The organism is Helicobacter valdiviensis, assembly GCF_003245365.1.
GTDB classification, from domain to species: Bacteria; Campylobacterota; Campylobacteria; order Campylobacterales; family Helicobacteraceae; genus Helicobacter_D; species Helicobacter_D valdiviensis.
Map to the genome: position 1 here is coordinate 1 of NZ_NBIU01000002.1, position 57,671 is coordinate 57,671.

54 protein-coding genes and 1 other RNA gene (1 of these 55 running past the window's edge) are annotated in these 57,671 nt (G+C 32.1%); 22 read left to right on the forward strand and 33 right to left on the reverse strand.

The features are described 5' to 3' along the window. Nucleotides 1–1,573: methyl-accepting chemotaxis protein (locus tag B6S12_RS11635; RefSeq protein ID WP_111228929.1), on the reverse strand; the 1,573-nt coding region annotated here is incomplete at its 3' end. 325 nt (nucleotides 1,574–1,898) lie between these two features. On the opposite strand from B6S12_RS11635, the gene yedF reads away from it, so the two are divergent. Beyond that, nucleotides 1,899–2,234, forward strand: a complete 336-nt coding sequence (gene yedF, locus B6S12_RS00825) for a sulfurtransferase-like selenium metabolism protein YedF (protein WP_111228930.1) — start codon at nucleotides 1,899–1,901, stop codon at nucleotides 2,232–2,234. On the opposite strand, the gene B6S12_RS00830 is transcribed toward yedF, so the two are convergent. Both B6S12_RS00830 and B6S12_RS00835 read right to left on the reverse strand, forming a co-directional pair. After that, a complete protein-coding gene (locus B6S12_RS00830; RefSeq protein ID WP_111228931.1) occupies nucleotides 2,231–5,746 on the reverse strand; it encodes an acyl-[ACP]--phospholipid O-acyltransferase in 3,516 nt (1,171 codons plus the stop codon). The two genes, yedF and B6S12_RS00830, sit on opposite strands and share 4 nt — an antisense overlap. Nucleotides 5,747–6,026: 280 nt before the next feature. After that, the gene (locus B6S12_RS00835; protein ID WP_111228932.1) at nucleotides 6,027–6,854 is read right to left on the reverse strand and encodes a prephenate dehydrogenase; all 828 of its coding nucleotides are present in this window, start codon (nucleotides 6,852–6,854) and stop codon (nucleotides 6,027–6,029) included. Nucleotides 6,855–6,986: 132 nt separating this feature from the next. Here B6S12_RS00835 and bamA point away from each other — a divergent pair, with 132 nt between their 5' ends. The 4 genes from bamA to recG are packed head-to-tail and all read left to right on the forward strand — an operon-like array spanning nucleotide 6,987 to nucleotide 13,398. After that, a complete protein-coding gene (bamA, locus tag B6S12_RS00840) occupies nucleotides 6,987–9,227 on the forward strand; it encodes an outer membrane protein assembly factor BamA (protein WP_111228933.1) in 2,241 nt (746 codons plus the stop codon). After that, complete coding sequence (locus B6S12_RS00845) at nucleotides 9,199–10,308, forward strand: dehypoxanthine futalosine cyclase (RefSeq protein WP_425454648.1); 1,110 nt, start codon at nucleotides 9,199–9,201, stop codon at nucleotides 10,306–10,308. Before bamA ends, B6S12_RS00845 begins: the two co-directional genes overlap by 29 nt. A gap of 44 nt (nucleotides 10,309–10,352) precedes the next feature. Next, nucleotides 10,353–11,594, forward strand: coding sequence for a M16 family metallopeptidase (locus tag B6S12_RS00850; RefSeq protein WP_111229064.1), 1,242 nt, complete (start codon nucleotides 10,353–10,355; stop codon nucleotides 11,592–11,594). Continuing rightward, nucleotides 11,584–13,398 (forward strand): ATP-dependent DNA helicase RecG, encoded by a 1,815-nt coding sequence (gene recG / locus B6S12_RS00855; protein ID WP_245892455.1) that lies wholly within the window; start codon nucleotides 11,584–11,586, stop codon nucleotides 13,396–13,398. The genes B6S12_RS00850 and recG overlap by 11 nt, the downstream gene beginning before the upstream one ends. A gap of 131 nt (nucleotides 13,399–13,529) precedes the next feature. On the opposite strand, the gene rsmD is transcribed toward recG, so the two are convergent. The 4 genes from rsmD to B6S12_RS00875 are packed head-to-tail and all read right to left on the reverse strand — an operon-like array spanning nucleotide 13,530 to nucleotide 15,853. Further along, the gene (rsmD, locus tag B6S12_RS00860; RefSeq protein ID WP_111228935.1) at nucleotides 13,530–14,108 is read right to left on the reverse strand and encodes a 16S rRNA (guanine(966)-N(2))-methyltransferase RsmD; all 579 of its coding nucleotides are present in this window, start codon (nucleotides 14,106–14,108) and stop codon (nucleotides 13,530–13,532) included. 1 nt (nucleotide 14,109) lies between these two features. Beyond that, nucleotides 14,110–14,580 carry a hypothetical protein gene (locus tag B6S12_RS00865; protein ID WP_111228936.1) on the reverse strand — a complete coding sequence of 157 codons (471 nt, stop codon included), beginning with the start codon at nucleotides 14,578–14,580 and terminating at the stop codon, nucleotides 14,110–14,112. A 9-nt stretch (nucleotides 14,581–14,589) separates the two neighbouring features. After that, complete coding sequence (locus B6S12_RS00870) at nucleotides 14,590–15,369, reverse strand: histidinol-phosphatase (RefSeq protein WP_111228937.1); 780 nt, start codon at nucleotides 15,367–15,369, stop codon at nucleotides 14,590–14,592. A 10-nt stretch (nucleotides 15,370–15,379) separates the two neighbouring features. After that, nucleotides 15,380–15,853, reverse strand: a complete 474-nt coding sequence (locus B6S12_RS00875; protein ID WP_111228938.1) for a hypothetical protein — start codon at nucleotides 15,851–15,853, stop codon at nucleotides 15,380–15,382. A 132-nt stretch (nucleotides 15,854–15,985) separates the two neighbouring features. On the opposite strand from B6S12_RS00875, the gene B6S12_RS00880 reads away from it, so the two are divergent. Then, nucleotides 15,986–17,137 (forward strand): glycosyltransferase family 4 protein, encoded by a 1,152-nt coding sequence (locus B6S12_RS00880; RefSeq protein ID WP_111228939.1) that lies wholly within the window; start codon nucleotides 15,986–15,988, stop codon nucleotides 17,135–17,137. After that, on the forward strand, nucleotides 17,130–17,741 hold the full coding sequence (locus B6S12_RS00885) for a sugar transferase (protein ID WP_111228940.1): 612 nt from the start codon (nucleotides 17,130–17,132) through the stop codon (nucleotides 17,739–17,741). Before B6S12_RS00880 ends, B6S12_RS00885 begins: the two co-directional genes overlap by 8 nt. Here B6S12_RS00885 and B6S12_RS00890 read toward each other — a convergent pair. Continuing rightward, entirely contained in the window at nucleotides 17,738–18,115 is a 378-nt protein-coding gene (locus tag B6S12_RS00890) for a group III truncated hemoglobin (RefSeq protein ID WP_111229066.1), read from the reverse strand. The genes B6S12_RS00885 and B6S12_RS00890 overlap by 4 nt on opposite strands. Nucleotides 18,116–18,252: 137 nt before the next feature. Here B6S12_RS00890 and B6S12_RS00895 point away from each other — a divergent pair, with 137 nt between their 5' ends. Both B6S12_RS00895 and B6S12_RS00900 read left to right on the forward strand, forming a co-directional pair. Next, nucleotides 18,253–18,852, forward strand: a complete 600-nt coding sequence (locus B6S12_RS00895) for a hypothetical protein (RefSeq protein ID WP_111228941.1) — start codon at nucleotides 18,253–18,255, stop codon at nucleotides 18,850–18,852. Between the two features lie 49 nt (nucleotides 18,853–18,901). Continuing rightward, nucleotides 18,902–19,234 (forward strand): hypothetical protein, encoded by a 333-nt coding sequence (locus B6S12_RS00900; protein ID WP_111228942.1) that lies wholly within the window; start codon nucleotides 18,902–18,904, stop codon nucleotides 19,232–19,234. Nucleotides 19,235–19,333: 99 nt separating this feature from the next. Here B6S12_RS00900 and B6S12_RS00905 read toward each other — a convergent pair whose 3' ends face one another. Both B6S12_RS00905 and B6S12_RS00910 read right to left on the reverse strand, forming a co-directional pair. Further along, complete coding sequence (locus tag B6S12_RS00905; RefSeq protein WP_245892456.1) at nucleotides 19,334–20,344, reverse strand: SLAC1 anion channel family protein; 1,011 nt, start codon at nucleotides 20,342–20,344, stop codon at nucleotides 19,334–19,336. Nucleotides 20,345–20,412: 68 nt separating this feature from the next. Next, nucleotides 20,413–21,006, reverse strand: a complete 594-nt coding sequence (locus B6S12_RS00910; RefSeq protein ID WP_111228943.1) for a Crp/Fnr family transcriptional regulator — start codon at nucleotides 21,004–21,006, stop codon at nucleotides 20,413–20,415. A gap of 90 nt (nucleotides 21,007–21,096) precedes the next feature. On the opposite strand from B6S12_RS00910, the gene B6S12_RS00915 reads away from it, so the two are divergent. Both B6S12_RS00915 and msrA read left to right on the forward strand, forming a co-directional pair. Further along, nucleotides 21,097–21,531, forward strand: coding sequence for a globin domain-containing protein (locus tag B6S12_RS00915; protein WP_111228944.1), 435 nt, complete (start codon nucleotides 21,097–21,099; stop codon nucleotides 21,529–21,531). Nucleotides 21,532–21,706: 175 nt separating this feature from the next. After that, complete coding sequence (gene msrA, locus B6S12_RS00920; RefSeq protein ID WP_111228945.1) at nucleotides 21,707–22,246, forward strand: peptide-methionine (S)-S-oxide reductase MsrA; 540 nt, start codon at nucleotides 21,707–21,709, stop codon at nucleotides 22,244–22,246. Here msrA and B6S12_RS00925 read toward each other — a convergent pair. From B6S12_RS00925 to B6S12_RS00950, 6 genes are read right to left on the reverse strand one after another with little or no spacing between them, the layout of a single operon-like run. Then, a complete protein-coding gene (locus B6S12_RS00925; RefSeq protein ID WP_111228946.1) occupies nucleotides 22,236–22,745 on the reverse strand; it encodes a YhcH/YjgK/YiaL family protein in 510 nt (169 codons plus the stop codon). The genes msrA and B6S12_RS00925 overlap by 11 nt on opposite strands. Before the next feature lie 10 nt (nucleotides 22,746–22,755). Beyond that, complete coding sequence (locus B6S12_RS00930; RefSeq protein WP_111228947.1) at nucleotides 22,756–23,220, reverse strand: SixA phosphatase family protein; 465 nt, start codon at nucleotides 23,218–23,220, stop codon at nucleotides 22,756–22,758. 14 nt (nucleotides 23,221–23,234) lie between these two features. Continuing rightward, nucleotides 23,235–23,921, reverse strand: coding sequence for a 5'-methylthioadenosine/adenosylhomocysteine nucleosidase (locus tag B6S12_RS00935; protein ID WP_111228948.1), 687 nt, complete (start codon nucleotides 23,919–23,921; stop codon nucleotides 23,235–23,237). Next, nucleotides 23,921–24,844, reverse strand: coding sequence for an ACP S-malonyltransferase (gene fabD, locus B6S12_RS00940; protein ID WP_111228949.1), 924 nt, complete (start codon nucleotides 24,842–24,844; stop codon nucleotides 23,921–23,923). Before fabD ends, B6S12_RS00935 begins: the two co-directional genes overlap by 1 nt. A 15-nt stretch (nucleotides 24,845–24,859) precedes the next feature. Next, nucleotides 24,860–26,437, reverse strand: coding sequence for an arginine--tRNA ligase (gene argS, locus B6S12_RS00945; RefSeq protein ID WP_111228950.1), 1,578 nt, complete (start codon nucleotides 26,435–26,437; stop codon nucleotides 24,860–24,862). 3 nt (nucleotides 26,438–26,440) lie between these two features. After that, nucleotides 26,441–26,665 carry a twin-arginine translocase TatA/TatE family subunit gene (locus B6S12_RS00950; protein WP_111228951.1) on the reverse strand — a complete coding sequence of 75 codons (225 nt, stop codon included), beginning with the start codon at nucleotides 26,663–26,665 and terminating at the stop codon, nucleotides 26,441–26,443. Between the two features lie 209 nt (nucleotides 26,666–26,874). Between B6S12_RS00950 and B6S12_RS00955 the strand changes: the two genes are divergently transcribed. After that, on the forward strand, nucleotides 26,875–27,216 hold the full coding sequence (locus B6S12_RS00955) for a cupin domain-containing protein (protein WP_111228952.1): 342 nt from the start codon (nucleotides 26,875–26,877) through the stop codon (nucleotides 27,214–27,216). Here the strand turns inward: B6S12_RS00955 and B6S12_RS00960 are convergent. The 7 genes from B6S12_RS00960 to kpsM all read right to left on the reverse strand — a co-directional run bounded on the left by B6S12_RS00960 (nucleotide 27,213) and on the right by kpsM (nucleotide 35,432). Then, the gene (locus B6S12_RS00960) at nucleotides 27,213–28,862 is read right to left on the reverse strand and encodes a cation acetate symporter (protein ID WP_111228953.1); all 1,650 of its coding nucleotides are present in this window, start codon (nucleotides 28,860–28,862) and stop codon (nucleotides 27,213–27,215) included. The genes B6S12_RS00955 and B6S12_RS00960 overlap by 4 nt on opposite strands. 10 nt (nucleotides 28,863–28,872) lie before the next feature. After that, a complete protein-coding gene (locus tag B6S12_RS00965) occupies nucleotides 28,873–29,223 on the reverse strand; it encodes a DUF485 domain-containing protein (RefSeq protein ID WP_111228954.1) in 351 nt (116 codons plus the stop codon). Between the two features lie 587 nt (nucleotides 29,224–29,810). After that, on the reverse strand, nucleotides 29,811–31,019 hold the full coding sequence (gene kpsS, locus B6S12_RS00970) for a capsule polysaccharide modification protein KpsS (protein ID WP_111228955.1): 1,209 nt from the start codon (nucleotides 31,017–31,019) through the stop codon (nucleotides 29,811–29,813). Nucleotides 31,020–31,033: 14 nt separating this feature from the next. Further along, nucleotides 31,034–32,836, reverse strand: coding sequence for a polysaccharide biosynthesis/export family protein (locus B6S12_RS00975; RefSeq protein ID WP_425454649.1), 1,803 nt, complete (start codon nucleotides 32,834–32,836; stop codon nucleotides 31,034–31,036). Beyond that, nucleotides 32,836–34,011 carry a KpsE/RkpR family capsule polysaccharide export protein gene (locus B6S12_RS00980; RefSeq protein ID WP_111228956.1) on the reverse strand — a complete coding sequence of 392 codons (1,176 nt, stop codon included), beginning with the start codon at nucleotides 34,009–34,011 and terminating at the stop codon, nucleotides 32,836–32,838. The genes B6S12_RS00975 and B6S12_RS00980 overlap by 1 nt, the downstream gene beginning before the upstream one ends. Next, nucleotides 34,012–34,671, reverse strand: a complete 660-nt coding sequence (locus tag B6S12_RS00985) for an ABC transporter ATP-binding protein (protein WP_111228957.1) — start codon at nucleotides 34,669–34,671, stop codon at nucleotides 34,012–34,014. It lies immediately after the preceding gene. Beyond that, nucleotides 34,668–35,432 (reverse strand): capsule polysaccharide transporter KpsM, encoded by a 765-nt coding sequence (kpsM, locus tag B6S12_RS00990; RefSeq protein WP_111228958.1) that lies wholly within the window; start codon nucleotides 35,430–35,432, stop codon nucleotides 34,668–34,670. Before kpsM ends, B6S12_RS00985 begins: the two co-directional genes overlap by 4 nt. A gap of 128 nt (nucleotides 35,433–35,560) precedes the next feature. Here kpsM and B6S12_RS00995 point away from each other — a divergent pair, with 128 nt between their 5' ends. The 3 genes from B6S12_RS00995 (at nucleotide 35,561) to B6S12_RS01005 (ending at nucleotide 39,170) form a co-directional block, all read left to right on the forward strand. Beyond that, nucleotides 35,561–36,619 carry a phospholipase A gene (locus B6S12_RS00995; protein ID WP_111228959.1) on the forward strand — a complete coding sequence of 353 codons (1,059 nt, stop codon included), beginning with the start codon at nucleotides 35,561–35,563 and terminating at the stop codon, nucleotides 36,617–36,619. A gap of 14 nt (nucleotides 36,620–36,633) precedes the next feature. Beyond that, entirely contained in the window at nucleotides 36,634–38,115 is a 1,482-nt protein-coding gene (locus B6S12_RS01000) for a DUF2130 domain-containing protein (RefSeq protein WP_111228960.1), read from the forward strand. A gap of 329 nt (nucleotides 38,116–38,444) precedes the next feature. Continuing rightward, nucleotides 38,445–39,170, forward strand: coding sequence for a hypothetical protein (locus tag B6S12_RS01005; protein WP_111228961.1), 726 nt, complete (start codon nucleotides 38,445–38,447; stop codon nucleotides 39,168–39,170). A 622-nt stretch (nucleotides 39,171–39,792) separates the two neighbouring features. Here the strand turns inward: B6S12_RS01005 and hypF are convergent. From hypF to ssrA, 10 genes are all read right to left on the reverse strand, one after another. Then, on the reverse strand, nucleotides 39,793–42,087 hold the full coding sequence (gene hypF, locus B6S12_RS01010; protein ID WP_111228962.1) for a carbamoyltransferase HypF: 2,295 nt from the start codon (nucleotides 42,085–42,087) through the stop codon (nucleotides 39,793–39,795). Nucleotides 42,088–42,224: 137 nt separating this feature from the next. After that, entirely contained in the window at nucleotides 42,225–42,560 is a 336-nt protein-coding gene (locus tag B6S12_RS01015; protein WP_281267875.1) for a thioredoxin family protein, read from the reverse strand. Between the two features lie 246 nt (nucleotides 42,561–42,806). After that, nucleotides 42,807–43,847 (reverse strand): hypothetical protein, encoded by a 1,041-nt coding sequence (locus B6S12_RS01020; protein ID WP_111228964.1) that lies wholly within the window; start codon nucleotides 43,845–43,847, stop codon nucleotides 42,807–42,809. Between the two features lie 54 nt (nucleotides 43,848–43,901). Next, nucleotides 43,902–44,387, reverse strand: a complete 486-nt coding sequence (locus B6S12_RS01025) for a hypothetical protein (RefSeq protein ID WP_245892458.1) — start codon at nucleotides 44,385–44,387, stop codon at nucleotides 43,902–43,904. 244 nt (nucleotides 44,388–44,631) lie between these two features. Further along, nucleotides 44,632–44,784, reverse strand: coding sequence for a hypothetical protein (locus B6S12_RS10985; RefSeq protein WP_181450912.1), 153 nt, complete (start codon nucleotides 44,782–44,784; stop codon nucleotides 44,632–44,634). 28 nt (nucleotides 44,785–44,812) lie between these two features. Next, on the reverse strand, nucleotides 44,813–45,622 hold the full coding sequence (locus B6S12_RS01035) for a hypothetical protein (protein WP_111228966.1): 810 nt from the start codon (nucleotides 45,620–45,622) through the stop codon (nucleotides 44,813–44,815). A 100-nt stretch (nucleotides 45,623–45,722) separates the two neighbouring features. Continuing rightward, nucleotides 45,723–46,436: a YebC/PmpR family DNA-binding transcriptional regulator gene (locus B6S12_RS01040; protein ID WP_111228967.1), complete on the reverse strand. Its 714-nt coding sequence runs from the start codon at nucleotides 46,434–46,436 to the stop codon at nucleotides 45,723–45,725. Between the two features lie 44 nt (nucleotides 46,437–46,480). Beyond that, nucleotides 46,481–47,926, reverse strand: coding sequence for an IMP dehydrogenase (gene guaB, locus B6S12_RS01045; RefSeq protein ID WP_111228968.1), 1,446 nt, complete (start codon nucleotides 47,924–47,926; stop codon nucleotides 46,481–46,483). A 2-nt stretch (nucleotides 47,927–47,928) separates the two neighbouring features. Further along, nucleotides 47,929–49,272 carry an Asp-tRNA(Asn)/Glu-tRNA(Gln) amidotransferase subunit GatA gene (gene gatA, locus B6S12_RS01050; protein WP_181450916.1) on the reverse strand — a complete coding sequence of 448 codons (1,344 nt, stop codon included), beginning with the start codon at nucleotides 49,270–49,272 and terminating at the stop codon, nucleotides 47,929–47,931. Between the two features lie 103 nt (nucleotides 49,273–49,375). Further along, nucleotides 49,376–49,754: a transfer-messenger RNA gene (gene ssrA, locus B6S12_RS01055) on the reverse strand. 79 nt (nucleotides 49,755–49,833) lie between these two features. On the opposite strand from ssrA, the gene panB reads away from it, so the two are divergent. The 7 genes from panB to B6S12_RS01090 form a co-directional block, all read left to right on the forward strand. Further along, on the forward strand, nucleotides 49,834–50,649 hold the full coding sequence (gene panB, locus B6S12_RS01060) for a 3-methyl-2-oxobutanoate hydroxymethyltransferase (protein ID WP_111228970.1): 816 nt from the start codon (nucleotides 49,834–49,836) through the stop codon (nucleotides 50,647–50,649). A gap of 2 nt (nucleotides 50,650–50,651) precedes the next feature. Then, nucleotides 50,652–51,653 (forward strand): Holliday junction branch migration DNA helicase RuvB, encoded by a 1,002-nt coding sequence (gene ruvB / locus B6S12_RS01065; RefSeq protein ID WP_111228971.1) that lies wholly within the window; start codon nucleotides 50,652–50,654, stop codon nucleotides 51,651–51,653. Nucleotides 51,654–51,918: 265 nt separating this feature from the next. Continuing rightward, on the forward strand, nucleotides 51,919–53,091 hold the full coding sequence (locus B6S12_RS01070; protein ID WP_111228972.1) for a cation:proton antiporter: 1,173 nt from the start codon (nucleotides 51,919–51,921) through the stop codon (nucleotides 53,089–53,091). An 83-nt stretch (nucleotides 53,092–53,174) separates the two neighbouring features. Continuing rightward, on the forward strand, nucleotides 53,175–54,590 hold the full coding sequence (locus tag B6S12_RS01075; RefSeq protein ID WP_111228973.1) for a DegQ family serine endoprotease: 1,416 nt from the start codon (nucleotides 53,175–53,177) through the stop codon (nucleotides 54,588–54,590). A 177-nt stretch (nucleotides 54,591–54,767) separates the two neighbouring features. Further along, nucleotides 54,768–56,129: an FAD-dependent oxidoreductase gene (locus B6S12_RS01080; RefSeq protein ID WP_111228974.1), complete on the forward strand. Its 1,362-nt coding sequence runs from the start codon at nucleotides 54,768–54,770 to the stop codon at nucleotides 56,127–56,129. Nucleotides 56,130–56,148: 19 nt separating this feature from the next. After that, complete coding sequence (locus tag B6S12_RS01085; protein WP_111228975.1) at nucleotides 56,149–56,316, forward strand: YgaP family membrane protein; 168 nt, start codon at nucleotides 56,149–56,151, stop codon at nucleotides 56,314–56,316. 141 nt (nucleotides 56,317–56,457) lie between these two features. Beyond that, a protein-coding gene (locus tag B6S12_RS01090) for an N-6 DNA methylase (RefSeq protein ID WP_111228976.1) crosses the window boundary here: on the forward strand, nucleotides 56,458–57,671 show its 5' portion. It continues 748 nt past the right edge of the window; only the first 1,214 of its 1,962 coding nucleotides appear in the window; the start codon lies at nucleotides 56,458–56,460; the stop codon falls past the right edge of the window.

Below are 57,671 nucleotides of genomic sequence, written 5' to 3' on the forward strand. Positions count from 1 at the left end.
CTTCAGATGTTTTATCCGATACATTTTGCATAGAAGAGCTTATCTCTTCAATAGCAGCTGCTGATTGTTGGAGTGAGCTTGCTTGAGTTTGTGAACCACTTGTTAGCTTTTCCATAGAGATTTTTAATTCTTCACTTTGTTTAGCTAGATCTTGTGCAAAGCTTGCTGATGCTCTAAGCATTGCTTTGATTTCTTCTCCTAGAGTGTTAGTAGTAAGTTCTACTTCTCCTTTTGCATCTTTAATCTCGATACTAAAGTCTAGATTTTTATAAGAATCAAAGACTTTAGTGATTTCATTCATATTAGAACCTACTTTAGATTCTAAAGTGCTAAGCATATTATTAAGAACATTTTTTAATTCTACTAATTGAGGATTAGCAGGATTTTCTATAATTCTTGCACTTAAGTCTCCTTCTTCTATGGCTTTAGCGGTTTGAACAGATTGGGTAACTGCTTTTAAGTCTTGTTCTAATCCTATTTTAGTTTTTTCAATGTTTGCATTAATTACTTTAGCCATAATGCCAAATTCATCATTGCTTGTTACACTAATAGGCTTAGGAGCATTTTTGCTTTCATGGTTTAGGTAGGAGAAGAAACCTGATAAGCCATTTTGGATAGAGGAGAGGGGTTTTAATTTGGTATTGATGATGATTTTAATCAAAACAAGTGAGATAATGATGGCGATTACCCCTACAATCATTTGTTTGATAAAAATACTATTTATCGTATCTGTATAAACATTTTCATTGATGATGGTGCACATAAAAAATTGTGTATCTTGTGGAATTTTACATAATATAGCTTTATTAATGCCCTCATCATCTGACACTATAAAGGGTTTTTGAATATTTGCTTTATTGTTAGAGCTTAAGTCTTTATAGGCATTGATAATATTTTTTGAAAGAGTGGTTTGGGTTAGCATTTTTTCTGTAATATCGTGGAATAAGATAGTTCCATCTTTAGATAAAACGCTTGTGTTGCCATCTCTTGATCTACCCATGCTTAAAACATCTGAAGAGAACTTAGATAAATCATAATTTCCGCCCACTGCTCCTATAAATTTACCATTTACAATAATGGGATAAGAATAAGACATAGAAGGGGCTTTAAGGCTTGGTGCTATGTAGGGATCGGATGTAGAAACTTTATTAGGAAAGGCTTTAGCATCTTTATACCACGATCTACTTCTTGGATCATATCCATCTTGTGGCATTTGATGGTTACCATTGGAACGAATCATCGCACCGTTTTCTTCTAGTCCTATATACATTAGGGCAAAATTGCTAGATTGTGCTTGTGTTCTTAAAAGAGAGTGCAATTCTTCTAAAGAGCGATTTGGATTTTTTGCTATTTCATCCGCTATGGCTTTTATGCTTTCTTGATTAGCTTTGTGGTAGTGTGTGAAAAATTTCAATACATCATCCACAGTTTTATTTTGCACCTCTCCTATTAGCTCATAAGCATTATTTTTGGATTGCAAATAACTATATACACTTACAACTATTAAAGTTAAGGCTATAAATAAACATACAATTAACGCCAAACTATTTGATAAACTCTTTGTTTTATACATTTATCTCCTTTTAATAAAATTTAAGAAAATTGTTATGGGTAAATAATAATCTTTTAAGATTGTTATTCATAAAAAGTGTATTTTTGTGCTAATTGTTTTTAGCAAGTGGAATTTTATAAAAATAAACTTATAGAATATTTAAGTTTTATTTAATAATCATTTATTATGATTTATACTATTATCATATTTTTAAAAGCTTTATAAAGTATTTATTTAGATTTTACAAAGGGGCAGATTTGTATAAAAAATGTAAAATTTAAGGGATATTTTTGCTTGCTTGTTTAAAATTATTTTTCAAATTATTTTTATAATAAAAGGTAAAAAAATGAGTAAAAGAACATTGTTGATTAAAGATGATGTAATAGGTGAGAGGAGTGAGCTTGGGAGCAAATTGATTTTAGGATTTTTATCCACTTTGAAATCTTGTTCTACTTATCCAAAATCTATTTTTTTGCTTAATCGTGGAGTTTTGCTGGCGACTAGCAATCAAGATTCTATTGAAATTTTAAAAGATTTGGAAAAATTAGGGATTAAAATTTATTCTTGTCAAACTTGTCTGGAGAGTTTTGGGGTTTTGGAAAATCTGCAAGTAGGTAAAGTAGGGAATGCAAAAGATACTTTAGAAGCACTTTTAGAATCTGGCAATGCCATTAGCCTTTAGGCATTTTGGCTTGCAAGATTTTTGGCTAATTCTTTAGAAGATTTTAAATCTACTTTTCCGCTACCTAAAACAGGTATTGCCTCTACCTTATAATAATCGCTAGGCTTTTTTAAAGGAGCCATATTGCTTTTTTTGATAGCTTCTAGAGTTTGGTTGTAAATTTCATCACTTTTGGTTTCTATAAGAAGGACGATTTTTTCACCCTTTTTGCTATCTTCTAATGAAGTGGCACAGAATTTTATTTCATTGCTAAAGTTATAAGGTTTTAGAATGGTTGCAATTTCTTCTTCTACGCTTGAGAGACTTATCATCTCACCACCAATTTTTGCAAAACGCGAATATCTATCTGTAATATGTAAAAATCCATTAATGTCTAGGTAACCTTTATCCCCACTCTTATACCATCTGATACCATCTAGCATTACAATGACTTCTTGGGTTTTGGCTTCATCATTTAGATAGCCCACCATTACTTGGTGTCCACCTATTAAAATCAATCCTTGCTCTCCTGCTTCCAGCTCTTTTAGTGTATCATAATCTACAATTCTCACTGCAGTTCCAGGGAGTGGCATACCCACACTTCCTTCTTTGCTGGCTTTATGCACTTGCCAATACACAGGATCAAAGGCATCAGGAAGATTTACACTAGCAACTGGAGTAGTTTCGGTAGCTCCATAACCCTCATAAATAGGTTTATTGAATTTAAGCATAAAGTTTTCTTTGACTTCATTTTTTAATTTTTCAGCACCTGCTACTACAATTCTTATGCTTTCAAACATTACTCTATCAATCTTTGGATTTCTTGCATAAATTCCTAGTAAAGTAGAGGTGGCACACATAATGGTAACTCTATTTTGTGCAATGGCTTTTGCTACGCCTATGCAGTCAGTAGGATCTGCATGGGTGATACATTGCATATTTTCTAAAATTGGCATAAAAGTCGTAACTGTAAGTCCAAAGGCGTGGAAAGGTGGCAATGAACCCAAAATGCAATCATCATTTTTTGCATGTAAAACATCTGCAATTTGATAAATATTACTCATAATATTAAGATGGCTTAGCATAACGCCTTTTGGTTTGCCCTCGCTTCCACTGCTAAATAAAATTGCACATACAGAGGTATTTGGCTCTTTTTTGGTAAAAAGCATTTTTAAAATACAAGCAGGTAAAAATGAAAGGATAAAGTGTGTAATCAGGCTTATTTTGTTGGCTTGAATTTCTTGGATAAAATCTTCTATAAAATGCAATTCTACTCCGCTAAAATTAAACTGCACCCCTTTGTTTTCTAGTTTTTGCATAAAGCGTTTTGAGGTGTAGATATGGTTAATATTTGCAGATTCTATGGCAGCACTTATTGCGTTGCTATCGGCAGTGAAGTTTAAATTTACCACGACTTTAGAAGCAAGCAAACCTGCAAAATTACAAAGGACACTTGCTAAAGTTGCAGGAAGCATTATCCCTATACAATCTTTTTTAAGTGTGCAAGAATTTTGTTCTTTTGCTAGAGGCTTAAAAGAGAGTGTTTTGATTTTGTTAGCAAGCATTAAAGAAACTACCAAGAGTTTTCTATAAGTAATACTGCCACTTTGTGTGTCAATGAGTGCAATATCGTTTCCACCGCGTTTAGCACTATCAATAAACGCATTTGCTAAAGTTTGTGAAGAAGAGCATTGATGTTCCCATGCTTTAAAGCCCATTTCAAAAACTTTTGCTTTTACTTTGTCTTTGTGAGAGTGTAAAGGCATAGGGGCTCCAAAAGCAATGCTTACTTCGCGTTTTGTGAAACTTTTTTTGCGTTCTCTAAATTGCTCATTGCTACGCGAGAAGATACTTCCCCACATACCGCGTATGTAAAAGGGTAGGATAAGGGCTTTGTCTTCTTCTACCCCTTCTGCAATTTTTTCAAATCCGCTTTTAAATTCATTAAGATGTCCATGACGGCTTAAAACACCTTCGGGAAAAAGACATACAACATCGCCATTTCTTAAATGGTTTTGGATTTTTTCTATTGCCCCACGACTTGCAAGAGAAGATACGGGAATTACGCCAAAAAAATCTAAAAAGATTTTGATATACCATTTAGAATAAATGCTTCTTTCCATAACAAAATGCACTTTTTTAGGAAGTGCCATTTGCACAATCGCCCAATCAATAAAAGAAATATGATTGCCAAGCAAAAGCAATCCACCTTTTTGTGGGATATTATTAAACCCTTCTACTATGAGTTTGTAGCGTTGCAATAATGCCATAGAAACAAGCACTCTAACAAGTGAAAAAGGCATGGTTTTTATCATATAAAGCATTGCAATAAAGCTAAAGAAGGCACTTAAATACACAAGATAAATCACTTCTAGCTTATAAAAGCCAAAAAGTGTAGCAATGGCTAAAGAGATTAGCATTCCGATATTTTGGATAAAATTATTCCCAGCGATTGTAACTCCAAGTTCCTTATCATCGGTATGAAACTGCATAAGTGCATTAAGTGGAACGATATAGAGTGCACCTCCTAAACCAAAAAGGAAAAACATAATTCCCACAACAAAAGGCGAACTAAAGAAACTAAAACTAAAAAGCACCAAAAACATAATGCAAGCACCAAGAGGAATAAGCCCTGTTTCAATATAGTTTTTAGAATAACTTCCAGCAATAAAAGAACCTACTATAATCCCTAATCCAGAACATGCAATAATGGCATTAACATAGCCAGTATTGCTAAGGAGCAAGACATTTTTAGCATATACGGGGAAAATGTTTGTTACTAGCTGTGCAATTGCCCAAAATACTGCAATAAATAGCACAGACATTAAAACCATTTTGTGTTTGGAGATGGTTTTTAGATTTTGTGTGAGTAATCCCCCGCTAAGATATTTAGCTTTATTAAAAACTGCATTAGTTTTAGTTTGGAGGGTTGGGAGCTTGAAGCTTAAAAGAAATTCTATGAAAGAAAAGACGCACAATAAGCCTCCTAGCCAAAACATATCTTGCACGATTTTATTAGGATCGGTTAGATTTTGGTAGCTGTGTTCAAACAATAAGGAGAAAACAATCATTCCACAAAGCATAGAAATAATCGCAGTTGCTTGAATAATACCATTTCCTAAAGTTAGATTTTCTTTGCCTACCAATTCTTTAATATAGCCATATTTTGCAGGGGAATAAATGGCAGCTTGCACTCCCATTAAGAAAGTCATATAAAAAGCACCCCAAAAAAAGCCAATATAATAGAAAAATGCAATAATACCTAGTAGAACGATATTAACAAAAGCACCTAGTTTTAAAATTTGATTTTTGGGAAATTTATCGCTTAAAAATCCAGAAGGAGATAAAAGCAGGACAAAAGGTAAAATTACAAGCACATTTGCTAAAGAATTATAAATCAAATGTTCGCTTTGAGAAAAGGATTTATAAATTACATTTAGCATAAGCACTTTATGCCCAAGATCAATAAATGCGTTGATAAAAGTTACTATTAAAAAAGGTAAAAAACCAGTTATTTGTGAAACTTTTTGCATTAAGACTCCTTTATGTTGCAAAAAGTAAATTATAGCAAAAAATGCTAACTAAATAATATATCAATTTTAATGATGAAATAAAATAGATTGAATGTGTGGCAAAGATAAAGTTTATTTTTTTTAAAAAGTCATAAAGTGCTAGAAGCTTTGTAAATAATATTGTTGAAAAATAATGAAAGTTTTAATTGCTGTAGAGGTGTATGCTTTTATAACTCTGCATAAAATAGGCAAGTTTGGCATACTTGCATTTTATGCATTTATTGATTGAAAATATAAAATTCTAAAAAATTTCATAAAGTGAATTGGCTTGTGCCATCCATTTTTCTAATGCTTCCCAGTCTTCTTGTTCTATAAGCTCTTTTGCAACTTTTAATTCCTTTTCAAAAAAATCTAAAGATTTTAATAGTTCTGTTTTGTTTTGTTTGGAAATATCGCTCCACATTCTAGGAGAGCTTTTAGCAATCCTTACCATACTCTTAAAACCTCCTCCAGCAAGTGCTAGAATATCTTTTGGGTTTTTTTGTGAAAGCACAGTGTTTGCAAGTGCGTAGCTAATGATATGTGGAAGGTGGCTAATAAAAGCCGCATGGACATCATGAGATTTTGAATCCATTTTGATAATATTCATCTTTAAGGCTACAAAGATTTCTTTTGTCATAGCTACTTGGAATTCTCCGCTTTGATCTAAGTCAGTTAAAACTACAATATGATGAGGTAAAAGTTCTTTAAAAGCAGCCTTGGGGCCAAAATTTTCTGTTCCGCTCATAGGGTGAGCACAAATGAAATTTTTTCTGATTTCTTTTGGGATACTTTGTGAAATAAGATATTTTGTGCTTCCTAAATCAATAATAGTTGTGTGGTTGGAAACTCCTTTTAGTTGAGGTAAAAGCTCTAAAATAGCCTCTACGGGAGTGGCTAGGAAAATTACATCGCATTCTTTAATTTCTTCTAAATTTGCCCCTTCATCTACCAAACCTAAAGAGAGAGCTTGTTGGAGATGGATTTCATTTAAATCTAAACCCAATATTTTTTTAAACATTCCTATTTCTTTAAGTGCTAACCCTAAACTACCGCCAATTAAACCAAGTCCAATAATACCTGCTTGCATTTTTACCCTTTTTTAGAAAATTTTTAAAAATTATATTAATATTTAGCTTTAGTTTTGTTAGCTTTAATCTCTAAAAGTGTATAATTAAAAAATTTTTTTATTTCTATAATCCCTAAAGAAGGCTTAAAAAGAATGAGATTTTTGTCAAAAGTATTGTTGTCATCTGTAATTTTTGGTGCGTATTTAGAGGGGTTAGCGGCTGCTCCCTTACCTGTTATTAAAGAAGTGCGTTATGAGGGGTTGAATTATATTTCTCCTTTGATTGCTAATGAGATAGCAAAGATTAAAACTGGAGAAGCTATTGATATAAGACAAGTTAATCAAGCCATTTTAGACTTTTACCAACAAGGTTATTTTAAAGACATTTGGGTATTAGAGGATAATGGGGTTTTAACATTTCATTTTATTGAAAAGCCTGTTATTGCAAGTTTGGTAATTAGTGGGTATGGTGCGGGCAAAGATCAAGAAGTTCTTGATAAGGAAGTTGGGCTTAAAAAAGGGGATGTTTATGATGAGATGAAAGTAAATGAAGCCAAAAAGCGTATTATGAACTTACTAGAAACTAAAGGCTATTATGATACTATCATTGAAACTAAAACCGAAGAAATAGGCCCAAATGCCCTAAAGCTTACTTTAGAAGTTAATCAAGGCGAAGAGATTATTATAAGAAAAGCAAATTATTATGGAAGAGAGAATTTAAAAGTTTCTAGAATTGAAGCTTTCACCGCCAATAAAGAGAGAGAATTTTTAGGTTGGATGTGGGGATTTAATAGCGGAAAGCTTCAAATTGCTGAAATTGAAACTGATTCTCTTAGAATTCAAGATTTATATATGCAAAAAGGTTATTTGGACGCAAAAGTAAGCAAACCTTTTTTGCGAACAGATTTTACAACTTATAATGCTGAGCTTGATTATTATATTGAAGAGGGTCAGTCTTATAAAGTAATGGGTGTGGATATTGTTTTAGAAGAGCCAGTGATTGATGAAAAAGAATTGTATGATCTTGTAAAATCTAAAGACAATAAAACTTTTAATATTAATACAATGCGAAAAGATGCAGAAAGTATTAAATTTAAGATTGGGGATTTGGGATATGCTTTTGCTAAAGTTACGCCTGATTTAGATAAAAATACTGAAGATTCCACAGTAAGAATTATCTATTATGTCCAGCCAGGTAAAAAAGTGAAAATCAATGATGTGATTATTTCTGGAAACTCTAAAACTTTAGATAGAGTAATTAGAAGAAATGTGCTTTTAGCCCCTGGTGATCAATATGAGATGAGTAAGATTCCGCGTTCTAAAAATGCTATTATGCGTTCGGGTGGATTTGATAGTGTGGATATACAAGAAAGAAGGGTAGATGAAGAGAAAGTAGATTTGCTTGTAAATGTAAAAGAGGCTAAAACAGGTGAATTTACTTTTGGTGTAGGTTATGGAAGCTATGATGGAATTATGGGGAGTGCTTCTATTAAAGATAGAAACATTTTTGGAACAGGTTTAACTTCAGGACTTTATTTTGATAAAAGTGAGGTTTCTACTTCATACCGCTTAAACCTCTATAATCCTGCGGTGCTTGATAGTGATTATAGTCTTTCTACAGATATTTATCAAACCGATTATGTAGATTATGATTATAGAGAGATTACAACAGGTTTCAGTATTGTAGGAGGTAGAAGAATTACTGATACACTAGAGGCAAATATTGGTTATACTTGGCAACAATCTGAACTTTCTGAATTTACAAATCCTATTTATTCTCAATATTATTTAGGACAGTATTCTAAGTCTTCTATTATTCCAGGGCTTTATTTTGACAATACAGATTCTTATTATTTCCCTAAAAATGGTTGGAAAGCAAGTGCTAGTGTGGAATATGCAGGTGTAGGTGGTGATGCAAAGTTCCTAAAATACTTTGGAACACTTTATTATTTTAAATCTTTAGAAGATTATATGGATATTGATTTGGTGTTTAGATTCCGTTCTAAACTTGGACTTTTGCAAGATAATGGATATTTGCCAATTAATGAGAAGTTTTATTTAGGGGGTGTGAGTTCTATTAGAGGTTATCAAACTGATTCAATTACTCCGCGTGATAAAAGGGGAGCAAGAATTGGTGGTAAGCAAACTTCTTATACTACAATAGAGCTTAGTTATGGGCTTTTTGAAACGGTTCCTATGCGTGTTAGTGCGTTCTATGACTATGGACTTTTGGGGGAAAATGATATTACACAAATCCAAAGAAGTTCTGTGGGCGTTGCATTAGAGTGGATTTCTCCTATTGGGGCTATTACTTTTATTATTCCTAAAGCCTTAAATAGTAAGCCAGGTGATGATACTTCATCGTTTGAATTTACAATGGGACAGAGATTTTAAGATGAAAAAAGATAGAGCGGTTGTAGATATTAAACTTCCTCGTGTGAGTAGTGAGGAAATTTTAGATTTAATGCAAAATGCTTCTTTAAAGGAGCTAGGAGAGAGGGCTTTTAAGATTAAGCAAAAGCTTCATCCAGATAATCTTACAACTTTTGTAGTAGATAGGAATATTAATTATACCAATATTTGCTGGGTGGATTGTAAGTTTTGTGCTTTTAAAAGAAGAGTAAATGAAGAGGGAACTTATATTTTAAGTTTTGAAGAAATTGATAAAAAGATTGAAGAGCTTTTAAGTATTGGTGGCACGCAAATCCTCTTCCAAGGTGGTGTGCATCCAAGCTTAAAAATTGAATGGTATGAGGATTTAGTAAGCCATATTGCTAAAAAATATCCCCAAATTACAATCCATGGTTTTTCTGCTATTGAAATTAATTATATTGCTAAAATTTCTAAGATTTCCATTCAAGAAGTTTTAAGCCGTCTTCAAAAATGTGGACTTTCTTCAATACCGGGAGCAGGTGCGGAGATTTTAAGCGATAGTGTGCGTGATGTGATTGCGCCTAAGAAACTAGATAGCGATGAATGGATTGAGGTTCATAGAGAGGCTCATAAACTAGGTATCAAAAGCACAGCTACGATGATGTTTGGGAGTGTAGAGAGCGATAGAGATATTGTAGAGCATTGGGAGAGAATTAGAAATCTACAAGATATTACAAATGGCTTTAGAGCGTTTATTTTGTGGAGTTTTCAGCCTGCCTTTACGCCTTTACAAAAAGAAATGCCTCACTTACATAAAGCTTCTTCAAATCGCTATTTGAGGCTTTTAGCGTGCAGTAGAATCTTTTTGGATAACTTTCAAAATATTCAAAGCAGTTGGGTAACACAAGGTTCTTATATTGGACAGCTTGCTTTGCTTTTTGGTGCAAATGATTTGGGAAGCACGATGATGGAAGAAAATGTCGTAGCAGCAGCAGGAGCTAGAAACTCTATGAATGAAAAAGAGATGATAAATTTAATCAAAGATATTGGAGAAATACCTGCTAAGCGGAATACTGCTTATGATATTTTGGAGCGTTTTTAATGAAAAAATTTCTTTTAATGTTTTTATGTTTTGGAGGAATGTTAATGGCGACACAATTAAAGCATATACAAATAAATGGAGTAAATATCCCCGTAATTTATGAAAAACAAAGTAATCTGCCTTTATTTCATTTGCAGATTATTTTTAAAGGAGCAGGTGGAGTAAGCAATGCAAAAAGCTATGGATTATCCGATGTTACTAGCTCACTTTTAAATGAGGGCACTAAAAAGTTAGGCGTTACAAAGTTTGCTAATCAATTAGAGCAAAAAGCACTCAATCTAAGTGTAGAAAGTGGATTTGAAACCATGAGTTTTATTTTAAGTGGAATGTCTTATGAATATAAAAGTGGTATGCTTTATTTAAAAGAGCTTATGCAAGATCCTAATTTTACACAAAATGCACTTTCTAAAGTTAAGGAGAATTCTTTAATTTCTATTTTGGAGAAAGAAAACGATTTTGATTATCAAGCAAGCCGAGCTTTAAGCACAATGCTTTTTAAAGGTTCTGCTTTAGAATTTCCTATGAGTGGGACAAAGGAGAGTATCCAAAAGATTTCTTTAGAAGAGGTGCAAAAATTTTATAAAAACCATATCCAACTAAAATCAGCTATTATTGTAGCAGGGGGTGATTTAGAGTTTGAAGAGCTAGAAAAATCTATTAAAGAGGTTCTTGGTGAGATTTCTAGCGGTAAGGAAGTGGAGATTGCACCTATTAGGGTGAGTGAGGATAAAGGGCAAAAAAGACAGTTAAAAGAAACAAAGCAAGCTTATATCTATTTTGGAGCACCTTTTTATGTAAAAGATTTACAAAAGGAAAGTGCTAAAGCTAAAGTAGCTTCTTTTGTGCTTGGTGGAGGTGGCTTTGGCAGTCGCATTATGGAAGAGATTCGCGTAAAAAGAGGCTTAGCATATTCTGCTAATATGCGTTTAATTCCTGGAAAAACTCTTTCTTATGCAATGGGTTATTTACAAACAAGCCTTAAAAATGAAAAAGAAGCACAAAAAATTGTTCAAGAAGTTGTGAATGAGTTTTTACAAAATGGTATCACACAAAAAGAACTAGATGAAGCTAAAGCTTATCTTTTAGGAAGCGAACCTTTAAGAAATGAAACCCTCTCACAAAGATTGAATGCAAGTTTTAACAATTATTATAAAAATCTTCCTTTGGAGTTTGATTCTAAAGTTTTAGAAGAGATTAAGGCACTAAGCCTAGAGGAAGTGAATAATTACATTAAAGAACACAAAGAAATTGGAAATTTAACCTTTTCTATTATAAGTGCAGATTGATTTGAAATTGCAAGAACAATTACAAAAAATAGACTGCAAGAGTCTTTTTGAATTTGTGCTTGCCTATACCCCAAAAGATTATACTAATAGTATTTTAAGTGATGAATTGGTGCCTAATACTCAAGTGGTTGTAGAGGTGGAGGTGCTAAGATTTAATTCTTTTAGGGTTGCAAAAGTTTTGGTGGATTTACCTTTTTTTAATCAAGAAGCAGAGCTTGTAATTTTTAATGCCAAACCCTACCATAAGGCTATTTTTAAAGAGGGTGAGAGATTAATTATAAGCGGAAAATTACAAAAAAATGCTGGATTTTTGAGTATTTTGCAACCCAAAGTATTAAAAGAAAGTGGAAGTATTGTGCCAAATTTTAACACCAAGGGTGCAAAAACTTTGATGTTAAGAAATATGGTGTCTAATTTTACTTTAGAGGATTTCTTGGAGGCTTATCCAGAAATTAAGAGGGTTTTTTTAGAAGGGATTTTAGAAATTTTTTGTCCTACTTTAGAGTTTTATAAACGCTATTTGCAAAGTGGAGGTTTTCCTAAAAAGAATTTAGAAGCCTTAAAGTTTGTGGAAGTGTATGAATATATGCGAAAGCTCCGCATTAAAAAAAGAGAGTTTCAAAGTATTAGTGCTTTAAAGGGTGAAATAGATTCTTGGATAGATTCTCTACCCTTTACACTCACTAAAGGACAGCAAGAAGCAATTTATGATATTCAAAAATCTCTAAATAGCAATAAGGCTGCTAGGCGTGTAATTGTAGGTGATGTAGGTTGTGGGAAAACTATGGTGATTTTTGCCTCTGTGATGATGGCATACCCTAAAAAAAGTGTGCTTATGGCACCTACTTCTATTTTAGCTAAACAAATCTATGAAGAAAGTAAGAAATTTTTACCTTCTAAACTTAGGGTTGCACTTTTTATGCAAAATGCTAAAGTAGGGGATTTGGAACATAGCGATTTTATCATAGGCACTCATGCACTTTTATATGAAGAAAGTCTTAAAGATTGTGAGCTTGTGATGATTGATGAGCAACACCGCTTTGGAACAGCACAAAGAAATAGCTTAGAGAGAATGTTTGAAAAAGAAAGTAAAAGACCACATATTTTGCAATTTTCTGCAACACCCATTCCTAGAACTTTTGCAATGATTGAATCTAATTTTTTGGATTTTAGCTTTATTTTAGATTTGCCTTTTAAAAAGAATATAAAATCAAGCGTAATCCATAAAAGCGATTTTAAAGCACTTTTATCCCATATTCAAAGAGAAATTTCCCTAGAGCATCAAATTATTATCGTATATCCCTTGGTAGAAGAAAGTGAGAATTTAAACTATGTATCGCTAAAAGAGGGGGAGGAGTTTTGGAAGAAGCATTTTAGCGGAGTTTATGTTACACATGGAAAAGATAAGCAAAAAGAAAGCATTTTAGAAGAATTTAGGGATAAGGGAAATATTTTACTTGCTACAACTGTGATTGAGGTTGGGATTTCTCTACCTAGACTTTCTACTATTGTGATTGTAGGGGCTGAACGGCTAGGGCTTGCTACATTGCACCAATTAAGAGGTAGGGTTAGTCGTAATGGTTTAGAGGGATATTGTTTTTTATACACAAACACTCAAAACAATGAGCGTTTAAATCGCTTTGTGGAAGTGCAAAATGGATTTGAGATTGCAAAAATGGATTTGGAATTTAGAAGTGGTGGGGATCTCTTAAGCGGAGAGCAACAAAGTGGAAAGCAATTTAAATGGGTTAGTTTGGCAAAAGATGAGGAGATTATTAAAGAAGCTAAAATGGCTCTAGGGTGATAAAATATCTAATAAATAGCTAAAAACTATATTATAAGATTTTATCGCAAGTTTATATTAATTGTGTAAATCAATCTAATTATCGCTCAAAATTAGAAAGTAGCCAAAACCAAAAATAGACAATCTAAAAATTAGGCAAGGAAGTAGCTAAGAGAGCTTTTGCCAAATTTTTTGGTTTTAAAATGTGTAAAAGAACCTATTTCTTTGGGTAAATTTAAACTAGAGATATGCTCTAGTATGATGATTTTAAAGATTTTAGTATCAAGATTTTTAATGACATCAAAGCATTTTTCATAAATATCTTGCATATTTTGGCGAATATCAAAGGGGGGATCAAAATATCCTATTGTATCTCCTTGAAGTTCTTTGAGTGCATTTGAATAAAAAGAAAAAGTATCCCCAAAAACGATTTTATATTCATTTTTTTGGCATAAGCTTTCTAAATTTTCTTCTAAAATCTTGCAAGATTCTTTATGTTTTTCAAAAAATATGCAATATTTTGCACCCCTGCTAAGTGCTTCTATACCAATGCTTCCACTTCCTGCAAAAAATTCTACAAAATTTATATCTACTATTTCGCTAGCTAGAGTGTTAAAAAGAGATTCTTTTAAAATGGATTTGCTAGATCTTGTTATGTTAATGGGAGCCATTTTAAGGCTTCTTCCTTTAAATTTACCAGAAATAATTTTTAAACTAGGCTTTTTATCCATTTTAATATCCATATTTTAAAAGAATTTCTTTAAGCTCACAAGAGAAACGAGCAAAAAGTCTATCAATTTCTTGTTCTAAATCTTGATTAAGCAAGGGTTTTGCAGAGCTTTGTGTGGTTTGCGGAGGGAAATTGGGTAAATCTAGGGTTGCACTATTTAAGTTGGTTTCTCTAATTTTATTTTGCTCTTTATTTTCTTCTTGTGTTTGTATGGTTTGTGTAGAATTTAGGGTTTGCCCTTCAAGATTAGCTAAATAAAAGGCTTGTAGTTTTTGCAAAAGCAATTCTTTAGTAAAAGGCTTCTTTAAATGTGCTTCTTCATAATCTCCTATAAGAAAAATAGGCTTATTAGCTTCCATTGGTTTAGTTGTTACGATAAAATCACAGAGTTTATAGCTTGTAAGATAGTCTTTAAGGTAGATTTCTAAACTTCTATTTAAAAGTTGTGAGTCGCTAATTAGTGCAATTTTCATATTTTCTCCTTAGAAGCTAACAAGTTCTCTATCGCGTTTTGTAAAGGTAGCGCATTTACTAAAACCGATGCTTTTAGCTAATTCTTCTAATTCTTGTCTTTTAAAGCCGATATGGCTTATAGAATGTGCATCGCTACTAAAAGTTATGGGTATATCAAGTTCATAGCACATTTGCAAGATTTCAAGGCTAGGGTATTGTTCTTTTACTTCTTTTCTAAATCCTGAAGCATTGATTTCTACTACCATATTTGCTTTTTTGATTTCTTTGAGAGTTTTTTCGCATAAGCTTCTTAAGTCTTTTGTGGGACGATGGTTGAAAACTTTTAATAAATCCATATGAGCCACAATATCAAAAAGTCCGCTTTTAGCAAGTGCGATTGTGGCTTCAAAATACTGTTCCCAACATACATTAATATCGCGTTTTGCATATTCTTTGATAAATTCTGGATTATCAAATCCCCAATTATCTAAAAAATGCACAGCACCGATTGTATAGTCTAAATCCAAATCAAAAAGACTTTTATCAAGGTATTTTGGAAGATAGTCAATTTCTAATGCAGCTTTAAGAGTGATTTTGTCTTTATATTTTTCTTGCAGTCTTTTTATTTCTTGCAAATATCCATCAATTTGGTTTTTTTGCATACGGTATTCTTTATCAAATTCCATAGGATTGTGGCAGGAGAAACCAAAAACATCTATATTTTTTTCAATGGCTTTTAGCACATATTCTTCCATTGTCCCTTCTGCGTGGTTACAAAGTGAAGTGTGGTTGTGTAAATCTACTCTCATTCTCTCTCCATTAGTTCATTTGTTTTTCCATTTCTTTAACGATATGTAGATTTAAAACAGGCTTATCAAACACTGCTACATAAAAAATCGCATCAAAAATTTTAATATCCAAAACAAAACCTTCCACTTTGACTTCACGCTTTTTGGTGTCTTCTTGTAAAGTTTGAGCTCTAAACTCTACTTCATTGCCTAACTCAATGGGGGCTAAGAATTTTACTTCTGCACCAATAATAATTGCATGGGGGTGATTAACAGCCAAAAGTGCAGAATAAGCTGCACTAGAAAAGAGGTTTCCTGAATGAATAAGCCCATTTTTATCTGTAATCATTTTAGAGTTTGTGGATAATAGCACATTGCTTTTGCCATATTTTAATTCTTGAATGCTTCCATTATGCGGATCAATGCTTTTGCAGACTTTTTGGGTAATGTCTTCATTATCTATTTTGGTTAAAAATTCTTCTTCGCTTTCAAATTCTTCTTCCATATTTAGCCTAGTCTTGAAATTTTAGCAAAATTATAACACATTAAAATTTTGCTTCTATTTAAGAGCTTAACAGAATTTTTTATTCTTTTTAAGTATAATGTGCTAAATAAATAAACATTATAGGAAGAGCATTTGAAAATTATATTTTTGTCCCATACAGATATGAATCTTTATCGTTTTAGACTTCCGGTTATGGAAGCTTTAGTGCAAGAGGGGCATGAAGTAGTGGCTATGGTGCCAAGAGGAGAATTTTTTGAGCGTTTTTTAGAGCATAAAATCACTCCTTTAGAATATGAAATTAATAGAGGGAGTTTAAATCCTTTTAGAGAGCTTAAAACGCTTTTAAATATTGCAAAAATTTTAAAAAAAGAAAAGCCAGATATTTTACATACCTTTATGTTAAAACCAAATATTTATGGCTCTATTGCTTCTAAAATTGCAAAAGTAGAAAATGTGATTAATAGTGTTACAGGACTTGGAAGTTTTTATATTAAAGAGGGCTTTAAAACAAAGCTTTTTGCGGCATTTTTAGAGTTTTTGAATAAAATTGCCTTTTGTAAGGCTAAAAAAATACTTTTTCAAAATGAAGATGATTTAAATCTTTATGTAAATAAAGGATTGTTGCCTAAAAATAAAGCGGTTTTGATAAGAGGTTCAGGTATTAATACGCAAATTTTTAATCCCTTAAATCATCAAGAAAAAGAAGAGTTTAGAAAAAAAATGGGTATAAAAGAGGAACAATTCGTCGTTCTTATGGTGGCTAGAGCTATCATTCATAAGGGAGTGGAGGAGTATTATAAGGCGGCTTTAGAGGTTTGTGAAATTTTAAAAGAAAAGGTGGTTTTTTTATTTGTGGGAGGGATTGATAAGGGTAACATTGCTCCTATTAGTGAAGATTTTTTAAAAGAAAACAAACAAGTAAAATGGTTAGGAGAGAGAGGGGACATTAGAGAGCTTATGGGGATTTGTGATGTATTTGTATTGCCTAGTTATCGTGAGGGAATACCACGCACACTTTTAGAGGCTTGTAGTATGCAAAAGGCGATTGTTACAACAAATGCTATAGGTTGTAAAGAAGTAGTAAGCGAGGGAGAAAATGGCTTTTTAGTGCCTATAAAGGATAATAAAATCTTGGCACAAAGAATTTTAGAGCTTTTAAATAATGAGGCTTTAAGAGAGCGTTTTGCAAAAAGAAGTAGAGAGAGAGTGTGTGAGGAATTTAGCGTAGATTTTGTTGTAAGAGAATATTTAAAAATGTATCAAGAGGTGATGAATAATGTATAAAAACTTTTTTAAACCACTTATGGATAGGGCTTTTGCACTTTTTTTAATTCTTATGTTTTCTCCCATTATTTTAATAGTTGCTTTGATGATTAGGGTTAAACTTGGTTCTCCCATAGTCTTTACACAAGAGCGTCCTGGACTGAATGGAAAAATTTTCAAGATTTATAAATTCCGCACGATGAGTGATGAGCGAGATGAAAAAGGGGAGTTAATGCCAGATGAGGTGCGTTTGAAGGGGTTTGGTAAAATGGTGCGGAAAACTAGCCTTGATGAACTACCACAGCTTTTTAATGTTTTAAAAGGAGAAATGAGCTTTGTAGGACCTAGACCGCTTTTAGTAGAGTATTTGCCACTTTATACAAAGGAGCAAAATAGACGCCATGAGGTGCGTCCGGGGATTACTGGGTGGGCACAGGTAAATGGTAGAAATACAATCTCTTGGGAAGAGAAGTTTAAATTAGATGTGTATTATGTAGATCATCTTAGTTTTATGCTAGATTTTAAAATACTTTGTTTGACAGTTGAAAAAGTAATCAATAGAAAGGATATTAATTCTAAAACAAGTGTAACTATGGAGAAATTTCAAGGCACAAAAGAAACTTAATGTGCCTCATAAAGCATATATTGGAAGCGGTTAGCTATAATTTGTGCTCTTTGTAAGATTTGTGAGGCAATTTCTTTTGTATAGATTGATAGCAAACTTTCTTCAAAAAGTTGAAGCCAAGTTGCAAAAAACTCTCTAGGAAAAGGGGGTAAGTCAAGATGTGCTTTTAGAGGTTGTCCGTTATAATCCCCCTCTCCAAGTAACATTCCTTGCCAAAAGTTGCCTATTTTATCCTTATGGGCTTCCCATTCTACATCGCTTGTGCCTATTTTTTGGTTAAAAATATCTCCAAGTCCGCTTTTATCAAATCTAATTTTTGCATAGAAAATATCCATAAGTTCTTTTAACGATTCTTTAGTAATTGTGGTATGCATTTTTATCCTTTTGTTTTTTGTAATCCTATCTAAAATTTGGGAGCAAAAAATTAACTTTTGGTAAAAATTTTTCATTTAAGCATTCTCTAATGGGGGGAGGGTAGAATACTTCCTTATTTAACAAAAAAAGGAGAAAAATGACAGAAAACAAAAAAAAGTTGCTTTTAGACTCTCTTAAAAAATACGAGAATTCAAAGGAGTATGAGCATTATAGGGAGCAAGAAAATGTTGTGGTAAATCTTTTTAAAACGCATCCAAAAAATGATGATTTTGAAAAAGTGCTTTTAAAAGTTTGTGTTTTAAACAGTTTTTATAGCACGAATTTAAAAGGAAAAGTGCTAAGTCAAGTCGCAAAGCACATCGTGAAATTAAACATTGACACAAGACTAGAAAAAGGTGATACAAGTGTGGTTGAAGATGTGGCAAATTTCACAGATGATGAAGGTAAAAAAACTTATATATACTCTTTTGCAAGTAAATACTGCTTTCATCATAACAATGATGCTTTTGTAATCTATGATCAATTTGTCGGGGAAAGTTTGAAATATTTTAACTGTGATGATGAAACGAAAAAAAGAATTTACCATTCCAAAATACTTTCAAAAAAGTTTTTGAAAAAGTATGAGAATTTGCTAGAAGCCATTGCGGCGTTTAGGAAATTTTATACTTTAACGCAAAACAATAGAGATGTAGATCATATGCTTTGGGTGTATGGTAGAGAGAATTTAAATAAATAAAAGGAGGGTAAAGGGAAAAATAAAAAATTAAAATTAAAAGGGAAGACTGATGAAAAATAAAATTAAAAAGGTAATTTGTGTTGCTTCTGTGTTATGTGTTTCAATATTAAGTGCAGAAAGTTGGGATGAATTTATTATTGATAATGCCCCAAGCAAGAAAAGAGAAGCAAAAACTGCTAATCAAGAAAAGTTAAAAGATGGTGTTCATAGTTTTAAACTCTCAAATCAAACTTATAAATTTGAGGTAAAAAACGGATTAATTCTTAGAGCTCAATGCCCTAACAATTCAATAATTAAAGTGTCAAGTTCATGGCAAGAATCTTCTGTAACGCAAGCTTTTAAGATTTATGTTCAACAAGAATGCATGGTTAGTGGCTGGTAAAATTAAGGCAGAAATTCTGCCTTAATTTTTTAAGCTCTATTTTTAGATTTAAGATAAAATATTTTTTATTGCAATATCCTCTTCTATCCCCTTTTGAGGTTATTCTTCAATTACGCAAATCTCTTTATTCTTGATGGCTATGATTGTGCGTATTCCTACAATTAATACAGCAAAAGTAGTAAGAATAATCCCAAAAATTCCAAAAAGAGAATAGAATAAACTATGTTGAATGCTATAAAGCTCCAAGGCACAAAGGCTAAAAGCAGCAAGAGGGAAGGTAAAAGCCCACCAAGAAAGCGCAAATTTTAACTTTGTAAAAATTCTTAGCATAACAAGCATTAAAAGAAAAAAGAAAATCCCAATACTAAAGCTAAATGAAGCAATAAGATAGAGGCTTTGCTCTTCTAAATAGGGTTTAAAAAGCATTAAAATATCTAAGCCAAAAATACTAGGTGGAGCGATGAAAATAAAAAGAGTGGGTGTGAATTTTTGGGGTAAATTTTCTCCAAAGATAAGGCGAAAAAGAAGTGCAGCATTTAAAATAATCCAAAAAAAGCTTCCCATTCCTAAATAAAACATTAAAAATTCTAAGGGTATCAAAGGGCTAATGGTATTTAAATTTGCTCCTGCTAGAGGCACAATGAGATTTCCAACAATAGGAATAAACCATGCTGGGCTTGCCATTTTTTGATCCATTGCATTAATAAACCAATATTGCACCACATAAAGACTAAAAAGAATTTGTAAAATTGCACCTATATAAAAAAGACTAAGAGAGATACTAGAAGCAAACATTTTTAAACCAAGCATTTGAATAATAAGAATAGATACTGAAACTGCCGCAAAAAAGTTAATTCTAACAGGGTGGGAGATTTCTTTTAAAAAAGCTTTGGGATAAAGAGAGATTTTAGCAATATAAAGCACTAAAACAAAAAGTAACAATGCAATGCTAAAAAATGTCAAAAGGTTAGCTAATGTATCTAAATTAGAGAGTTGAAAAACTTTTATGGCTTTGTGAGTAAGGAGGGATAGCCCACCAATCCCCATTACAGAGGCAAAAAACATAATAGGAAATAAAGAAAGCCAAGGTTTTTTTGCTATCTCATTCATAAATTTTCCTTTAAAAGAGATTTTAAAAGGAAGTATAATGCACTTTAAAATAACTTAGCGTGATAAAATCACTCTAATAGAGCAAGTAAAGCTTCTTTGTTTAGAATCTTGATTTTGCCTTTTTGGGTGCTAATATAGCCTTTACTTTTGAAATTTTTTAGAATGCGGGAAAGTGCTTCTTGTGAAGTATTGAGAGAAATTGCTATGGATTTTTGTGTAAGAGTTTCTAAAGAATTTTCTTTGTTTATAATAAAACTTGCCAAGCGATTTTCAAGTTTTTGAGAATTTTTTATAATGATTTCTTCTAGAATTTTAATTTTATTAAAAAGGGAAGCAATCAAAAGGAGGTTAAAATTATGATCGTTTTTTAAAAGAGTTTTAAATTCTTTTAATCCAAGCTCTACAATCTCACATTCGCTCACACATTCACAGCTAGCAGGGTAGGGAAGAGAAAGAAAAGTTGGCATTTCTGCTATGAGAGAAGGGGGAGAGAATTTGTGGAGTGTAATTTCTTTTTGTGTGTTTTTGTAAATTCTTAAATCGCCACTTATGAGGATAAAGAGCTTTTTAGGAAGTTCGCCTTCAAAAAATACAATTTTCCCTTTGGAATAATGCTTTTTGCAACCTTTTTGGCATAAAATTTCTAAATAATTTGTTTGCATTTTTTATCTTTTTAACATAAATCAATTTTTTTATTTTAGCATTTTTATAAAATTCTCGCCATAAAAATTTATTTTGAATAAGGAAAATTTATGTTAGATAATCAAACAATAGAGATTATAAAAAGCACAGTTCCAGCTTTAAAAACTTATGGAGAAGACATTACAAAAGTCTTTTATAGAGAGTTATTTGGGCGTTATCCACAAGTGCAAGATATGTTTGATATGGAAAAACAAAAAAATGGCAAACAACCTAAAGCATTGGCATTAGCTGTATTAAATGCAGCAATGAATATTGAAAATTTGGAAAATATTAGGAAGTCTGTAGAAAAAATAGGCAAAACACATGTAGAACTTAATGTAAAAAAAGAGCATTATCCACTTGTAGGAGAATGTCTTTTGGTAGCCATTCAAGAAGTTTTAGGAGAGGCTGCTAGCCCAGAAGTTATAGAAGCGTGGGGGAAAGCTTATGGAGCGATTGCAGATTTTTATATTGCTATTGAGGAAAAGATGTATCAAGCACAATAGCTTCCAAAAAGATTTAAAGTCTTTTTGGAAAAATTTCTCCAAAAATATACAAAAAATTCCTATAGATTTTACATAAACTTATCTTTTTATTAAAGCAAATATCTAAAAGAGAGAGCTTAGCATATTAAAAAGTAATTATTTGTATAATAAGGTTAGTTTTATAAAAAGGATAAGCATGCAACAAATGATTTATTTAGCTGGTGGCTGTTTTTGGGGTATCCAAGGCTATTTTGATTTGTTGGCAGGCAGTTTAAGAACCAGAGTTGGCTATGCAAATTCTAAAGTTTATGCACCTAATTATGAGATGGTTTGTTCAGGGGAAAGTGGAGCTGTAGAGGCACTAGAGCTTATTTATGATGCAGGGGTGTTACCATTAGAAAAGATTTTAAAACATTTTTTTAAAATTATTGATCCATGTGCATTGAATTTTCAAGGAAATGATTATGGCACGCAATATAGAAGTGGAATTTATGTAAAAAATTCACAAGAATTACCTTTTATACAAGAGTATGTAAAAGCTTTACAGCAAAATTATAGCAGACCTATTGTTACTGAAATAAAAGAGCTTGAAAATTTCTTTGAAGCAGAGGAATACCATCAAAAATATCTTGCTAAAAATCCTTTAGGCTATTGCCACATTGATTTAACCAAAGCTTATCATGATGAAGAGATAAGCCCAGAATTTAGAGTGCGGGGGGGGGGGGTTAAAAATTAAGTTTTACAAGCTCCCTAGGCACTTTTAAAACTACTTTTTTTACAAGCTCACTTTCCTTGATTTGGATACCGCCTGCATGGACATCGCTTTCTTCAAAAACTGCTAAATTTCCTCTAAAAAGCAAGAGAGTGGAACAATAAGGTGTAGGATAATATTCTTGTAAATCTTTTTGGGGATTATAAGGAGTTTTGATTTTGCAAAGTTCCTTAGGAGCTACAAAAAAAGCTTCCCTACCTTCGCAAACCATTTGAAAATCTACCATTTCTTGATGGCTTTCATAGAAGGCTTTTTGTGGTTCCTTGGTAAAATAGCATTGTGGAATAGCTTTAATACCAAAACCTATTTCTTCTTCGTAGTTTTGGTTAGCTTCTAGTTTGGAGAGTTTCATAAAACGCTCACTCTCTTCATCTAACAGCTCATAAAGATAATAAAATACCGCCTTTAAAGCTTCACTTTTTTGAAATTTTTTCCCAATTTCTTCTAAGTATCCTAAAAACATTCAAAAATTCCTAAAAATTTCTTAAGCCTGTAAGTAGCCACTGATCTTCGTTTTCTCTTTTAAGTTCTACAATGCAGCCTTTGCCAACTTTCAATCTTAAATTGCTATTTGCACAAATATAGCTTACAAAATCACTAATAGAGGGTTCATGTCCTACTACTACTAGAGTTTGCCAATCTTCTTCAATCTCATCTTTATGTTTTAAATAACCCTCTAGCCCAACTTCAGGATTGAGATGTGGGCTTAAAAAGAAAGTGCTTTCTTCTTGTAATTTAGCAATGTATTTTGCAGTATCACATGCCCTTAATGCCAAAGAAGATATGATAGCATCTACTTTTGGATATTTTTTGCGAATGTATTTGGCTATTTTTTTGGCTTGTTTTTCACCTTTTTTTGTTAGAGGACGCTTTAAGTCATCCTCTAAATATTTTTCTCTATCTTCTGCTTGTGCATGTCTTACTAAAATAAGTTTCATAACCCCCTCCTTTTTTAAATTTTTTTAATGATATTGATGACAAGATTAGCACTTTGTTTTGCAGAGTGTTCTAAAAACTCTTCATAGCTAATGAGTGCTTCATCTCCTGCATTATCAGAGATTGCACGGATAATACATAAAGGCACATTTAAATTAGCACAAACTACAGCAACACTTGCACCCTCCATTTCAATAGCATCTGCATTAAATTCTTTTTTGATCCAATCTTTTCTTTCTTTATTGTTAATGAATTGATCTCCAGTTGCAATCACACCTTCATATAAGGGAATTTCTTGCTCTTTTGCAACGATTTTGGCAATATTATTTAAAGAAATATCTGTAGGGATAAAAACACTGCTTCCAGAAATAAATCCATAAGGATGTCCAAAAGCGGTAATATCTACATCATGTTGGCATAATTGTGTTCCAAGCACTAAAGAGCCTACTTTATAATTTGGATTTACCCCGCCTGCTACGCCATTAAAGATGATTTTTTCACATCCAAAATGTAAAGCCATACAAGAAGCCGTAAGGCTTGAGAAAACTTTTCCAATGCGACTACAAGCAATAATAAGGGTTTTATTTTCTAGCTCCACTTTATAAAAAGTATTGCCTCCAAAAGGGATTGTTGTATAGCTTTTATAATGCTCTAAAAGAGGTGCAATTTCCTCTTGCATAGCTCCCATAATACCAATTGTCATTAAAAATCCTTTTGTAAAAATTCTTGTATTTCCTCATAAGTCTGCAAAGAAAGGGTTTCTTTTTGGCTAAGGCGTTTGTTTAGTCCTTTTAACACATTGCCACCACATTCAATAAAATGCGAAATTTCTCCATCATTTGCACGGATAGATTGTTTATAAAGCACAGGATTTGTAAGTTGTTTAGAGAGAAGCTCTAAAGCTTCGCTTTTTCTTTCATAGGGTTTTGCACTCACATTAGAAATTACAGGGAAGATAAATTCATCCTTTAGCATTTGAGAAAGTAGAATGTGAAAATCTTCGCACATATTTTCCAAAATTGGACAATGGCTTGCCACAGACATAGGCAACATTAAAGCTCTCTTAGCACCCAGTCCTTTAAGCTCTACTTCTAAGATTTCTAAGTCTTCTTTGCTGCCTCCTAAAACCATTTGCCCATCACCATTATAGTTAGCGCACCATACTTTTAAGCCCATACTGCGTTTTTTATCACAAAATTCTTCTAGCACAGAATCTTCTAAGCCTAACACCACCATCATTCCAGCTTCTTGATTTTTACAGGTTTCTTCCATTAGGATACCTCTTTTATTAACAAGTAAGATGGCCTCATCAAAGGAGATTGCATTTGCAGCACATAAAGCGCTAAATTCTCCTAAAGAATGTCCTAATGAAAATTTTACCTTCCCTATAATTTTAGGAATGATTAAAGAATATACCGCATAGCTTACAAGCAAAATCGCAGGTTGCGTGTATTGTGTTAAGTTTAATTTGGGATTTTCACTAAAACAAAGCTTTGTCATATCTTCTTTTAAAAGATCGCTAGTTTTTTCAAATAATTCTTTAACTTCTTTACTATTATCATATAAATCTTTTCCCATACCAATACTTTGGCTACCTTGACCGGGGAAAATTACTGCAAAACTCATAAATCTCCTTCTTTTTTACATACTTTTTTTGGCACTTACACCTAGAAGTTCTAGCCCTAAATGGATAGAATGTGCAACTACTAAAAGTGCTTTTAAAATTTGTTTTTCATTGCGTGAATTTAAGATTTTTTCTTCATTATAGAAATGGTGGAATTCTCCTGCAAGATTGCGTAAAAACTCTACAACTTTTTGAGGGGAGCGAGAAGCAAAGGAATCTTCTAATACCTTTTCTAATCCTAAAGCTAGAACAAGTAAATCTCTTAAATTTTCTTTCATCTCTTTTAATGGAGTGCTTAAAATCTCTTCTTTGCTAAAAGAGGTTTTGGATAAGAGAGTGTGGATTCTAGCGTGGGCGTAATTGATGTAATATACAGGATTGCTAGAATCTTGTTTCTTTAAATCTTCAACATCAAATTCTAAATGTGTGTCTGCTTTTTTGCTTAGAAAAATAAGACGCAAGGCATCTGCACCCACATCATCCACTACATCTTTCATAAGAATAAAATTCCCCGCTCTTTTGCTCATTTTGTAAGCTTCACCACCTTTAAGCAAAGCTACCATTTGTGAGAGTAAAATCTCTAGTTTTTTGCTATCAAAGCCTAAAAATTCTAAAGCCGCTTTTACTCTAGCGATATATCCATGGTGATCTGCACCCCAAATATTAATATAATAGTCAAAATTTCGCTGAAATTTGTGGTTGTGATAGATAATATCTCCTGCTAAATAAGTGGGTTCTCCATTTTCTCTTACAATTACCCTATCTTTTTCATCGCCAAATTCACTGGATTTTATCCATAATTTACCTTCATTTTCATAAGTTCCACCACCCTTTTTTAATGCTTCATAGGTAGATTCCCAAGAAGAATAAAGCTCTTTTTCGCTTACATAAGAATCAAAAGTAATTCCTACTTGTGCAAGATTGTTTTGGATTTCTAGAAGCATTTTATTTTTGCCAAAAATGCTTAATTTTTCTATATTTTCATTGGAAGCAAAGCAATCTTTTCCTAGTTCTTCATAAGCCACTTTAGCAAGATCAAAAATATATTCTCCTTGATAACAATCTTGAGGTAAGTTTTTATCTTCATTAAAATACAGATGGCGTCCTGCATAATAAATAGATTTGCCTAGATTGGAAATTTGCACTCCCGCATCGTTAATATAATATTCTGTGGAGATTTCATAACCTAGATATTTTCCAATCCTTGCGATACTATCACCTAAAATTGCACCTCTAGCATGTCCAATATGTAAAGGACCAGTTGGATTAGCACTGACATACTCTAATAAGATTTTGCCTTTATGGGAGGAACTTTTTGTTTTTGCTTCCAAAAAATCTTTAGAACATTTTTCTAAAAATTCATCTTGAATGAAAAAATTGACATACCCACCCACAACATTAATATTCGTAATTTCTGTAAGACTTTCTAGTTGAATTGCAAAATCTTTTGCAATCTCTTGGGGAGATTTTTTGAGTGCTTTTGCAAAAGTGAAAGTTGGTAATGCAAAATGCCCAAATTTTTTATCTTTTGGGCGTTCTAAAATACATTCAAAACCTAAGGTTTTGTTTAGTAAATCCTTGATAGCTTGATACATTGATTAAACTTTTGTGGTTGTATTTGTAGTATCTTGTGCGGTTGTTTCTTTTTTGTCTTGTTCAATTTTAGTGTTGCTTGCACTTGCTTCTTCTTCATCTTCTTTGATGGCTTTTTTGAAGTTTTTAATTCCAGAGCCCAAGCCTTTGGCTAAATCAGGTATTTTTTTAGCTCCAAAAAGAACTACAATAATGAGTAAAACGATTAATAATTGTTGCACACTTGGCATCTTAAATCCTTAAAAAAATAATAAAAGTTGTTTATTATAACATAAATCGCTGATAATTTTCATAGACCTTGCTTTGCTTTATAAATAATATGCAAAATTATGTGCAAAATAAGTAAATTTACAATAAAAAATGTCTTTTTAAAATAAATTATGATTTATTTAAGTTTGACTTAGTTATCATTAATTAAAATTTATGGGAGGTAAATTTTATGGAAATTTTTCATTGGAGTGAGGCGGATTTTACGCATAAAGAAGTGTGTATCCGCCCTATGTTGCAAAATAATTCTACTAGGGAGCTTCAAATTACAATTCCTAAAGAAGCTGTTTTAAAAGAACATCAAGCGCCTTATGAATTTAGTATTCAAGTATTAAGTGGGGAAATTTGGTTTGCTATTGATGAGAAAAAAGAGATTTTAAAACCATTAGATATGGTGTGTTTAGAAGCCTATCGCACACATTCAGTAGGTGCGATAGAAGATTCTATTGTAAGGGTTAGTCTTTCACAAAATGATACTCTAAGTAGAATTTATTCTATCATATCTCAAGGTTAGTGAGCTATTGCTTCACTAATCCCAACACCACTTTGTGCCCTAAAATCCTGTGCTAAAAATCCTTCTTTATCAAGCTTGGCTCTTTTGCTTCCATCAAGTTTTGAAATGATATAGATGAGAATAAAAGTAAGAGGCATTGAAAAAATTGCTGGATGATCATAAGGAAAAATTGCTTTTTCAAAACCAAAAGTTTTTTCCCAAATGCTAGGGCTTAACACAACAAGGCTAATTACCACAATTAAGCCAATGATACCACCAATAAAAGCACCTTTTGTTGTTAAATTTTTCCAATAAATGCTTAATAAAAGAATAGGAAAATTCACACTAGCAGCAATGGCAAATGCTAATCCTACCATAAAGGCTACATTTTGATCTTTAAAAATAATTCCTAAAAAAATTGCCAATATTCCAATTCCAATAGTTGCAATTTTTGTAACTTTCATCTCTAATTTTGCATCACATTGTCCATTTTTGCAAACATTTACAAAAAGATCATGGCTAATGGCTCCAGCACCAGAGATTGCAAGTCCAGAAACTACGGCTAAAATGGTGGCAAAAGCTACTGCACAGATAAATCCATAGAAAATATCTCCACCTATAACTTGTGCTAAAGTAACAGCCACCATATTTGTGATACCATTATAGCTTCCATCAGCATTAGTAAAATTAGGATTTCCAAGTAAAAGCGCAATCGCTCCAAACCCAATAATAAAGGTTAGAATATAAAAGTATCCAATTAATCCAGTAGCGTAAAATACAGACTTTCTTGCTTCCTTGGCATCTTTAACCGTAAAGAAACGCATAAGAATATGAGGAAGTCCAGCTGTCCCAAACATTAAAGCAATTCCTAAAGAGAGGGCAGAAATGGTATCAGGCAAGAATCCTCCAGGGAGCATAATTTTTTCACCTTGTGGGTGATGATTAATTGCTTGTGAAAAATAGTAACTTAAATCAAATTTTGTAAGATATAAAATCATAATAGCCATAAATGTAGCAGCTCCAAGCAATAAAATAGCTTTAATGATTTGAACCCAAGTTGTAGCATGCATTCCGCCAAATACTACATAGCAAATCATTAAAATCCCAACAATAACAACTGCAAAGGTATAGGGCAAACCAAAAAGAACTTGTATGAGCTGTCCAGCACCTACCATTTGAGCAATGAGATAAAAAACAATTACGCTTAATGCAGAGATGGCAGAAATGATTCTTATGGGTTTAGATTCTAATCTATAAGCAGTAATATCTGCAAAGGTAAATTTTCCTAAATTTCTAAATTTTTCTGCGATTAAAAAAAGAATAATAGGCCAACCTGCTAAAAATCCAATGGAATAAATAAGTCCATCAAAACCATTGGTAAAAACAAGAGCAGTAATACCTAAAAAGCTTGCTGCACTCATAAAATCTCCAGCAATGGCAGTGCCATTTTGCATACCAGTGATATTTCCTCCAGCTGTATAAAAACCACTTGCACTCTGAGATTTTTTATTAGAATAAAAAGTAATTCCTAAAGTTGCAAGGACAAAAATCACAAACATACTTACAGCAATAGGATTAAATTTGCTTTGTTGTACTTCTCCTAAATCTAATCCAGCAGCAAAAAGAGCACCCAAAGAACAAAGTAATAAAAAGAGTATTTTTTTCATAGCAAGCTCCTTATTTATAATCTATTTTTCCATCTTGCAAATCTTGCAATGCACCACTTTTTTCTAAATCTTCTAAAACTTCTTTTTGGACTTTGTCAAAATGTTTGTTAGCAAAAAATGTATAAAGTCCAGTGCTAATAATGCAAAGAAAGATTAAAAAGATTCCAAAAATAATTCCAAGAGTGATGGCACTAGGTCCTAAGCGATAACCTAAAATTTCAGGAAATAGTCCTATACCAAGCACAAAGATGTAATAACAAAATAATACAACCATAGAAAGAGTGAGTGAGACTTTATTTCTAAAAGTAACAAAATTTTTAAATTTTTCAATAGAATTTTCATAAAGTAACTTTTTATCCATAATACCACCTTTGTTTTTAAAATTAAAAGATAAATCTTTAAAGATATTGTTACAAATTTTCTATAAAAGTTTCTTGATGTGTAAAAATAATCTTTATAATTAGTGCTTATTTTGTTACTAAAATTAACAAATTATCCTTTATATTACAAATAGTAACATAAATATATAGAATAGATTTTTGGAAATGTCTAAAATAAATAAAATGTGAGGCTGTTAAGATATTTGCAGTAGATAATGATTTCTTTTTAAATTAAAAAGATTGGAAAGTTTATGCAAGATTATAAATTTAAAATCCACTTTTATTGGTAATAAAATTCTAAAATTAATCGTTGTATTGAAGTAGTTTTTGCTTGATTGTGTTTTTTAAAAGATTGCTAGAAGTATGTAGCTATGACTTTTTAAAGCTTATAAGGAGGGCAAAAAGTAAATATGCCAAATTGTTATATATTAAATCTATTTAAGTATGAAGTTATCACAAATCTTACAAGTTTTAAAATTAAATTACTTAATAGAGCTAACTCTTTTATTAGTAGAAAAACTAATTTGATTGACAGTAATATAAAAAGGGTTTTTTAAGGAGATATAGATTAATTTGTTTTTAGAAGTCTTCTAGGCGGGGGGGGGGCTATACGCACATAAAAGCTTCCGTTGATTTGATTGTTATCAATGAGATAGTCTCTAAAGTTTTTATAAAGTGTGTGATTAATTTTATATTTTTTAGCAGAACGCCAAAACTTATCTAAACTTCCTTGAAAAGTAAGTCCTTCAATATCATAAAATGCCTTTCCGCATACTTTAGTGGGGCATTTGTGCAAGAGTGCTGAAAGTCCTGTTGTGCTATTAATCACAACACAACCTAAAGCATTGTGTAAAAGTGTGGGCAAATAAGTATCATGCACATAAATAACCCTATTTGAAATATTATAACGGCGTGAGAGGCGTTTGATGAATTTTTTGTAGTTTCTATAACCCCTATCCATAGGATGATGTTTAATCACTAAGAAATGTTGAGGTTTGGAATATCTTGAAAAAGAAATAATAGTTCTTTTGATGAATTTTTCTATGCGTTTGCCATCAAAATGGTTTTTAATTTGAGTATCATTATGCACCTGCAAAACAGCTACAAAGTAATTTTGCCTTGAATCTTTAATGAGTTCATTGTCTTCCTTTTCGGTGATTTTATAAAATTGTTTTCTAAAAGCGGATAAAAACCATGGAAACATCTCTGTAAAGCTTAGGCTTCTATGGTGTAAGGAGTTATTGAAGAACCAACCTAACCAAAAAGAGAAAAACCAATAAAGAAAGCTAAAAAAAGCCATATTTCTAAAAGAATGGCGGATAGGTTTTTCTGTTCTTTTGTTGTTAATATGATAATTTAGATAAAAGTCGCTATTTTTTGGAATATTAGAAAAGGCATTAACTCCACCCTTTTCTAATGTGATGAAATTAGGGCGGATATAGCCTTCTTCAAACACAAAAATATCAATATCAAGTTTTTTGGCAACTTTTAGTGCGATTTTATGGATAGGGCGACAATCATTAAACATAATAAGGCAAGTAATGTTTTGTTTTTTGATTTTATCTTCTAAAAATGTAGCAAATTTATGGATAGGCTTTGTATAAGCATTGCCAAAAGGATAAAAAATAAAATCCCCCCCATTGAAATTAAGTTTAAAAACTTTAGAACCTCTTTTTTTGAGTGCTTTTCCAAAATAATAGAAAAAAGGTCCTACAGGACCTTGTAAAAGGAGGATATTCTTATGCTGTATTCTATCTAAAGCTTCCTTGAAAGTCATAAATTGGCAATACCTTAATTGTTGTTAATATCAAGAACAACTTTTGTTGCAATTGCAATTTGGTAAAGAATTTGTGTCAATACGCTTGTAATTTGTAATCCTCTTCCTGTTTCAATTGCTGGTAAAATTAGCAAAGAATCTCCAGGCTTTAAGCCAGGTGTATTAGAGAGAGCATACCAGCTTCCATTATAGCGTTCAGCTTTACCATTAGCACGGATAAGTAAGATTCTCTTTTTGTTAGCTCTTTCTGTGAAATCACCCGCAAGATTAATGTAGTATTGCAAACTTTTGCCCTCTTCATAAACAAAAGCCCCTGGTAATGCCACTTCTCCTTGCACTAATACAAGATTATTTTTAGCAGGGATATTGATAATATCTCCCTCTTCTAAGACTGTATTGTGGTAGGCGAGTTTGTTTTCAATAACGATTTGGCCTTTGGGTTCAATATTTTTGGCTCTCTCTATAAATTCTAGAACCATTTTAGAATGTGCACTTCGCATAGTAGCTTCTTGTGGGGTAACAGACGAAGAAGTGAGTGCTAGAGTTTCAAGTTCTTTTAGCTGTGCTTGGATAAGCTTTTTTTGTGTTAGAGCAACGCTTTTTCTATATACTTGAATAGCATCCATATTGGATTGATCGTTGGGTCTAATTTTGGCAACAACTTCAGCAAGTGTCGTGCCTTTTTTGACGACAAGCGAGTGGAGTCCATTGTGCTCCCCTTCAATCCTAATAGCAATCTTTTTAGCACTATAATCAGGTCTAAATTCTACTTCATCTCCTGCTTTTATAGTAACGCCTGCAAATTCTTCACTTTCATAAGAAGCCACTTCAATAGATCTATTTGCATTGTAAGATCGGATAGTAGCATGTGTGGTAGTAGGTTTAGCACCTGAAATGCGTGCTAAATCTTGCAGGGTTTTAATATCGTTTTTAAGCTCAAAGCGGAAAGGTTTTTGCACATTTCCACTTACATAAGCATAACTTTGTAAATTTTTAACCAAAATCACATCACCATTTCTAAAAGGGAAGAGCTTGATTTGTCCGCTAAGTAAGAAATTATAAAGATCAACTTGCAAAATGGGTTTATTATCACGCAAAACTTCAATATCTCTAAAGCTTCCATAATCTAAATTAATTCCTCCAGCTTTATCAATGTATTGCACGATAGAATCAGAGCTTAAACCTTGATAAAGCCCAGGTTTATTGACATTTCCAGTTACAAATACAGAAACATTTTGATATACATTCATATCTGCATAAATAAACACATTGTTTTTGTAGATTTTTGCAATGGAGCGTTTCAAAACTTTTACTAAATCTCCATTTCTTACACCTAAAACATTAATAGCACCAACATTTGGGATAAAAACATTGCCTTGAGAATCTACCATAAGTTCTTGGGTGAAATTTACAGCACCCCACATTCTAAAGTTTATTTTGTCTCCAACTGCAATTTTATAATCTGGATTATAGAGAGATTGGGAAGCTTTTGTGAAGTTTCCATTAAAAAGATGAGCTCCAAAGATAGGAGGTAAAATAGGCATTAGATTTGCATAAGAAGTTGTAGAGGGAGTTTGAAGATTTGTGTTTTGGGCTTGTTGTGTATTTTGAGAATTTTGCATATTGATGAGATTTGTGGCATTGGTTTGCGTATTTGTAGTTGCATTTGCGGTGGTGCCATTATAATCTTGTGGATAGTTTGTGTTTTGGTTTTCCACGCCAAAGATAGATGAAGTATCCACTGCACTTGCTAGATTAGAAAATACAAGCAAAAAAGCCAAATTTGTATGCAATAATTTTTTAAATAATGTCTTCATTAGTATCTATGCTCCTCTATGATCATTGCGATAAGTTTAATAATTCCATATAAAAGTGAAAGGATAACAAAAATTGTTAGGATATTATATAAAATTCTTGGATAAGTTGAATCTTGTGGCAAGTTTGCTCCTTGGATAATAACAAGTTGCTTGATTTTACGGCTTGATTCAATTCTTGTAGTTTCTACAGATGTGAGTGCTGTTGTATAGGCGTCTTGAGCAAATTTTGCTTCAATGCTTAAATCTTGAAATTTTGCCGCTAAATTATTTAAGCGTTTTGAATTTTTAGAAGAAACGATTTTAGCAGATTCTTTGTCTAGCTGTTGGTTTAAAGCTTTAATTTCAGATTTTAACATAATAATTTGGGGTGCATTTTCATTAAGATAGCTTTGCATAGTTGTTAGTTCGGCTTCTTTTTGGGCGATTTTACTTTCTATTTCATTGGTAAGTGAGGCTTTAGCTTCTGCTTGTTTTAGGGGATCAAATACGCCATAGCGTCCTTGAAATACTAAAAGATCGTTTTGTGCTTTTGAAAGTCTTTCTTTCGCTCTTAATAGCTCTTGTTCGGCAAATGCCATTTGTTCTCTTGCGGCTTTGTGAGAGATTTCATTTACAAATTTTTCAGATTGCATTAAAATGGTGTTAGCGATTTTTTGGGCATCTTCTTGTGTGAAGCCTTCTACTTCAACAGATAATAAACCTGAAGTTTGATCAAAGATGATTTTGGTGCGGTTTTGGAAAAATTTTAAAAAATCCTCTTGAGAACTTTCTTCTTTAAGTGAGTAAAAAGGATCTAGCCCTTGTTTTTGGTAAAGACTTTTAATGTCAATGCTATCTTGTAAGATATTTAGCATATCAAGTGAGTGGATATAGCTTTGTAAAAATAAAACATCTTCTCTAGCACCAGTATTAACACCAACAAGAGAGGCAAGTCCGCTAATTGGGGCAATATCTGAAGAGGAGGATCGCACACTCATAGTGATGGTGCTTACATATCTAGGAGCAGCAAAAAAGAGGTAATAGCAAATAACAGGTATCATTAAAACAAATACAATCTTAAAACTTTTAACAAAAGGTATAATACCTTTTGCTTGTAAAAGTGTGTCTTCTTTGTGGGTTGTCAATGTGCCTGCTTGCAATTTTGTTTTTTTAAATAGAGCTTTTAATTTGTTCATTTAGTTTCCTTGGTAGGCTTTAATGCCCTCATCAACATCATCATAAATTGTAATCTCCCCATTGTTTAAAAGAATAATTTTATCACACCAGCGTTTAATCTCACTTGCACTATGTGAAACTAAAATTACTTTTGAAGTGCTTAGCTTTTGTTCATAAAGAGCAACACTTTTCTTTTTAAATGAAGGATCTCCCACAGCACCTGCTTCATCAATGAGATAGTAATCAAAATCAAATGCCATACTCATTCCAAAAGATACGCGAGATCTCATACCAGAAGAAAGAACAGAAATTGGTTCATCAAAGAATTTTCCTATTTCTGCAAATTCCTCTACGAATTTGATTTTTTCTTTAAGTTCTTCTCCTTTGTAGCCATATACGCGGGTTAAGAATTTTATGTTATCTCTAGCTGTCATTGTGCCTTGAAAAAAAGCACCAAGACCTATAGGGAAAGAAATTTTTTTGTCTGTAATAACTTTGCCATAATCGGGCATATCCATTCCGCCCAAAATTCTCATAAGCGTGGATTTTCCAGCACCATTTCTGCCCATTAAGCCAATGCTACAGCCATCGGGAAATTCAACACTCAAATCTTTAAATACATAATGTCTTGTGCGGTTGCTTAAAAGATAAGACTTGGTAACATTTTGCAGTTTTATCATTTAATTTTTCCTAAGTATTTGTATCTAAAATAATAAATCCAAAGTGCCACAAATAATAAAATAACACCAAAGGAAAAAGGGTATAAAAAACCAATTCCTTGTGTAAGAGGATAACCTTCTGTATAGTTTTCTCTTAGCATTTCAAGAAGTTGCAGAATAGGATTATAAAGTAGGAGTTCTACGATATTTTGTGGTAAAATCCAAAGAGGGATAAGAACGGCAGAACCAAAATATAAGAGCATCATTCCATAATTGATGAAGATGGTTGAATATTCAACTTCTGTGCTTAAAAAAGCAAGGCATACTCCAAGTCCAAAGCCAAGTAAAGCCAAGCCCATAAAAGAGATTAGGACTTCTAGAAAATTAACAGGTAAAATTGCAAAATCTAAAAACCAACCAAAAACAGCCATAAAAATCACAAAGACTAAAAAATAAATACAAACTTCAAGCAACATTCTTGCAATGAAAATATAGATAGGTCTTACAGGTTTATAGGCTATTAAAGCACGGTTTGCATTAACGCCAGCCATAATTTGTGTAACAATGTTTCTAAACATAAAAAAAGGAACAAATCCAGTGATTAAAAACATTTCAATAGGCATTTGAGGAAGGGATCTAGCGCGAATCACGGTAAAAATTATGAGAAAAAAGATAATATGAGTCATAGGTTCACCAATTACCCAAAAGTATCCTAATCTTTTATTTTTGCCAAATCTTGTCTTTAGCTCACGTAAAAACAAAGCACTTATAATATGCGTCATTAACTCTCTAGCCTTTTTATTTTTTAGCGAATAAAATTTCTAGATTCTAACTTATTTAAGCTTATTAAAGCCTTTTTGCAATTAAAAAATTTGATATAATTTGTAAAATTAATTTTTTGGAGAGTTTTATGCGGATTGGTGTAATATTTTTGTTGTTTTTAATGGGGTGTTTAGCACAAGAAATACAAGAAAGTTCGCATAATAAAAAGCTTAAAATTTTAATCGTAGATGAAAAGATGAATATTATAAAAAGCATGCCTTTAAATGAGGGGGTTAAAGAAATTAGTTTAGAAGAATATGACAAATTGATACAAATTGATATTACAAGCCCTAAAAAAGAATTGCAAGCTTCTTTAAAAAATTCTAGTAGTGATCTGTTTAAAGAAGAGCTAAAAACCGCACTTGAAAATGAAGAGGACAAAATACAATCTATAGCTAAAAGCACATTATATGAAGAGAGGTTTGAACGCAATAGATTTATGGGAGATTTTTTAGGCTTTGAGCCTCATAAATTTAACTATATTTTACCAGCAAATATTAGCACAAATACCGAGCCTAATGAGGCAAAGAGGGTAGAGGCAAAATTCCAAATTAGTATTAAAAAACTTTTGTATGATGATTTATTTTTTAAAGATTTAGATTTTTATTTTGCCTACACTCAGCAAAGTTATTGGCAACTTTATGACAATGAAAATTCTCGCCCCTTTAGGGAGAGTAATTATGAGCCTAGTTTGTATCTTAGCTATCCTTTGGATAAAAAGTTTTTCTTTGATAGAGTGGATTTTGGTTATGTGCATCAAAGCAATGGAGGGGATTTGACAAAATCAAGGAGTTGGGATAGACTTTTTGTGGAAGGGATTTATAGTAAAGGTAATTTTGTGATGGGATTAAAAGCATGGTATAGAATTAAAGAGGATATTAATAAAGACGATAATCCAGATATACATAAATATTTAGGCTATGGGGATTTGACTTTAGCCTATCTTTATAATAAACATCTTTTTAGTGCAACTTTGCGTAATAATTTAAGGGCGGATAATAGAGGTTCAATCTTATTAGATTATTCCTATCCTATTTATAAAAACCTTTATTTGTATTTGCAATTTTTTAATGGATATGGAGAGAGTTTGAGTGATTATAACAATTCCATTAATCGTGTTGGAATTGGAATATTATTTAATAGATAAAATAAGGAAAAGTTATGAAAGAACAGGCAACAATACAATGTCCAAATTGTGGAAATGAAATTAATATTAGTGATATACTTTATAAACAACTACAACAGCAAATGGAAGAAGAATTTACCAAAAAACAAGAAGAATTTAGAGCAAAAACCACAAAAGAATTTGAAGAAACTATTAATAATCTAAGCAAAGAACTAAACGAAAAATCCAACCAAGTAAAAGAGCTAAACCAAGCAAAATTAGAGATTCAAAAACTAAATTTAGAAAAAAACGAATTAGAATCCAAAATTAAACTAGAAGCACAACAGCAATTTAACACACAATTACAACTAGAAAAAGAAAAAATTGCAAAAGATTTACAAGAGCAAAATGAATTAAAATTTAAACAAAAAGAAGAGCAATTAGAAGGGCTTAAAAAGAAGCTAGAAGAGGAGCAAACCCAACAAAAACAGCAAATGGAAGAAGAATTTACCAAAAAACAAGAAGAATTTAGAGCAAAAACCACAAAAGAATTTGAAGAAACTATTAATAATCTAAGCAAAGAACTAAACGAAAAATCCAACCAAGTAAAAGAGCTAAACCAAGCAAAATTAGAGATTCAAAAACTAAATTTAGAAAAAAACGAATTAGAATCCAAAATTAAACTAGAAGCACAACAGCAATTTAACACACAATTACAACTAGAAAAAGAAAAAATTGCAAAAGATTTACAAGAGCAAAATGAATTAAAATTTAAACAAAAAGAAGAGCAATTAGAAGGGCTTAAAAAGAAGCTAGAAGAGGCACAAAGGAAGGCAGAGCTAGGCTCTCAACAGCTTCAAGGAGAAGTGCAAGAGCAAGCTATTGAAGAGTATTTAAAAGCACAATTTCCTTTTGATAATATTTTGGAGGTTAAAAAAGGTGTTAGAGGAGGGGATTGTGTGCAAGTAGTGCATACAAGAGAAATGCAAAATTGTGGCAAGATTTATTATGAAAGCAAGAGGACAAAAGAGTTTCAAAGAGCTTGGATTGAAAAGTTTAAAGCTGATATGATAGAAAAAGGCGTGGATGTTGGGGTAATGGTAAGTGAAGTTTTGCCTAAAGAATTAGAAAGAATGGGGCTAATTGATGGGGTTTATATTTGCACTTTTGAAGAGTTTAAAGGGCTTTCACACATATTGCGTGAGGGGATTATTCAAATGCACTTGGTTAAAAAATCAGAAGAAAATAAAAGCGATAAAATGGGATTGCTCTACCATTATCTAACAAGCACAGAATTTAAAATGCAAATTGAATCGATTGTGGAGGGTTTTAGTCAAATGCAAAGTGATCTTGAGAGTGAAAAAAGAGCTATGCAAAGAATTTGGAAGCAAAGAGAAAAGCAAATAGAAAAAGTCCTAGAAAATACCATTGCAATGTATGGTTCTATTAAAGGAATTGCTGGAAATAGCATAGCAAGTGTAAAAAGCTTGGAGCTTGGAGCTTTTTTGGATAAAGGGCAGGGAAATTTACTAGAATAATTAAAAATATTAATCATAACTTATTATTTTGAAATAAAATATTTATCTCATAAAATATTAATTATTTTATTATATAATTCTTAACCATTTTTTATTTAAATTTTACTATTTAATTACAAAAGGTTATTAAAATATGGATAAAAAACAAACTAAAAAAAATTTTATTTTATGGTTTTTTATAGTTGATACTCTGCGGGGGGGGGGGGCATTTAGATTATTTAAAACTATTAATTATCTTCTTTTTATAAAAATAAACAAATTTTATTCTATTTACTTAATATAAATTGGTATAGATTTTATGGGTATATAATTTTTAAAAAAGGTATTTTATGAAATCAATGCATTTAAGGACAAAATTAATTATTATTGGCGTGAGTATATTGGTTATTATAGGTATTTTAATATTTTTTTTGGAAGATACAAGTGGATTAGAAAATGAGGCGAGATATTTACAAAATGAAAGTGTAAAATTAGCAAATAAAATGCAAGAGAGAGCTTTGCAATCTACGCAAACTTCACAAGATGAAATGTTTTTAAAAGATAGCAAGAGTAATAAGCAAATTCTTTTGGGAACTTTTAAAAATTTGCTAGATTCTAGTGAAAACATTAAATTTTCTTATCTTTATATGCCTAATGAAGATTCGATGATTATTGCAAAAAAATCAGATGATAAGCAAAATGTGCTACTTGCAAAAGCACAAAAAGAAGCAGTGGATTTTCATTCTATTGAAGAAAGTATAAAAAGCAAAAAGCTTTCCTATGGAGATTTAGAAGAGTTTGATATTAAAGGTAATAAGATTTTTGGTAGGAATATAGTTACTCCTATTTTAAATGAAAAAAACGAGGTTGTTGCACTATTGGGAACTATTGTGAATTTAAATCAGGGTGCAAAAGGAAGCGATAAAGAAAGTAAGGATAATTATTTTAGAAAGATGGATGATTATTTGGATGATTTTAGTGTTAAAAAATATGAATTTTGGAAATATTTAAAAGGCTATAATTTTTGGCAGGAATTTAAAGGCTTTTTGTGTAGATATTGTAATATGTTTGATTAAAATAAAATCAAAGTTTAATGAAAACTATCATTTTGGTATAAAATTTAAAAGTGTTGAATTAAAATGTAGTAGCAAAACATTAAGTTTAGAAAATAAAATTGTTATTAAGAATTTAAATCCTAATTTTGCAGGGGAGGGGAGGATTTTAGATTGTTTATAGGGGTTAATTATCCACTTTTTCTTCTATGAGATAAAATTTATTCTATCTTCTTGAAATGAGCCAAATGTAATTTTTATTTGTATAAATTTTAAAAATTCTAAAAAATGTATATGAAATCATTGCGTTTAGAGCGAAATTAACAATAATAGTTAGTGTAGTTGTGTTTGTTATTATGGGTGTTTTAACTATGCTTGTATCTTTAAAAACTTCAAGCAACTTATAGAGTGAAGCACAAGATTAGCAAATAGGGTGCAAGGAGTAATTTTGCAATCTTTTGTGGTTGTTATGGTTTTAAGAGGGTGTTAGGGTTTCTATGAATTTAAATAGTAAGTGGAATTATTAAAGTTATAAAATTTATACAAAAACTTTTAAAGTTTTATGCTAAAACATCTATAGAACTACCAATGAAAATCTTAAATCTAAGATGAAGCACTATAAAATTCCTCCAAAATTTTTAAGAATTCATTGAGATATATTTTGTAATAGATACATAAAATAGGCTTGCCCATAGCTAATTCCCCCATCATTGCATGGGATTTGATGGTTTAGATAGACTTTAAAGGGTGCAAGTTCTTTTATGGTAAGTTCGCTTAAGAGTGCATTAGCAAAGCAGCCCCCACTTAAAGCTATGCTTACTTTTTCTTTTGTAGCGTGGCAAATCACTTCTTTAATGACTTTTGCTAGAGTATAGTGGAAATTAAGTGCAATTTGTTCTAGTGGAATTTTATTTAAATCTTTTGTGATTTGTTTTATCATAGTGTGCCAATGCACTATGCCATTTTCAAAGCTAAAAGAATAGGGGATAGCTTTGGTTTTGCATTCCATTACTAAAGATTGCAAAATGCTTCCAGCCTCACCCTCATAGCTATTATTTTTACAAACTCCTAAAATTGCTCCTACCATATCAAAAAGCCTTCCCACAGAAGAGCAGATGGGTGTGATTTTAGAAAAATGTAAAGAGTAAAAAACCTCTAATTCTTCTTTGCTAAATTCTTTTAAAAGTGGAAGTTTTAAAGTTGTATAATCTTCTTGAAAACTTGCAAATAAGCCTTCTAGTCCAAGCCTTCTAATATCTTTGATGGCATTTTCCCCACCTAAAAGTTTAAAAGGAGCAAAAGAGCCAATTCTTTTGAATTCTAAAGGTGTTTTAGGATTCCATTCTAAAAATTCTCCCCCCCAAATTTTACCATCACTTCCATATCCAGTGCCATCAAAAATCACTCCAATTGTTTTGTTTTGGATTTGATTTTCAGCAATATTTGAAAGAAGATGAGCAAAATGGTGTTGCACTTCTATGCTTTGTTTGCCTTCTAAAAGATTGCGTTGGTGGTAGCGTGGGTGCAAATCAAGCACATAAGTTTTTGGAGTGCTTTTGTAGGTTTTGCTAAAAAGTTCTAGTGTGTTTTTGAAATTTAAAAAAGTATCTAGCGTGTTTAAATCCCCAAGATGTGGGCTAAGTAAGGTTCTATGTGAATGGCAAAAGCAAAAAGTAGATTTTTGCTCCGCACCTAAAGAGGCAAAATCTTCTTTAGTTTCTATTTTGCAAAGGGTGCTAATATCTAGTGCATAGCCTCTAGCCCTGCGTAAAATTTGTTCTTTGCCATCAATAATTTGCACCAAAGAATCATCTATGGCATTTAAAATATCACGGTTATAAAAAAGCACCCCATCACATACGCAAGAAAGTTTTTTACTAAGTTCGCTAAAGTTTTTAATAATAGGTTCTCCACTTAAATTTGCACTTGTAAAGATGAGAGGATTTTTAAATTCTCTTAAAAGCAGGTGGTGTATAGGGCTATAGGGTAAAATCACTCCTAGAGTTTTTAAAGAGGGTGCAATTACATCTAAAGGGAGCAAATTTGCTTCTTTTTTTAGTTTGCGTGAAAGTAAAATGGGGGCTTTAGGGGAGCTAAGAAGTGTAATTTCTTCTTCTTGTAAGTCTAGTATTTCTTGTAATTTAGAAATATTTTCAAACATTAAAGCAAAAGGCTTAGATTTACGATTTTTACGCTCTCTTAAGCGTTTTATAGCTTCTTTATTGTAAGCATCACAAACTAGAGCATACCCTCCTATACCCTTTAGAGCAAGAATTTCCCCCCTTTTTAGTGCCGCAATAGCTTCTTGCAAAGGATTTTCTTGCAAAGGAAGGGAGATTTTAGAATCTAAAAGATCTGTATTTTTAAGTTCTTTTGTAAAATAAAGCTTTGGACCACATTCTTTGCAACAATTAATTTCAGAATGGAATCTTCTAGAATTTATATCTTCATATTCTTCTTTGCAGGTTTTACACATTTTAAAATCTCTCATAGAGGTTTTTTCTCTATCGTAGGGGAGAGAATGGATAAGACTATAACGCCCACCACAATTTGTGCAACTTATGAAAGGATATAAATAACGCCTATCTTTTGGATTTAAAAATTCTTTTAAACATTCTTTGCATAATGCAATATCAGCAGGAATAATTGCAGTTTTTTTGTCTAAATCTTGACTTTTTAGGATTTGAAAATCACAAAAATCTTCATAAGATGGGATATTTTGTTTATGAAATTTTTGAATGAGGGCGGCTTTTGGAGGATTGTTTAAGAGTGTATTACAAAAATCTTCAAGTTTTTTTGTATCTTTGTTTTGAGCGATAATTAAAACACCCTTAGAATTGTTTAGACAATAGCCTTTAATGCCATATTTTAAAGCCATTTTTTGCACGAAAGGACGAAAACCTACACCTTGGACAATTCCTTCAATTTGTATTTTTAGCATTTTTACACTTTTTGGAAAATTTTAGCCTAGATTGTATCTAAAATCTTTTAAAGCGAGTTTGAAAAGTAAAGGCTACTTTTATTAAAATTGTTTTAAAAAGTATCTAAGCCTAACTAGACTTAGATAAAGTAGAAAAATTAAGCATTAATAGCGTTTTTGATACCCTCTTCAATAAGAGCTTTAGAATCAGGCTCTACTAAACGCTCACCCACTTCTACTCCATTCTTGTAGAAAATCAAAGTAGGAATTCTTCTTACTTTTAGTTCATCTTTTAGGGCTTCTTCCTCATCTGCCATAATTGCATAAAACTTTACATCTTTACTATAATCTTGTGCTAGCATTCCCATAATAGGTTCAATTTTTCTGCAATCAGGACACCAAGGAGCTCCAATGGCTACTAGAGTTACACCCTCTTTAATTGCATTAGAAAAAGTTTCTTTTGTTAGTTTTTCCATCATTTTTAATCCTTTTATTAAAATTACTCTGTAATTGTTAGCAAATTTTACTTAAATTATCTAAAAGTTTAAAAAATCTTGTAACTTTGTTACGCTAAACTTACAAAATTAACCCTTAAACAGAATATAAAATGTCTTTAGAGGTATTATTATGAGATTTACATAATTTTAACAACTATAAATGTAGTTATCATAGGAGCTTATAAGGGTAAGATATTAGGTTATTTTGTAAGCATTTATAATTATTTAAAGATTAATTGTATTTTATGCCCTTATCTCCTTATCTTTACTCTTTAACACTTCTTTTAAAATACCATCACTTTTAGTTTCTATATAAGGATTATTCGTTAAATTCAATCCTCTTTTATTTTGTAATTCTTGATTTTCTTTTTCTAGCTTTTCTCTTTGTTCTAACATATCAAAAAAGCTTTGTGTGCTATCAAGATTAGAACTTAAAGAAGTTAAGAGTTCGTTGGTAGAATGGTATTTAAAGGAAAATGAAGAGGCACTTAATATATCATTTCCTTTCCAAGACACTGTAAAATCGTCAATCTTGTAAGAATTGCCTATTTCTCCTCCTAAAGTATACAAGTATCTTTGGGTGGTTTGAAGATCTTTTTGAATACTTTCTTTTTGTTCTTTGGGTAAAACATTGTAGAATTCGGCAAGTTTAAAAAAACTTTCAAAACTATCTGCTAAACTACTATCAGAACCTTGTTGAATATAGAGTTGTCCTTTTTGATTTGTATCTTCTGTATTATTTAACAATGTTTCAATAAGTTCTTGATTGTTTGTATTTTTTGTATTATCTCTTGTCAGTTTTAAAGTTGTGATTAAATTTTGATGACTTATATTGCTATCTTGAAGAGCGTTCATTAGAAATTTCGCATCATTTAGCATTTCTTGAAATTCTTTGCTGTCTTCTTTTTTTGTTTTGTAAACATTTTGTAGGATATCGTAAACTTTATCAAGTAAAATATTTTTTGAGATTTCAAATTCATCCTTTGAAGGCATAGAAACATTGTCTTTTAAATATTGTATTTTTTTTAATTTATTTTCAAGTTGGGTGTTGCCATCTTCTAGTGTGGCAATAAATTCTGGAGGTGTTGGATGTGTATAAGGTTCAGAAAGGAGAGTTTTTATTTTTTGTTTTACATCTTGATTGTTATCTTGATAATTGCTTTGTTCTTGTGAGATAAAAACATCATCTTGAGTATTAGAAGCTTTAGGGTTAGAAGTCTTATATAGGCTTGTGTAAGCCCCATTTAAAACATAATTGTTATAAGTATTAGATACACTTGCCATTGCTAAACCCCTTTATTATGATTTATTTATAAAGGAGTAAGCAAAAAGCATTCCTTATCTAAAATATTTAATATTGGCTTTGTCTGATTTTATCCAGCTAGATACATTGCTCAAATTGTTAATTCTAGTTTGAGCATCTTTATATAAATCACGCATATGAATATAGTCGTTTTTATTGATAGCGACAATTTTTACTGAAATTTTGTTAGTTCTGAAGTTGTAAGTGGTTTCAACTGCTCCAATCTCATTGGGTAGTAAATTAATATAAATCGAATCAATATAATTTTCTAAGGTAATTGGGTAATATGCTGTATAGCGTATATTTTGTCCAGAATTATTAACTACTCCATATTGTTTGATAAATTTTCTATTCACATACGCCCCTCCCACAATCTCATTCATTTCTTGATTGCTAAGAGCTTTCACCCCTAATGAACTTTCATTAGCTTTTCCATTAGTAGCAAGAGAGATTAAGTCTGTTGCATTGGCTCCACTTATAAGTCCTAAAGCTATAAGACTACCACATAACAATTTTTTCATTGTAACTCCTTGTAAAATATAAGATACAAATTCATTCTATCTAAAGCTTAATCATAAAACAACTATATTATGATTAAGTTATTAGTTTTTATAGGATTGTTTCTAAATAACTCACTTTAAGAAAATTAAACTCCAGTATGGTTTGTTTTAAAGAAGAAAAAGGATATTTATAGCAAGAAAAGATAGAAAACCCCCTATTATTAAAAAACTAGAATTCCCCAATAGGAGCTTCTTTAAATAGCCCCTATGCTTTTATCTCCTTATCTTTACTCTTTAACACTTCTTTTAAAATACCATCACTTTTAGTTTCTATATAAGGATTATTGACTAAATTCAATCCTCTTTTATTTTGCAATTCTTGATTTTCTTTTTCTAGCTTTTCTCTTTGTTCTAACATATCAAAAAAGTTTTGTGTGCTATTAAGATTAGAACTTAGAGAAGTTAAGAGTTCGTTGGTGGGTTTGTTTAAATACAATAGAGAGATTTGCATTGTCATTAAGTGGATTTGTTCCATTCCAAGAAAAATTATAATCTTTTAAATAGAAAGAATTTTTATAATATGAGGGTTGATAACTTGCTATAATTTTAAGTGATTTTTGGATTTCTTCTTGATCTTGTTTGGAAAAATAATTTATTGTTTCGCTAAAGGTGTTAATTAATGTATCACCAATACCTGATGAGTGAAACATATACATTCCTAATTGCTCTTTAAAATCGTTCTGCGTTTGCTTGTTTTGTAGCATATTATCAAGTGTATTGAAAATATTATTTGCATACTGATTTTGATTGTCTTTGGCTTCTAGAAAAATATTTTTATTATTTAGTATCCTTTCAATTGTTTGTTTGTGATTTAGATTGTCTTCTTGATATAAATTGATTACTAAAATATCTAATTGTTCCCATAGATAATCTTCTGCTTTCTTGTATTCTGTATCTGAAATTTTATTCTTTTCGTCAATTTTTGAATAGATATTATTTCTAAAAGTGTCCTGTCTTTTAATTTCCTCTTCTGTTAGGGGATGATTGGCGATATTATAAGTTTCATCATTTAATATTTTTTTAATAATCTCTTCTTTTTGTTCTGTAGTAAGTCTTTTTTGCCCTTTATTGTCATCTTGTATGGGAATAAAAACATCATCTTGAGTATTAGAAGTTTTAGGATTAGAAGTCTTATATAGGCTTGTGTAAGCCCCATTTAAAACATAACTGTTATAAGTATTAGATACACTTGCCATTGCTAAACCCCTTTATTATGATTTATTTATAAAGGAGTAAGCAAAATCTATACCTTTTTTAAAACTAAACTTTTAAAATAGATTTAAAACACAATAATATCTAAGCAATGTTTGTAAAAACTGCTTGGACATCATCATCATCTTCGATTCTGTCTAAAAGTTTTTCAATATCTACTAGCTGTTCTTCGCTAAATTCTACAGGATTATTCGCAATTCTCTCTAGTGCTGCTTTTTTAACTTCTAATCCTAGTTCATCTAAAGCATTGGCTAAAGTTCCAAAACTTGTATAATCTCCATAAATATGCACTATATCTTCCTCAACCTCAAGACTTTCTAAACCCGCATCTATTAAATTTAGCTCAAAATCCTCTAAATCAGAAATTCCACTTTTTGATACTTCAAAATGTGCCTTTCTTGAAAACATAAATTCTAAAGAATTATTAGTTAGCATTGTCCCACCAAATTTATTGGCATAGCTTTTTAGGTTAGCCACGGTTCTTGTGGTATTATCAGTGGCACATTCTACAAAAAACAATGCACCATGTGGAGCTTTAATCTCATAATTTACCTCATGGATTTCTATTCCATCTTTCCCTAAAGCTCTTTTGATAGCTGCTTCAATATTATCTTTTGGCATATTTTGTGCCTTGGCTGCTAGAATCGCGGTTCTAAGCTTAGAGTTCATATCAGGATCGCCACTTCCTCCTTCTTTAACTGCAATACTAATTGCTTTACCTAATTTAGGAAAAAGTTTTGACATTTTATCCCAACGCTTTTCTTTACTAGCTCTTCTATATTCAAATGCTCGTCCCATAAAACCTCTTTTATAAAATTTTTGTAATTATAAACTAAAATATCTTATTGGTGATAATTTGGTGCTTCTTTTGTAATCATTACATCATGCACATGTGATTCTCTTAAGCCACTTTGTGTGATTTGCACAAATTCGGCTCTTTCCCATAAAGTCGGAATATCACAAGAGCCTAAATAGCCCATAGAAGATCGCAAACCTCCTAGCATTTGATGCACAACATCAGCAATTTTTCCGCGATAAGGAACTCTACCTTCAATGCCTTCAGGAACAAGTTTTTCTTGTGCAGTGCCTTCTTGGAAGTATCTATCTGCACTCCCTTTATTCATAGCGCCTAAACTTCCCATTCCACGATAGCTTTTGTATTGCCTTCCTTGGAAGATTATGCTCTCACCTGGAGTTTCTTCTGTCCCTGCCAACATACTTCCTATCATTACAGAGCTAGCTCCCGCACCAAGAGCTTTTGCAATATCTCCAGAATATTTTATTCCACCATCAGCTATAAGCGGAACCCCTTCTTTATGACAGATTTTAGCCACATCATCAATTGCACTAATTTGAGGCACACCAACACCCGCAACAATTCTTGTGGTGCAGATACTGCCAGGTCCAATTCCAACCTTAACTCCATCAGCTCCTGCATCAATTAAAGCTTTAGCTGCTTCTTGTGTGGCGATATTTCCAGCAATCACATCTACAACAAGATTTTTCTTGATTTCTTTTAGTGTTTCAATAATACCTTTGCTATGTCCATGTGCAGAATCTAGCACCAAAACATCTACCCCTGCATCTACAAGAGCTTTAGCTCTTTCATATTGGAAAACACCAATGGCAGCACCTACGCGTAATCTTCCAAAATCATCTTTATTGGAATTTGGGTATTCAATGCGTTTTTGAATATCTTTAATGGTAATTAAACCTTTTAAAATACCTTGTTCATTAACAATAGGCAACTTTTCAATTTTGTGTTTATTCATAATATCTCTTGCTTCTTCTAAGCTAGTCCCAACTTTACCAGTAATAAGTGGTGCTTTTGTCATTAAGTCTTTTACGGGGCGGTGCAAATTTGTTTCAAAACGCATATCACGATTGGTTAAAATACCGATTAAAGCTCCATTGCTATCTACCACAGGAACGCCAGAGATTTTATAGTTATCTGTAATAGCTTGTGCTTGCATAAGTGTCGCCTCAGGGCTTATGAAGATAGGATCAATAATTACTCCACTTTCGCTTTTTTTTACTTTTTTGATTTGTGCTACTTGTGAGTTAATATCCATATTTTTATGAATGATACCAATCCCTCCTAGTCTTGCCATAGCAATAGCAGTTTTGTATTCTGTAACTGTATCCATAGCAGCAGAAACTAAAGGGACATTTAAAGGGATATTTTTGGAAAGTTTTGTATTTAGGGAAACTTCTTTAGGCAGTATTTCAGAGTAAGCAGGGACTAATAATACATCTTCAAAAGTTAAGGCTTGTGTTCTAATTTTCATGGTTATCTCCTTAGGGTTTGTTCTAAATTAAGTGCTACATCTAAGATTTCTTGCTCTTTAAAGGCTTTACTAATAAACTGCATACCAATAGGCAGTCCATTATCTTCACAAACAGGCAATGAGATTGCAGGTAGCCCTGCAAGATTAATTCCAATAGTATAAATATCCTCTAAATACATTTGCAAAGGAGTTTTTACTGCATCAAAACTAAAAGCTGTGCTAGGAGTTACAGGGGATAAAATTACATCTGCATCTTCTAAAATTTCGTTATATTGTCTTGCAATAAGTGTTCGCACTTTTTGAGCTTTGATATAGTAAGCATCATAATATCCGCTACTTAACACAAAAGAACCTAGTAAAATTCTTCTTTTAACTTCATCGCCAAAGCCAAGAGAGCGTGTTTTTAAATAGAGTCCTTTGAGATTATTAACCTCTTTGGCTCTATTGCCATATCTTACACCATCAAATCTAGCTAGATTTGAACTAGCCTCAGCAGTGCAAATTACATAATATGCAGAGATGATATAGCTTGTATCTAGCATTTTCTTTTCTATGATTGTGTGGCCTTCTTTTGCTAGTGTGTCAATGGTTGCTGAATAGGCATTTTGGATATTGCTTTGTGCATCTTTTAATAAATCAGGCAAAATTGCAATTTTAAATTTTCTATTAGGATTTAGGTTTTTAAAAGTTTCGCTTTTAGGCAAGTTTGCAGAAGTGGAATCTAAGCTATCAAAACCAGAAATTGCATCTAGTAAAATCGCACAATCGCTTACATTTTGTGTAATGGGTCCAATTTGATCTAGACTGGAGCTATAAGCAATAAGCCCATAGCGACTAACACGCCCATAAGTAGGCTTTAACCCTACGCATCCACAAAAGCTAGCAGGCTGTCTTATACTTCCACCAGTATCACTTCCTAATGCTGCAATAGCAAGTCCTCCACCTACTGCAGCAGCACTTCCACCACTGCTTCCACCAGGAGTTTTTGTAGGATCTTTTGGGTTTAGGGTTTTTCCATAGCAACTGCTTGCAGTAGTGCTACCCATAGCAAATTCATCCATATTTGTGCGTCCAAAGGGGGCAAATTTGTGTTCTAAAAGATTATTAATTGCACTAGCGTTATAGGGGGCTATATAGCCTTTTAGGATATTGCTAGCACTTGTAATTTCCCAACCTTTAACATTAATGTTATCTTTAATGGCAATAGGTAGAAAATCATCTTTATAGTCTTGTAATTCACCAACATAAGCATTTAAATTGCTTGCTTTTATCTTTTGAGTTAGATTATATTTTAATTCTTTAATGGCGTCAGTATCAAACTTTAATGCCTCTTGTAGAGTAGGGATACTCATTATTTTCTCCATTATTAATTTGCTTCATAAAAAGTTTTTGTGATTATAGGAAAATTTTATTAATAGAGAGATTAAGTTTTGAAGATTTGTAAGATTTTGGTGGAGCTGTGGGGAATCAAACCCCAGTCCAAAAACCAAACCAACAAAAATTGGATTACATGCTTTTGCTAGGTGGAAAATCTTTCCTTTTATAGCAAAAACCTAGCTATTTACTACAAAAAGGCAACCTCTTAAGAGCTTAATTTTGTGCAAAGGTGGCACAAAACGCATCTAGCAGAAATGATGTTTTTGGCTAATAGCTAGAATCTTAACCAAAAACAGCTCCAAAAAGCTTAGATAAACTTACGCAGCTTTAGCGTAAGCTGGAGCGTAATTTGCGTTGTTTGCGTTTATATTTATGAACCAGTTTTACGACTTAGCACAAGTCGGCATGCAATTTAAGCCATTTAATTCCTGTCGAAATTCAAGTCAGCCCCAAATTAAAAGAAAATTATAACATAATTTATAGTAAAATTTTTTAAAAACCCTTTTATATTTAGATAAGGATGGTGGATTTTGAGCATACAAAATAATTTAAAACAAGTAACTGTTACACAAATTTTTAAGAAAAAAAATCAAGAAAAAATTACAATGATTACTGCTTATGATGCACTTTTTGCAAAAATTTTTGATCCTTTTGTGGATATGATTTTAGTAGGTGATAGTCTTAATATGAGTTTCTTTGGCGAACAAGATACGCTAAGTGCGAACTTAGATCAGATGATTTATCATACAAAAGCAGTTTGCAATGGTGCTAAAAGAAGTCTTGTAGTATGTGATTTGCCCTTTGGTAGCATAAAAACTCCAAAAACTGCTTTAAAATCCGCTATTAAAATTTATAAACAAACAAAAGCCCAAGCCGTGAAACTAGAGGGCGGATTAGAAGTAGTAGAGCATATTAAATTGCTTGTGCAAAATGGTATTGCAGTTGTGGGGCATATTGGGTTAAAACCGCAACTTGTAAGGTTAGAGGGGGGCTATAAAATAAAAGGCAAAGAAGGAATTAAGAGTAAAGAATTTCAAAAACTCTTAGAAGATGCACAAGCTATTGAAGAAGCAGGTGCTTTTTGTATTGTGTTAGAAGGGGTTAGCTCTAGTGTAGCAAAAGAGCTCACACAAAGAGTAAAAGTTCCTATTATTGGCATAGGAAGTGGAGTGGATGTAGATGGACAAGTGCTTGTTTGGAGTGATGCCTTTGGGTTTTTTCAAGAATTTAAGCCAAAATTTGTAAGAGAATATTTAAAGGGTGCAAATTTAATGCAAGAAGCTATTAAAAACTATGTAGAGGATGTAAAAACGGGTAGATTTCCAAGTAAAGAGGAAAGTTATTAAGAATGGAAAGAATTGTAGAAATTGAAAAAATGAGCCTAGAGGGTGAAGAAGAAGTAAAGCTTCGCCCCACAAATTGGGAAGATTATATAGGACAAGAAAAGCTTAAAAAAAATCTTCAAGTTTTTATTAATGCAGCAAAAAAAAGAGGTGATGTGCTAGATCATCTTCTTTTGTTTGGTCCTCCAGGACTTGGAAAGACAACACTAGCACATATTATTAGCTTAGAAATGAATGCACCCATTAAAGTAACAGCAGCACCCATGATAGAAAAAGCAGGAGATTTAGCAGCGATTTTGACTAATTTAAGCGAGGGGGAAATTTTATTTATTGATGAAATACATAGGCTAAGCCCTGCAATTGAAGAGATTTTATATCCTGCTATGGAAGATTTTAGGCTAGATATTATTATAGGAAGCGGTCCAGCAGCTCAAACAATCAAGATTGACTTGCCAAAATTTACACTCATTGGTGCAACAACGCGTGCAGGAATGATTAGCAATCCTTTGCGTGATAGATTTGGAATGCAATTTCGTATGCAATTTTATGAAAAAGAGGAGCTAGCAAGAATTGTGATGATAGCTTCTATTAAACTCCAAAAAGAATGCCAAAAAGAAGGTGCATTAGAGATTGCTAAGCGTTCGCGTGGCACACCAAGAATTGCATTGCGTCTTTTAAAAAGGGTGAGAGATTTTGCAGATGTAGAAGATGAGATGATGATTACAAAAGAACGCACACAATATGCACTCAATGAACTTGGAGTGAATGAATATGGATTTGATGAGCTTGATTTACGCTTTTTGAAAATTATTTGTGAAAGCAGAGGGCGTCCTATAGGGCTTAGCACACTTGCAGCAGCAATGAGTGAAGATGAAGGGACTATTGAAGATGTTATTGAGCCTTATTTGCTTGTTAATGGATTTTTAGAACGCACTGCAAGGGGCAGGATTGCTACACAAAAGACTTATGAGCTTTTTTCATTTAAAAACCCTGAAAGTTTATTTTAATTTTACTGCAAAATCAAAACAATGCAACCAAGTTGGGAAAATTTAGGGTTTAGGAAGTTTGGCATAAAATAAATGAATCAATATAATTTAATAAATCTTAGAGTAATGCAATAAAGATTGGCTTTAACAAGGTTATTTTTAGATTATAATATGGAATTTCAATTTATCATCAATATTTTTGTGCTTTAATTTTGCTAAGAGGGTTCTATTTTGCCCTTTTTAAAACTTCTTTTGCTATACTGCAAAAAATTTTTTTAGGGATATTATGGAAGTTGTCATTACCTTTGGTATTATTTCTTTGCTTATTGCAATAGCACCTTTTATTAGCTCACTAACTAGAATACCGCTTGTGGTTACGGAAATTATTTTAGGAGCGATTGCCTTCCATTTTGGTATTTTTACTTATTCAAGTTCTTTAGAATTTATCGCACAGATTGGATTTTTATTTTTGATGTTTTTAGCAGGACTAGAAGTAGATTTAAAGACTTTTAATAAGCTTGGAATAGCATTTTTAAAAAGAGCGGGAGTTTATTTTGTTGTTCTTTATGGGTTGGCTTTTTTATATGTGTTTTATGCGGGAGTTTCGGAGTTTTACATAGTTGCATTGCCTGTTATGAGTCTTGGAATGATTATGGCACTTTTAAAAGAATATCCCAAAAATACCGATTGGCTAACTCTTTCGTTGAATGTGGGGATTTTGGGAGAGCTTATTAGTATTGTAGTTTTGGTGGTGCTAAATGGTGCGTATTCTTATGGACATACTTTCGAGCTTTATAAGACCTTGATTGTTTTATTTGTGTTTTTAAGCGTAATTGTAGGGATTTTTAAGATTGCAGATATTTTATTTTGGTGGTTTCCTGCATTAAAATTCCTGCTTGTGCCAAAAGATTCTAGTAAAAACCAAGATATTAGATTTTCAGCAATGCTTTTTTTGAGCATGATTGGAATAGCACAGCTTTTAGGGTTGGAAAAGGTTTTGGGTGCATTTTTAGCGGGTATGATTTTGGCTACCTATTTCCATTATCAAAAGGGCTTAGCGGAGAAATTAAATGATTTTGGATTTGGGTTTTTTATCCCATTGTTTTTTATTTATGTAGGTTCTACATTAGACTTAAATCTTATTTTTAATAACGCATATTTACTTTGGCAAACTTTAACTATCATTATGGTTATGTTAAGCTTGCGTTTAATGAGTGCTTTTATTGCTTATAAAAGCTATTTTAAAGATTATCAAAAAGTTTTACTTTTTGCTTTTTCACATTCTATGCCACTTACATTTTTAGTGGCTACTGCACAGCTTGGAAAGCAATTTAATGCTATTAGCACACAAGAATATTATGCTTTTATTCTAGCAGCAATTTTAGAGGGGATTTTGCTTACAATTTGTATTAAATTTATCTCAAATTATTCTAAAAATTGTGAGAATATTTCAAGCTAAAAGAATGATTGACTATTGATTTACATTCTTTTGAAATAATAACCTTTGATAAAATAATTTTAATTTCAAAAAAAGGAGTGGAAATGAAAGCAAAAATGCTATTTTTAAGTGCATTGATTGCTAGTAATGTTTTTGCCTTTGAAGTGCAGGAACTGCCAAGTATTACAGAAAGAGAAACACCCAATCTTTCTCAAAATAAAATTTATTCTTATTATGATTCAATAAAAGATGCTAAAAATGGAGTGGTAAATATTTCTACACAAAAGAAAGTAAAAGCCCCCAATATGCAAAACCATCCTTTAATGCGAGATCCCTTTTTTAGGCAATTTTTTGGAGATTCTTTTGGCTCTATTGTGCCAAAAGACAGAATTGAACGCAGTTTAGGAAGTGGTGTTATTATATCTAGTGATGGATATATTGTAACCAATAATCATGTAATTGATGGAGCGGATAAAATCCTTGTTTCTTTGCCAGAGAGCAATAAAGAATATACTGCAAAACTCATTGGAAAAGATGCCAAAAGCGATTTAGCGGTGATTAAGATTAATGCAAAAGATCTTCCCTTTTTAAAATTTGCCTCTAGTAGCGATTTAAAGGTAGGCGATGTTGTGTTTGCTATTGGGAATCCTTTTGGAGTAGGCGAGAGTATTACACAAGGGATTATTTCAGCACTTAATAAAAGTGGAATAGGGATTAATGATTATGAAAACTTTATCCAAACCGATGCTTCTATAAACCCAGGCAATAGTGGAGGTGCGCTTGTAGATAGCCGTGGAGGTTTGATTGGGATTAATACTGCTATTCTTTCACGCACAGGTGGGAATCACGGGATTGGTTTTGCGATTCCTTCAGAAATGGTAAAAAAAATCTCTAAAGATCTTATTGAAAAAGGTGTGATTGAGAGAGGATTTTTAGGTGTTAGTATTCAAGAAGTAAGTGAGGATTTAAAAAGTGTTTATAATAACCAAAAAGGTGCAGTCATTATAGCTATTGAAGAGGATTCTCCAGCACAAAATGCAGGATTAAAAGTATGGGATCTTATCACTAAAGTTAATAATAAAGAAGTAAAAAGTCCTTCAGAGCTTAAAAATATCATTGGAACCTTTAATCCAAAAGAAAGAATTACACTAACTATTATCCGCGATAAAAAAGAGCAAACAATTAGCCTTACTTTAGCCAAGGCTAAAGAGGAGCAAACACAAACTTTAGGAGCGAAAGTAGGCGGGATTAGTGGCTTATCTGTGGATAATCTAACTCAAGAGCTAAAAGCACAGCTTGGCATACCAAATAGCATTCAAGGTGTGTTTGTAACCGATGTAAAGCCAGAGAGCAAAGCAGAAGAGCTTGGTTTTGTAAGAGGTGATATTATTGTTCAGATTGAAAGCTTTAGTATTAATAATCTTAAAACTTTTAATGAAGCATTAAGTCGCTATAAAGGGCAAACCAAAAGAATGCTTATTAATCGTGGTGGTAGAATTTTTACCATTGTAACTAAATAATAAATTTCATTTTCTCCTTGATTTTCCACAAAAGATTCTCCTTTCTTTTGTGGTATTTTTTAAAAATCTCTCTTCATTTTCAAATCCAAAAAGTTAAATTTTTAGTAACTTTGTTACAAAGAAGACTTGCAAGCCTTTGTTATAATTTTTTTGCTTTAAAAAAATTAGGGAGTTCCTATGGAAAAGACAAAAAATATCAGTCGTAGAGACTTGTTAAAAATTATGGGTGTAGGTGGAGTTGCACTAGGGACTGCAGGTGGCTTGATGGCTACAAAGGCAGAAGCAAAGTCTAATCTAGCTCCAAATATTGCAATTATTGGTGCAGGACTTGGAGGGATTTCTCTTTCTGCAAAGCTAATAGATGATTTGCCTAATGCAAAAATTAATCTTTTTGATGCAGATCCTATTCTTTATTATCAACCAGGATTTACACTAATTGCAGGAGGAATTTATGATAAAAAAGACACAGAATTTCAAAAGCAAGATTTGATTAATGAAAAAGTAAATTGGATTAAGGAAAATATAGATTTGGTTAATCCAGATGATAAAAGCCTAGTTACTACAAGTGGGAAAACTTATTCTTATGATTATTTGATAATTGCAACAGGGACAACTTACAAGTTTGAAGAGTATGAGGGATTAAGTGAAGAAATTATCAATGATCCACAATATAGCAACATTGCAAGTATTTATACCGTAGATGGATCAGTAAAAGCACATACAATGATACAAGAGCTTGTTAAAAATGGAGGTAAAGCAGTTTTTGCAGAGCCAAACACTCCTATAAAATGTGGTGGTGCAAACAAAAAAGTAAATTTTCTTTTAGAGGATTTAGCTACTAGTAAAAATATGCGCTCCAAAGTGCAAATGCATCTTTATGTAGGCGGGGAAAGTATGCTTTCTTCTCCAGTGCATGCAAAAATGATAGAGCAATTTTTCTTAGAGAGAAAAATGCCTTATTCTATGAGACATTTGCTAAGAAAAGTGGATAAAGAAAATAAGATTGCTTATTTTGACAAGCTTATGCCATATACTGAAAATGGGGTGCAAAAAACAGCAATAGAGCAAGTTAGCGTTCCTTTTGATTATTTGTTTGTAATTCCTAAGATGATTACTTCTCCTTTTATCGCTAAAGCAGGACTTGCAGTAACTAGCGGACATGTAGCAGGAAATTGGGTGGATGTGGATAAATTTACCCTGCAGCACAAAAAATATCCTACTATTTTTGCTATTGGGGATTGTGCAGGTGTGCCAAAGGGTAAGACAGGTGCAAGCATTAGAAAGCAATATCCAGTAATAGCACAAAATATTTTAGATCATTTAAATGGTAAGCCACTTAGTGCAAAATTCTATGGCTATACAGCTTGTCCGCTTCTTACTCGCTATGGTAAGGCGGTAATGGTTGAGTTTAATTATGAGGGGGTTGATCCTAGTATGCCTTGTTTTGGTGCGACTAGAGAGAGTTGGCTTAATTGGTTTGTCAAAGTGTATTTGATGAAAGCAATGGTAATGAAGGGCATGGTGTTTGCAAAAGCATAAAATAAATAAAGGATAAAAAATGAGTAATTTAGATAAAACAATACGCCTTTTAGTTGCAATGGCGTTGTATTTTGTATTTGGATTTGTGTGCCAAAGTTGGTGGTGGTTAATTTCTTTATTACCTTTACTTAGTGCAGTTTATGGATATTGTCCTTTGTATAAGCTATTAAAGAAAAAGCAAAGCTAAAGGAGGAGCAATTCCTCCTTATCTAGCAAGATTAATTTTAAACTCTCTATTTGAAGCTATTCTTCTAATAAAAACTATAATATTTTTAAATGCTTTTTAGTAAAATTTACATACAATTCTTTTATTTAATAGGGGATATTTTTGAAAACACAAGAATTTCAACCAATTATTAATTTTATTTGGAGTGTAGCAGATGATTTACTCCGCGATGTGTATGTAAAAGGCAAATATCGCGATGTAATTTTGCCTATGACTATTCTAAGACGCATTGATGTCCTCTTAGAGCCTACAAAAGAGCGGGTATTAAAAACCTACAATGCCTATAAAGATAAACTAGAAAATTTTGATAATCTACTTGGCGGGGATAAAGGGAGTAATTTAGGATTTCATAATCATTCAAACTTTACCTTGCAGACACTCCTAAATGATCCTAAAAATATTAGAATAAACTTTGAAAACTACCTAGATGGCTTTAGTGAAAATATAAAAGATATTATTTCTAAGTTTAAATTCAAAAATCAGCTTGATACGCTTGAAGAGGCAAATATACTCTATGGCGTGATAGAGCGATTTTGCTCGCCTAAGATAAACCTTTCTATTAATCCTATTTTAGATGATAAAGGAAAAATTATCCACAAAGGCTTAAGTAATCTTGGTATGGGATATGTCTTTGAAGAGCTTATAAGAAAGTTTAATGAAGAAAATAACGAAGAAGCAGGAGAACACTTCACACCAAGAGAGATTATCGAGCTTATGACACATCTTGTATTTTTGCCAGTTAAAGAGCAGATAAAAGAGGGGATTTACACTATCTATGATAATGCCTGTGGAAGCGGTGGAATGCTAACAGAATCTAAAGAATTTATCACAGATAGCCTAATGCAATCAAAGGCAAGTATCCATCTCTATGGACAAGAGATAAACCCAGAAACCTACGCCATATGCAAAGCAGATATGCTAATAAAGGGCGAAGATCCAAACAATATCAAATATGGCTCAACACTAAGTGATGACAAACTAGGGAATCTAAAGTTTGATTTCATGCTTACAAATCCGCCTTATGGAAAATCTTGGGAAAAGGATCAAAAAGAACTAGGTGTAGATAGCAAGAAAACTTGCAAGGATTTAAGATTTCAAGTAGGTATTACAAGCAAGAGCGATGGGCAAATGATGTTTTTATTAAATATGCTAAGCAAGATGAAGCCTTGTGAGGAAGCTAACCCAGAATCTCAAAAATCTAAAGAATCTAAAAATAGCAACTCCACACAAAGCAAGCTTAAAGGCTCACGCATAGCAAGCGTGCATAATGGAAGCTCACTTTTTAACTCTGATAGTGGAATGGTTGCCATTAGAAA

Bases quoted from the DNA above. Each gene is read 5' to 3' on its own strand.
- yedF (WP_111228930.1), top strand. From the start codon at position 1,899: ATGAGTAAAAGAACATTGTTGATTAAAGATGATGTAATAGGTGAGAGG.
- B6S12_RS00830 (WP_111228931.1), bottom strand. From the start codon at position 5,746: ATGCAAAAAGTTTCACAAATAACTGGTTTTTTACCTTTTTTAATAGTA.
- B6S12_RS00835 (WP_111228932.1), bottom strand. From the start codon at position 6,854: ATGCAAGCAGGTATTATTGGACTTGGTTTAATTGGCGGTAGTTTAGGG.
- bamA (WP_111228933.1), top strand. From the start codon at position 6,987: ATGAGATTTTTGTCAAAAGTATTGTTGTCATCTGTAATTTTTGGTGCG.
- B6S12_RS00850 (WP_111229064.1), top strand. From the start codon at position 10,353: ATGGCGACACAATTAAAGCATATACAAATAAATGGAGTAAATATCCCC.
- rsmD (WP_111228935.1), bottom strand. From the start codon at position 14,108: ATGGATAAAAAGCCTAGTTTAAAAATTATTTCTGGTAAATTTAAAGGA.
- B6S12_RS00865 (WP_111228936.1), bottom strand. From the start codon at position 14,580: ATGAAAATTGCACTAATTAGCGACTCACAACTTTTAAATAGAAGTTTA.
- B6S12_RS00870 (WP_111228937.1), bottom strand. From the start codon at position 15,369: ATGAGAGTAGATTTACACAACCACACTTCACTTTGTAACCACGCAGAA.
- B6S12_RS00875 (WP_111228938.1), bottom strand. From the start codon at position 15,853: ATGGAAGAAGAATTTGAAAGCGAAGAAGAATTTTTAACCAAAATAGAT.
- B6S12_RS00885 (WP_111228940.1), top strand. From the start codon at position 17,130: ATGTATAAAAACTTTTTTAAACCACTTATGGATAGGGCTTTTGCACTT.
- B6S12_RS00890 (WP_111229066.1), bottom strand. From the start codon at position 18,115: ATGCATACCACAATTACTAAAGAATCGTTAAAAGAACTTATGGATATT.
- B6S12_RS00895 (WP_111228941.1), top strand. From the start codon at position 18,253: ATGACAGAAAACAAAAAAAAGTTGCTTTTAGACTCTCTTAAAAAATAC.
- B6S12_RS00900 (WP_111228942.1), top strand. From the start codon at position 18,902: ATGAAAAATAAAATTAAAAAGGTAATTTGTGTTGCTTCTGTGTTATGT.
- B6S12_RS00905 (WP_245892456.1), bottom strand. From the start codon at position 20,344: ATGAATGAGATAGCAAAAAAACCTTGGCTTTCTTTATTTCCTATTATG.
- B6S12_RS00910 (WP_111228943.1), bottom strand. From the start codon at position 21,006: ATGCAAACAAATTATTTAGAAATTTTATGCCAAAAAGGTTGCAAAAAG.
- B6S12_RS00915 (WP_111228944.1), top strand. From the start codon at position 21,097: ATGTTAGATAATCAAACAATAGAGATTATAAAAAGCACAGTTCCAGCT.
- msrA (WP_111228945.1), top strand. From the start codon at position 21,707: ATGCAACAAATGATTTATTTAGCTGGTGGCTGTTTTTGGGGTATCCAA.
- B6S12_RS00925 (WP_111228946.1), bottom strand. From the start codon at position 22,745: ATGTTTTTAGGATACTTAGAAGAAATTGGGAAAAAATTTCAAAAAAGT.
- B6S12_RS00930 (WP_111228947.1), bottom strand. From the start codon at position 23,220: ATGAAACTTATTTTAGTAAGACATGCACAAGCAGAAGATAGAGAAAAA.
- B6S12_RS00935 (WP_111228948.1), bottom strand. From the start codon at position 23,921: ATGACAATTGGTATTATGGGAGCTATGCAAGAGGAAATTGCACCTCTT.
- fabD (WP_111228949.1), bottom strand. From the start codon at position 24,844: ATGAGTTTTGCAGTAATTTTCCCCGGTCAAGGTAGCCAAAGTATTGGT.
- argS (WP_111228950.1), bottom strand. From the start codon at position 26,437: ATGTATCAAGCTATCAAGGATTTACTAAACAAAACCTTAGGTTTTGAA.
- B6S12_RS00950 (WP_111228951.1), bottom strand. From the start codon at position 26,665: ATGCCAAGTGTGCAACAATTATTAATCGTTTTACTCATTATTGTAGTT.
- B6S12_RS00955 (WP_111228952.1), top strand. From the start codon at position 26,875: ATGGAAATTTTTCATTGGAGTGAGGCGGATTTTACGCATAAAGAAGTG.
- B6S12_RS00960 (WP_111228953.1), bottom strand. From the start codon at position 28,862: ATGAAAAAAATACTCTTTTTATTACTTTGTTCTTTGGGTGCTCTTTTT.
- B6S12_RS00965 (WP_111228954.1), bottom strand. From the start codon at position 29,223: ATGGATAAAAAGTTACTTTATGAAAATTCTATTGAAAAATTTAAAAAT.
- kpsS (WP_111228955.1), bottom strand. From the start codon at position 31,019: ATGACTTTCAAGGAAGCTTTAGATAGAATACAGCATAAGAATATCCTC.
- B6S12_RS00975 (WP_425454649.1), bottom strand. From the start codon at position 32,836: ATGAAGACATTATTTAAAAAATTATTGCATACAAATTTGGCTTTTTTG.
- B6S12_RS00980 (WP_111228956.1), bottom strand. From the start codon at position 34,011: ATGAACAAATTAAAAGCTCTATTTAAAAAAACAAAATTGCAAGCAGGC.
- B6S12_RS00985 (WP_111228957.1), bottom strand. From the start codon at position 34,671: ATGATAAAACTGCAAAATGTTACCAAGTCTTATCTTTTAAGCAACCGC.
- kpsM (WP_111228958.1), bottom strand. From the start codon at position 35,432: ATGACGCATATTATAAGTGCTTTGTTTTTACGTGAGCTAAAGACAAGA.
- B6S12_RS00995 (WP_111228959.1), top strand. From the start codon at position 35,561: ATGCGGATTGGTGTAATATTTTTGTTGTTTTTAATGGGGTGTTTAGCA.
- B6S12_RS01000 (WP_111228960.1), top strand. From the start codon at position 36,634: ATGAAAGAACAGGCAACAATACAATGTCCAAATTGTGGAAATGAAATT.
- B6S12_RS01005 (WP_111228961.1), top strand. From the start codon at position 38,445: ATGAAATCAATGCATTTAAGGACAAAATTAATTATTATTGGCGTGAGT.
- hypF (WP_111228962.1), bottom strand. From the start codon at position 42,087: ATGCTAAAAATACAAATTGAAGGAATTGTCCAAGGTGTAGGTTTTCGT.
- B6S12_RS01020 (WP_111228964.1), bottom strand. From the start codon at position 43,847: ATGGCAAGTGTATCTAATACTTATAACAATTATGTTTTAAATGGGGCT.
- B6S12_RS01025 (WP_245892458.1), bottom strand. From the start codon at position 44,387: ATGAAAAAATTGTTATGTGGTAGTCTTATAGCTTTAGGACTTATAAGT.
- B6S12_RS10985 (WP_181450912.1), bottom strand. From the start codon at position 44,784: ATGTTAGAACAAAGAGAAAAGCTAGAAAAAGAAAATCAAGAATTGCAA.
- B6S12_RS01035 (WP_111228966.1), bottom strand. From the start codon at position 45,622: ATGGCAAGTGTATCTAATACTTATAACAGTTATGTTTTAAATGGGGCT.
- B6S12_RS01040 (WP_111228967.1), bottom strand. From the start codon at position 46,436: ATGGGACGAGCATTTGAATATAGAAGAGCTAGTAAAGAAAAGCGTTGG.
- guaB (WP_111228968.1), bottom strand. From the start codon at position 47,926: ATGAAAATTAGAACACAAGCCTTAACTTTTGAAGATGTATTATTAGTC.
- ruvB (WP_111228971.1), top strand. From the start codon at position 50,652: ATGGAAAGAATTGTAGAAATTGAAAAAATGAGCCTAGAGGGTGAAGAA.
- B6S12_RS01070 (WP_111228972.1), top strand. From the start codon at position 51,919: ATGGAAGTTGTCATTACCTTTGGTATTATTTCTTTGCTTATTGCAATA.
- B6S12_RS01075 (WP_111228973.1), top strand. From the start codon at position 53,175: ATGAAAGCAAAAATGCTATTTTTAAGTGCATTGATTGCTAGTAATGTT.
- B6S12_RS01080 (WP_111228974.1), top strand. From the start codon at position 54,768: ATGGAAAAGACAAAAAATATCAGTCGTAGAGACTTGTTAAAAATTATG.
- B6S12_RS01085 (WP_111228975.1), top strand. From the start codon at position 56,149: ATGAGTAATTTAGATAAAACAATACGCCTTTTAGTTGCAATGGCGTTG.